Raw genomic sequence first — 56357 nt, 5'->3', positions numbered from 1 at the left:
GCTCGCAATGCTGAAGGCCGCGCTCGACGCCATTGTGGTGATCGACGAGGAGAGCTGCGTCCTGGAGTTCAACCCGGCCGCCGAGGCCCTGTTCGGCCACCGGCGGGAAGACATCCTCGGCACCTCGCTCGCCGACGCCATCGTGCCGCCGGAGATGCGCGACGCCCACGCGACCGGCTTCCGCCGCTACCTCGCCGGCGGGTCGTCGCGCATCCTCGGCCGGCGGGTGGAGATGGAGGCGATGACCCGCACGGGCACGCGCATTCCCATCGAGCTCACCGTCACGGAGATCCGGCCCGACCAGCGGCGTCTGTTCGTCGCCTTCGTGCGCGACCTCACCGAGCGCAAGGCCGCCGAGGCGGAGGTCGCCCGCCAGCGCAACGCCCTCCACCAGAGCGAGAAGATGTCGGCGCTCGGCTCGCTTCTCGCCGGCATCGCCCACGAGCTCAACAACCCGCTCTCGGTGGTGGTGGGCCGCGCCATCATGCTGGAGGAGGACTGCGCCGACGACCGCCAGCGCGACCAGATCCGCCGCCTGCGCGAAGCGGCGGAGCGCTGCGGGCGCATCGCCCAGACCTTCCTGAAGATGGCCCGCCACAACCCGGTGGCGCGCCGGCCGGTGGATCTTGCCGAGCCCATCCGCAACGCCCTCGACATGGTGGCCTACGCCGCCCGCTCCAGCGGCGTCGCCGTGGCGACCGAGATAGCGCCCGACCTGCCGGCCGTCGACGCGGATCCGGACCAGCTCGTCCAGGTCCTCGTCAACCTCGCCATCAACGCCATCCAGGCCATGGGCGCCGGCGACGGCGAGCGGCGCCTGACGGTCCGCGCCCTCCGCGGGCCCGCCCCCGGCGAGGTCGGGGTCCTGGTGCTCGACACCGGCCCCGGCATCCCGGACGCCGTCATGCCGCGCATCTTCGAACCCTTCTTCACCACCAAGGCGGTCGGCAACGGCACGGGCGTCGGCCTTGCGGTCAGCCACGCCATGATCGCCGCCCACGGCGGCAGCCTGACCGCCGGGAACCGGCCGGAGGGCGGCGCCTGGTTCCGTGTCGCCCTGCCGGAAGCCGCGGCCGGAGACGCGCCGGCCCCGGAGACGGCGGCTCCGCCGCCGCGTCCCGCCGAAGCGCCCGAAACCACGCAAGGGGGCCGCCACGTCCTCGTGGTGGACGACGAGCCGGAGGTGGCGGACCTTTTGCGCGACATCCTGGAGCGGGCCGGCCACCGGGTGGTGGTCGCCGACAACGGCGCGACCGGCCTTGCCCGCGCGGCCGAAGCCGCCTTCGACGCGGTGTTCTGCGACCTGCGCATGCCCGTGATGGACGGCCGCCGCTTCCGCGCGGCGCTCGCGGCAAGCCAGCCGGCGCTGGCCGCCCGGGTGGTCTTCGTCACCGGCGATCACCTCGGCGACCACGGCGACCTCCAGGATTCGCCGATGATCGAGAAGCCCTTCCGGGCCGCGGACGTGCTCGCCGCGCTCCGCTGACGCGGCCGCGGCCTTGCCCGCACCGGCCCCGCTGCGACCGGGCGCCGGCGTCTCGCCTGACGCCGCTCCACCACGCCACCGCGGGCCGGGCCGACCACGCCATCGGCGATTCCCTGTTTTCAACCCATTCTACATGCAATATTCACACACTGTGGAGTTCGTCGGGGGAGCAGAGGTGTGAAGCAGCTGGACCGTCTTCTCAGCGGCGTGAAAGGCCTGGATGAGATCCTGCACGGCGGGCTGGTCGCCGGTGCCTCCTACATCATCCAGGGTCGGCCCGGGTCGGGCAAGACGATCCTGGCCAACCAGATCGCCTTCCACCATGCCCGCCAGGGCGGCCGCGTCCTCGTCGCCACCTTGCTGTCGGAAAGCCACGAGCGGCTCCTGCAGTTCATGTCCACCCTCTCCTTCTTCGAGGGCGAGCGGGTCGGCGCCGAGATCAGCTACGTCAGCGCCTTCGACACCCTGGAGGAGGAAGGCCTCGACGGCGTCGTCACCCTGATCCGCCGCGAGATCACACGTCACGCGGCGACGGTCCTGATCGTCGACGGCCTTCTGACGGCGCGGTCGCGGGCGGAGAACCAGATCGACACCAAGCGCTTCATCGCCGAACTCCAGGGCCACGCCGCCTTCGCCGGCTGCACTGTGCTTTTCCTCACCAGCGCCCGGATCGACGACAGCAGCCCGGAGCACACCATGGTGGACGGCGTCGTGGAACTCGCCGAGCACATGGTCGGCGTCCGGTCCATGCGCCGCCTGCAGCTGAAGAAGACGCGCGGCACTGGTGCCATCGGCGGATACCACGACTTCGAGATCACCGACGACGGCCTCGTCGTGCACCCGCGGCTTGAGACCATCCTGGCCGATCCGACGCTGGAGGACCGACCGAGGCGCGACCGGATCTCGTCCGGCGTCCCCGACCTCGACCGGGTGATGGGCGGCGGCCTCGCCCTGTCGTCGTCCTCCTTGCTGATCGGCCCGTCCGGCAGCGGCAAGACGTCGCTCTCGCTCGCCTTCGCGGCCGAGGCGAGCCGCCAGGAACCGAGCTGCTTCCTCGGCTTTTTCGAGAATGCCTCCCGCCTGGAGATGAAGGGCGCCGCGCTCGGCCTCGACATCGAGGGGCTACGCGGCGCCGGCGTGCTCCACATGGAGTGGGTGTCGCCCGGCGAGAAGCTGATCGACGCCATCGCGGCCCGCCTGCTGCAGACGATCCGCCGCAACGGCATCCGCCGGCTGGTCATCGACAGCATCGGCGGGCTCGCCCGCCGGTGTCCCGACGAGGACCGCATGACGGGCTTTTTCGCCGCCCTCTTTCAGGAGTTGCGGGCGCTCGACGTCACCACGCTCGCCGTGTGGGAGACCGCCGACATGGTGGGCACGCCGTCGCGGGCGCCGGCCCCGTCCATTGCCAGCATCATGGATAACTTGTTACTGATGCGCTTCCAGGAGAGAGGCGCTGAACTGAAAAGGGTTTTGTCAGTTCTAAAGGTCAGGGACAGCAGCTACGACGCGACGGCTCAAGAGTTCGTCATATCCGACACCGGCATGCATCTCACGCCAGCGTTCGGGTTCGGGCAGGTCCAGACCACCGACCTGCCGAGGGTCTGACCTCGTCATCGTTCAGGCAGGATCCGACATATGACGACAATCCTGGTGGCCGACGACGAGTTCCTGATAGCCGACGTGCTTGCCTTCGCGCTCGAGGACGAAGGCTACACGGTCCTGACCGCCAGCAATGGCCGCAAGGCTCTCGAGGCACTGGACGCCCAGCCGGTCGACCTCGTCATCACCGATTTCATGATGCCGGTGATGAACGGGCTGGAGCTCGCCACCGCCATCCGTGCCCGGCACAACGGGCCCATGCCGATCATCCTGATGAGCGGCGCGCAGGCGGAGATCGCCCGCGGACGCGCCGATCTCTTCACCGCCGTGTTCGACAAGCCCTTCCTGATCGATCTGGTCGTGGCCAAGGTCAAGGCGCTGATCGGTCCGCCCGCGCCGCACTGATCCCGCTTCGCCGCTCGCCCGACCGGGCCAGGACACGCACCGCACGCCCGACCGCTCCCCTCCCGCCGAACGCGGCCGGACGTTTACCTGCGCCCAACACATTTCTCATACTTTAAATGCTGCGCTCACAAGCTGGCGGCTGCATGCGTTCGATCGGCACCAAGACATCGATCCTGATCTCGCTCGTCCTCATGGCGAGCCTGATCGTCGTCATCGGTGCCGCCGCGTGGTTCACCGCCGAGACCACCCGTCGCCTCACCGACCGGGAGATGTTCACGAGTGCCGAGCACAACGCCGAGAAGGTGCGCGCCCTGATCGGCCGCGCCCGGATGGTGGCGCGCGGTCTTGCCGCCGTCGCGGAGGCGCAGATCACGACCGGGCGGCCGGATCGCTGGCAGCTCATGGAGAACCTGCGCATCGCGCTGGAGGGTGAGCGCGGCCTCTTCGGCACCTGGATGGTGTTCGCGCCGGACGCCCTCGACGGGCGGGATTTCCTTTATCGCGGCCGACCGGGCCACGATCGGAACGGCCTCATCAACTACTACTACATCCGCCGCGACGGCGCGGCCCGTCTCAACCTCTACGACCCGACCACCGACCAGGCGGACCAGTTGGCGCGCGACTGGTTCCGGGTGCCGGCCGAATCGGGCCGGGAATCCGTCATCGAGCCCTACCTGGAGACCTTCGACGGCGCCCAGGGCGATTTCACCGTCATGATGACCTCCGCCGCCGTGCCGATCGCCGGGCCGGATGGCCGGGTGATCGGCGTCGCCGGTGCCGACCTCACGCTGAAAGAGGTGCAGCGGCTGGTCGGCCCCCTCCACGGCGCCGGCGGCGGCTGGACGGCCGTGGTGTCCGCGGGCGGCCGGGTGGTCGCCCATGTGGATCCCGACCACGTGGGCAAGCCGGCCGCTGAGGCGGGCTTCTCGCCGACGCTGCTCGCCGCCGTGGCCGAGGGCCGGGTCCACCACGAGACGGCCATGGGCGCCGACGGCCCGGAGATCCGCATCGCCACGCCGGTTACCTTCGGCGGCGAGGGCCTCGCCTGGAGCGTGGTCACCACCGTGCCCGAGGCGATCCTCGACGAGAACAGCCGCGCCCTCTGGCGCGGTCTCGCCATGCTCGGCGTCATCCTGCTGGTCGGCGCCGGCACGGTCGGCCTGATCGCCGGCCAGGCGGTGGCGGCGCCGATCCGGCAGATGACCACCGTCATGGAGGAGATCGTCGGCGGCAACCTCGACGCGCCGGTGCCCAGCATCGACCGCGCCGACGAGATCGGCGGCATGGCGCGGGCGCTCACCACCTTCCGCGACCAGGCCCGGGAGCGCGCGCGCCTGGAAGCCACCATGGTGGACCTGAAGACCCACAACCAGGCGGTGGAAGCGCTCAACGCGGAGTTCCAGCGGCAGAACGAGCGCTTCGACGCGGCGCTCCGCAACATGTCGCAAGGGCTCCTGATGCTGGACGCCTCGCTCACCGTCACCGTCTGCAACGCCCAGCTCTGCAAGCTCTACGGTATGTCCGAACGTGTGGTGCGGCCGGGCGTCACCATGCGCACGCTCCTGGAGCACTACGCCGACGTGGTCGGCTACACCCCGGCGGAGCGCGCCCGGCACATCGCCGGCAGCCTCGCCCGGTTCGCCAGCCGCAAACCGTCGGTCGTCCACCAGACCAAGCCGGACGGGCGGATCATCTCGGTCAGCTACCAGCCCATGGCCGACGGCGGCTGGGTCAACACCTACGAGGACGTCACCGAGCGGCGGAAGGCCGAGGAGCGCGTCGCCTATCTGGCCCGCCACGACACCCTCACGGGGCTGCCCAACCGGTCCCTCTGCCGCGAGCGGGTGGAGGAGGCGCTCGAGGCGCTGACCATGACGAGAAGCAGCTTCGCCGTCCTCTACCTCGACCTCGACCGCTTCAAGCCCATCAACGACACCCTCGGCCACCACGCCGGCGACGCGGTCCTCTGCGGCGTGGCGGAGCGGCTCCTGAAGCTGATCGGCCCGGGCGACATGGTGGCGCGCCTCGGCGGCGACGAGTTCGCCATCCTCAGCGAGACCGCCAGCACGCCGGAGCTTGCCGCAGACCTCGCCCGCCGGGTGATCACCGCGGTGGGCGAGCCCTTCCTGATCGGCGCCTACCAGGCCGGCGTGGAGACGAGCGTCGGCATCGCCCTCGCGCCCGCCGACGGCGAGGACGCGGACGTGCTCTTCAAGGCCGCCGACCTCGCGCTCTACCGGGCCAAGGCCGACGGCCGCGGCGTCCATCGCTTCTTCGAGCCGTCCATGGGCGCCGCCATCCGCCGCCGCCGGCTCCTGGAGGCGGAACTCTCCGCGGCCATCGGCACCAGCCAGCTGGAGCTGCACTACCAGCCCATCATCGACCTCTCCACCGGCCGCACCACCGCCTACGAGGCGCTTCTGCGCTGGGTCCACCCGCGCCAGGGCGCCATCTCGCCCGCCGAGTTCATCCCGGTCGCCGAGGAGAGCGGGCTCATCTACACCCTCGGCACCTGGGTGCTGGAGCAGGCCTGCCGCGACGCCGCCGGCTGGCCGGACGACATCCTGGTCGCCGTCAACCTCTCGCCCGCCCAGTTCCTCGGCGGCGACATCACCGCCTCCGTGCGCGCCGCCCTCGACCTTGCCGGCCTGCCGCCGGAACGGCTGGAGCTGGAGATCACCGAAAGCGTGCTCCTGCGCGACAGCGAGACCACCACCCGCGTGCTGGAGGACTTCGACGCTCTCGGCATCTCGATCGCCATGGACGACTTCGGCACCGGCTATTCCAGCCTCGGCTATCTGCGCCGCTTCCCGTTCGACGTGATCAAGATCGACCAGTCCTTCGTCCGCGACCTCGCCACCAGCGCCGACTGCCGCGCCATCGTGACGGCCATCGTCGGGCTCGGCTTCAGCCTCGGCATCGACACCACCGCGGAGGGCGTGGAGACCGAGGAACAGCTCATCCTCCTCAAGGCGCTCGGCTGCACCAAGGCCCAGGGCTATGCCATCGGCCGGCCGCGCCCGCTCTCCGCCATCGCCTTCGATCAGCCCGCCATCGCCGCCCGCACCGGCTGAGCAAGCCTGATCGCCGTCTCCCAGGAAGTCTAAAACATGTCCGCATCATTCATTCCATTCGACGACGCCCTCATGTTCGAAGCGGCGCCGCTCTCCCTCTGGCTGGAGGACTACAGCGGCGTCCGCGCGCAGCTGGAGGCCTGGCGCGCCGCTGGCGTCGCGGATCTGAAGACCTTCCTCGCCGAGGATCCGGCCCGCGCCGCGGCCTGCTCGGCCCGCATCCGGGTCCTGAAGGTCAACGCCCGCACGCTGGCGCTCTTCGAGGCGGAGACCGCGGGCCAGTTGATCGACAATCTCGACCGCGTCTTCCGCAACGACATGTTCGACACCTTCGCGGACGAGCTGGTGCAGCTCTACGAGGGCGGCCGCACCTTCGTCAGCACCTCGGTGAACTATGGCCTGCGCGGCCGGCGCATCGACATCCGCCTCAACGGCACCATCCTGCCCGGCCACGAGGACAGCTGGGATCGGGTGCTGGTGGCCATCGAGGACGTCACTGAGCGGGAGGTCGCCCGCCGGGCCCTGGAGGCGAGCCGCACCCACGCGCGCGGCCTCTTCGAGCATTCGCCGGTGTCGCTCTGGGTGGAGGACTTCAGCCGCATCAAGGCGCTCCTCGACCAGGTGCGGGCCAAGGGCATCGTCGACTTCCGCGTCTTCACCGACGTGCACCCGGAGTTCGTGGAGCGCTGCATGAGCGAGATCCGCGTTCTCGACGTCAACGCCCAGACCCTCGCGCTCTTCGCCGCCCCGGACAAGGCCACCCTCCTCGCCCGCCTCGGCGAGGTGTTTCGCGACGGCATGCGGGCGCCCTTCCGCGAGCAGCTGAACGACCTGTGGAACGGCAAGCTCTTCCAGCACCGGGAGGTGCTCAACTACAGCCTCAACGGCGAGGAGGTCCACGTCCTCTTGCAGTTCTCCGTGCTGCCCGGCCACGAGCACGACTGGAGCCGCGTCCAGGTGGCGCTGACCGACATCACGGCGCGCAAGCGCGCGGAGGCCTACCTGGAATTCCTCGGCAAGCACGACGAGCTCACCAAGCTCTACAACCGTTCCTTCTACGGCGACGAGCTCAACCGCATCGAGCGGAAGGCGAGCCTGCCGGCGACCGTGGTGGTGGCCGACCTCAACGGCCTGAAGGCCGCCAACGACCAGTGGGGCCACGGGGTCGGCGACGGCCTTCTGCGTCGGGTCGGCGAGGTGCTGAACCAGGCCGTGGTGGCGCCGGCCACCGCCGCCCGCATCGGCGGCGACGAGTTCGCCATCCTGATGCCCAACACGCCGGACGCCGGCGGCGCCGCCATGATGGAGCGGATCGAGGCCCTGGTGGAGGTCAACAACACCTTCTACCCGGGCATGCCGCTCAGCCTCTCCATGGGCGCCGCCACCAGCCGGCCGGGCGAGCGCCTCGAGGCCGTCGTCAAGCGCGCCGACCTTGCCATGTACGACGCCAAGCGGGCCTACTATCGGCACGCCGACACCGACCGCCGCATCGCCCGATCCGGCTGACCGGACCCTGTCCGGCTGACCCGGTCAGCGGAGGGTGTCGAGTTCCGGCAGGAGGACCACGCTCTCCTGCTCGTTCGGGTCGGTGCGGGCGATCACCGCCACGCAGGGCACCGTCTCCGACGGATTGTAGGGCAGGTGCGGCATGTCAGCGGGGATGTAGAGGAAGTCGCCCGCCACCGCCTCCAGGTGCTCGGTCAGCCCCTCGCCGTACCACATGCCGGACTCGCCGCTCAGGATGTGGATGGCGGTCTCGTGCGCCTCGTGCTTGTGCGCCTTCGCCCGCGCCTTTGGCGGGATGGTGACGATCTGCATGTGGATGCCGCGGGCGCCCACCGTCTCGGCGGAGATCGCCGGGGTGTAGGTCAGCGCCTGCTTGCCGACGAAGGCCGCGCCGGCGCGGACCACCCGGCAGGTTGGATTGGGAACGAGGTCGGTGCTCATGGGCGGATCTCCTGGAGCGCTGCCCGGCCGGACGGACTCGTCCGGTCGGCACGACATCGCTCCGCATTCGAAAGGTCGGAGCCCCCATCGGCGGGCTCCGACACGCCAAGTCTAGAGCGCTTTCCGACCCGGCGGAATCGTCAGGTCGACAAGAAATCGCTCCAGAGTGATGCGCTCGCGCGCCGTCAGGACGGCCAGCCGAGCATCCGGCGCAGTTCCGCGGCGAGCGCCCGCACCTCCTCGGCCGCCTTGCCGGCGGAGACGTCCTCGGTGACCGTCGATCCCGCCCCCATGGAGGCCGGGAAAGCCACGCGGTTGCCGAGCCGGCTCGCCGCCAGCGGCGCGTTCAGCGCCTCGATCGCCTCCACCACCGCGGCGGTCGCCGTCGCCCGCGGCGGCACCCGGTTGATCACCAGCACGGCCGGCGGGCCGCCGCGTTCGATCATCTCCAGGGTGGCGCCGGTCGCCCAGAGGTCCACCGCCGTCGGCTGCACCGGCACCGCCACGAGATCCGCGGACTCGATGGCGTGGCGGGCCTCGATGTCGGACTTCGGCGGCGTGTCGACGACGACGAGATCGTGGTCGCGGGCAAGGCTGCGCGCCTCCCGCTTGGCGCCCCAGCCGCTGGCGGTGCGGAAGGTGAGGCCCGTTCCGCCTTCTCCCATCCGGGCCTCGCGGCGCTCGAACCACTGGCCGAGGCTGCCCTGCGGGTCCACGTCGAGAAGCGCCACCGTCAGCCCCTCGCCGAGCGCCATCGCCAAGTGGGCCGCCACCGTGGTCTTGCCGGAGCCGCCCTTCTGCTGGGCCACCGCGATGATCTTTCCCGCCATGCGTCCACCCTCTTCCTTCCGCGAACGCCTGCACCGGCCCACGCCGGCCGATGAAGGCGGCCGGGGCCGGCGGGCGCCGCGGCACCCCCCGATCCATGGGTTGCACCAAACCGGACGTGCAGTAAACGCAGTCCTTCGCATAGGAGGCAGCGCACCCGGCTTCAATCGCGAGAGAACCGTCCCGGTTTGCAAGGTCCGCAACCCTCGCTTAACCATCGCGCCACGCCAACTGCAACCGGCCCGACCCCCAAGACGTAGACCTCGCGTCAAGGGGGAGGAACCGCACCGGGAGCACCGACATGGGCCACGCGATCCAGAAGACCGACCTGTTGCCCGAACTGCTCATCGTGAGCCAGAACGCCCGCCTTCGGGCGGATCTCTTCGCGCTCAGCGGTCAGTCGGGTCTGAAGCTCGTCTCCCTTCCCGGCGCCACCGCCTGCCTCGATCACATGGAGCAGGCCGGCAGCCGGGTGGCCGGCGCGCTGATCGCCCTGGAGCCGGACTGCGAGCCCTGTCCGAAGCTTGTCTGGAAGATCAACTCGAACTGGCCGTGGGTGCGCCTCCTCACGGTCTGCCCGGCCGACATGCTCGACCTCCTGCCGATCGAGTCCTGGCGCGTTCCGGCCCCGGCCCGCCCGCTCGACGTGCTCAACGCCCTTGCGGCCGCCCTGGACGACGTCACCCGCCCCGGCCGCACCCGCCGCACCCCCGCCCGCCGCCTCGACCGCACCCGCCTGGAAACCCGCCTGACGCCGGATTGACGCCGGACTGCCGGGGTGCGGCCCGAGTCGGCGCTCGCAGCGTCCCAAACGTGGCACATTGCATCGACAGCCAGTCCGTTCCATTCTGGGCGAGACCAACGGAGGCTGTCATGGCGGCAGGCGATGCGTATGCAGAGAATAAAATTCTGAATTCGCTTTCTGTCCTTGTCGAAGGGCAGAAGAAGACGCTCCAATACGTGAGCATGGCCATTGACAAATTCTCGGTAATCGAGACCGAGATGACGAAGACCAGTAGGCGCCTCATTTCGGTGGAGGAACGTCTCGCTCACCTGCAGACGGAGACCCGGTCGGGCGCATCCACCATCGCGCTTCGCCTGGATGGTGTGGCGTCACGCCTCGAGGAGATCGAGCGAACCCTCGACAGCCAACACGACGCCATCGTGGTCGCGAACCGGGACCTCGTGGATCAGTACAATCAGATCCTGACGGCGCTCCAGACCTCGATGGATGCGGCCAACAATGGCTCGGACCTTGCCGACCGTGTCGCGGACTTGGAACGGCGCCTCGGTCTTTGAGCGCGCCGGGTGTGAGCGGCCCAATCCGATTCTTCGGCCCTCACCCCCTGAGCGCCGCCTCCAGCCGCCCCCAGGCGGCGGCGTCCCCCGGCAGGCCGAAGCGCAGCCACGTGGGCGCGTAGTCGAACGGCCGGGTGAGGATGCCCGCGCGCGCCAGCCGGTCGAACCAGACGTCCGCGCCCTCCGGCGCCTCGGCCAGCCGGAACAGCGGCGTCCCGCCGAGCGGCGTCAGGCCTGCCGCCGCCAGCAGCCCGTCGAGCCGCGCCGCGTCGGCGACGAGCCGGGCCATGGCGCCGGCCAGCCAGTCCCCGTCGCGAAGCGCCGCCCGGCCGATCGTGAGCGCCGGCCCCGGCACCGCCCAGGGGCCGAGCGCCTGCCGGATCGCCGCCGCCGTCGGCGCGTCCGCCACCGCAAAGCCGAGCCGGACGCCGGCGAGCCCGTAGGTCTTGCCGAACGAGCGCAGCACCACCATCCCCCGCGCCGCCGGATCGTCGAGGCGCGGCACCACGCTGACGCCGGCAAGCCCGTCCGCGAAGGCCTCGTCCACCACCAGCCGGCCGCCATGCCGGGCGAGCGAAGTGCTCAGCATTAGCAGCCGGTCCGGCGCGACCACGCGGCCGTCCGGATTGTTCGGGTTGACCACCACCGCCACGTCCGCGTCCGCGAGGGCGTCCACCGTCGTCACGGTCGCCACCGCCGCGCCGGCCGCCGACCAGGCGGCCGCGTGCTCCCCGTAGGTCGGGCCGAGCACCGCCACCCGCCGCGCCGGCATCAGGCGCGGCAGGAGCTGGATCAGGGCCTGGGTGCCCGGCGCCGCCGCCACCATCGCGCCGTCCGCCGCCCCGTAGGCGAAGGCCGCCGCCGCCATCAGATCGGCGAGCGCGGCGCCCGACGGCAGGCGCGTCCAGGTCTCCGCCGGCAGCGGCCCCACCGGATAGGGCACCGGGTTGATGCCGGTGGACAGATCGATCCATGGCCGCGGCGCCTCCGGGTGGAGCGCCATGGCGCTTTCCAGATTGCCGCCGTGGGTGCGGATGTGCGACCTCAGTGCCGCCGCCTCGCTCCCCTCCTGCCGGTGCTCCATGGACCTTCTCCCGCCGCCGCTCCTCCTGGTGCTCGCCCTCGCGGTGGAGGCCCTGGTCGGCTATCCGAAGGCCGTCTACCGCTGGATCCGGCACCCGGTCGTGTGGATCGGCGCCCTCATCGCATGGCTGGACCGGACGCTCAACCGCCCGGCCTGGAGTTTCACGGCCCGCCGGGCCGCCGGCGTCCTCGCTCTCCTCGTCCTCCTCGCCGTCGCCGGCGCGACCGCGTTCGCCCTTGAGACCGCCGCCGGAGCCCTCGGCCCGGTCGCCGCCCTCGTCCTTCTCCCGCTCCTCGCCTCCACGCTCCTCGCCCAGCGCAGCCTGCACGAGCACGTGGCCGCCGTCCGCGACGGCCTTGGCAAGGGCGGCCTGGAGGGCGGCCGGGCGGCGGTCTCCATGATCGTCGGGCGCGATCCGGCGAGCCTCGACACGGCCGGCGTCAGCCGCGCCGCCATCGAGAGCCTTGCGGAAAACCTCTCCGACGGCGTCACCGCCCCGGCCGTCTGGATCGGCGTCCTCGGGCTGCCGGGCGGCGTCCTCTACAAGGCCGTCAACACGGCCGATTCCATGATCGGCCACCGCTCGGAGCGGCACCACGCCTTCGGCTGGGCGGCAGCCCGGCTCGACGACCTCGTCAACCTGCCCGCCTCGCGCCTTGCCGCCGCGCTCACCATCCTGGCCGCTGCCACGCTCCCCGGCGCCTCCCCGGCCGCCGCCGCCCGGGCGGTCTGGCGCGACGCCGGCCGGCATACCTCGCCGAACGCCGGCTGGCCGGAGGCGGCGTTCGCCGGCGCCCTTGGCCTCCGCCTCGCCGGCCCGCGCACCTACGCGTCCGGCCGGGTGGAAGCCGCCTTCATGGGCGACGGCCGCGCCGAGGCGACGGCGGACGACATCGACCGGGCGCTCCGCCTCTACCGCCGGGTGCTCGCCCTCCAGGCGCTTGCTGCCGCGTTCGCCGCCCTCGCCGTCACCCTTGCCTGACCGTCCCGACAGCCCGCCAGCCCGACCTTCGGTTTCCACCCGCCCATGCATCGGCCACGACCGATCGTTCCGGGCACCCCCGCGTGGCACGGTGACGGTCGGCGCATGCTCCCGTTATGCCGCCGATGCATGGCAGGCCCGCACTCCTCATGATTGGCCTTGGTTCGGACATGCATTCCCGGTTTCTTCATCTTCGCCGATCATGATCGGCCCTCCTCCTGATCCGGCCCGCCATCCCATGAGTCCTCCGCCTCCGGCCGCCGCCCTGGCCGATATCGCCCTCGCCGATCGTCCGGCGGGCGCGCCTGCGCTCACCGTCGCTCTCCCGGTCTCCGTCCCGGCGGCCGTCAAGGACGGCACCCTCCTCGGCATCGCCTGCATCCTCGGCTCCACCCTCTTCTTCTCCAGCGCCGACATCGCCGCCAAGGCGCTCACCGACACCGTGCATCCGGTCCAGGTCGCCTGGATGCGCTACGTCATCTTCCTCGTGGTGCTCTTTCCGGTGATCCTGCTCTGGCGCGGTCCCGGCGCCTTCGTGCCGCGCCGGCCGATGCTGCAGATCGGCCGCGGCCTCTGCGTCTCCGTGTCGGCCGCCTTCTTCATCATGGGCCTGCAATACCTGCCGGTCGCCGACAACACCGCCATCAACTACCTGTCGCCGCTCTTCATCACGGCGCTCTCCATCCCGCTCCTCGGCGAGAAGGTCGGGCCGCGCCGCTGGGCCGCCGCCTTCGTGGGCTTCCTCGGGGTGCTGCTGGTCGCCCGCCCGGGCTCGGAGAGCTTCCAGATCGGCGCGCTCTTTCCCATGGCGGCCGCCTTCATCTGGGGCTTCGGGGCGATCTTCACCCGCATGCTGGCCGACGAGGCGCCGGAGACCACCCTGGTTTGGACCGGCATGGTGGGCTTCATCTCCATGACGGTCGTGGTGCCGATCTGGTGGACGCCCTTCGACAGCCACGAGCTCGGCCTCGGCATCCTCAACGGCCTCGGCTCCGTGGTCGGCCACGTCTTCGTGGTGCTGGCCTTCCGCCACGCGAGCGCCTCGCTGCTCGCTCCGTTCAGCTACGCCCAGCTCGTCACCGCCACGGTGCTGGCCTACATGGCGTTCGGCGACATCCCCGGGTTCTACACCGTGCTCGGCGGCCTCCTCATCGTCGGCTCCGGCCTCTACACCGCCCACCGGGAGCGCGTCCGCCGCAGCGAGGCCGCCACCGCCCGCAGGGCGGCCTGATCGAACCGCAGCCGCCCGCGCGGCGGTCTGACCGAACCGGCGCCGGCCATCCGCGGCCGGCTCACCACTCGATGCCGGCCTGCGCCTTCACGCCCGCCTGGAAGTGGTGCTTGACGAGCGTCATCTCCGTCACGAGGTCGGCGATCTCGACGAGCGCCGGCTTGGCGTTCCGGCCGGTCACCACCACGTGGAGGTCCGCCCGCCTGCCTTTCAGCGCGGCCACCACCCGGTCGAGGTCCAGGTGCTCGTAGCGGAGCGCGATGTTGAGCTCGTCGAGCACGACGAGGCGGATCGCCGGGTCGGCCATCAGTGCCTCCGCCGCCGCGAAGGCCCGCTCGGCCGCCGCCACGTCGCGGGCTCGGTCCTGGGTCTCCCAGGTGAAGCCCTCGCCGAGCGTGTGCCAGCGCACGTCGCCGAGCGCCTCCAGCACGCGACGCTCGCCCGTCTCCCAGGCCCCCTTGCCGAACTGGACGACGCCCACCGGCCAGCCGTGCCCGAGCGCCCGCACCGCAAGGCCGAAGGCCGCCGTGGACTTGCCCTTGCCGGAGCCGGTGTGGACCATCAGAAGGCCCTTCTCGGTCACCGTCTTGGAGGCGACCTCGGCGTCCTGCACGGCCTTCCGCGCCGCCATCTTGCGCCGGTGGCGCTCGGCCGCCTCCGGATCCGGCGCGGTCCCGGATTTCGGCGCGTGATCCGGCGCGGCCTTGGTGTTGTCGGTCATCGGGGCATCCTCCTTGCCCGCCCACATGCCACGAAAGCACCCGGCACCGGAAGCCGGGCCGCCTAGAGCATTGTCCGACCAAGTTGAAAGACTTGGTCGATGAGACAATGCTCCAGGATATTGTATCTGGAGCGATTTCTGATCGACCTGATGAGTCCATCAGGTCGGAAAGCGCTCTAGACAAGCGCCACGCCGAAAGTGTCACGGCCGGCGCCGTTGACATCCCCGCCGTTCGCCGCCAAACATCGCCGCTGTGCCGGTCCTTCGCCCACGAAGGTGAAAAGGGAATGCGGCCTTTCGCGATTCGTCCGGATCGCGGAGGGGCCATCCGCAGCTGCCCCCGCAACTGTGAACGGGAAGTCGGGTGCCATCAGCCACTGGTCATCGGGGACCGGGAAGGCGGCATCCGGCGTCGATCCGTGAGCCAGGAGACCTGCCGGCACCCGACAGGGAACCCTCGCGCCGCCGGTGGGGCGGCTAGGAGTTTTGGACATGGTCAAGGCCTTCTCGCCGGTGTCGCCGGCCGCTACCCTCGCTCCCGCCCGCGCCGACGTGCTTAAGGCCGTCGCGGTCGCCTTCTCGGTGGGTGCCGCCCTCGTCTTCTTCACGGGCTTTGCCGGCGCCGACGTGCTGCACAACGCAGCGCACGACTGGCGCCACGCCATGTCCTTCCCCTGCCACTGACGCACGACCCCTCACGGTCATGCTGAAGCGCGTGTTCACGGTCGGCCTTCTGGCCGGCCTGACGGCTGGGCTTGCGACGGCGGCCCTGCAGCACGTCACCACCGTTCCCCTCATCCTGGAAGCCGAGCGCTACGAGGCGAGCCTCCCCGCCGGCCCGGCCCTCGCCGACGCCGGGATCCTGACCGCCGTCGCCACGCACGGTCCCGAGACCGCCGCGCCGGGCCACACCCATGCGGCGGGCGAAGGCCACGCGGCGGGCGAAGGCCACAGCCACGACGCCGCCGCCTGGTCGCCGGCCGACGGCCTGGAGCGCACGCTCTCCACCTCCGTCGCCACGGTCGTGTCCGGCATCGGCTTCTCGCTCCTGCTCCTTGCCGTTCTGCTGCTCGCCGGCGAGCGCGTCACGCCGCGGATCGCCCTTGCCTACGCGGTCGGCGGCTTCGCGGCCACCGGGCTCGCCACCGGCCTCGGCCTTGCCCCGGAACTGCCCGGCAGCTTCGCGGCCCCGCTGCAGGACCGCCAGCTCTGGTGGATCGGCACCGCCGTCGCCACGGCGGCCGGCCTCTATCTGGTGGTGAAGGCGCCGCACCGGCTGGCGCTTCCGGCGGGCGTCGTGCTCCTCGCCCTGCCGCATCTGATCGGCGCGCCCCATCCGGACGGCTACGGCAGCACCGTGCCGGCGGAGATCGCCGCCCATTTCGCCGCCACCTCGCTGGTGGTGCACGGGGTGTTCTGGGCAATCGTCGGCCTTGCGGTCGGGGCGTTCTGGCAGCGCGGCGAGTCCCGCGCGGCCGGCTGAGCAAAGGCCGCGCCATGCCCCCCGCCCCGCCCGACGCCATCAACCCCGCCGGGACGTCCGACGATGCCCCGGCCGTCCGCACCACGATCCACGTCTGCGTCACCTGCCGCCTCGCCGACGACGCGCCGGACGGCCCGCGCGGCGGTGCCCGGCTCGCCGAGGCGCTTGCCGCCGCCGCCGGCCCGGGCGTGGTCATCAACCCGGTCGAATGCCTCAGCGTCTGCAAGCGGCCGGTCACCGTCGGCTTCTCAGCCGCCGGCCGCTGGACCTATGTCTACGGCGAGTTCCAGCCGGACCACGCCGACCTCATCCTCGGCGCGGCCGCCCAATACGCCGCCGCGCCCGCGGGCCTCATCCCGTGGCGCGAGCGCCCGGACGCGCTGAAGCGCGGCGTCGTCGCCCGCATCCCCCCTCTCACCGATCCCGAGGCCGCCTGATGTCCCTCGCCTCCCCGCCCCCCGCCGGCAAGGTGCCCGTGACCATCGTCACCGGCTTCCTCGGCGCCGGCAAGACGACCCTGATCCGCCACGTGCTGGAGGCCGCCAAGGGCCGCCGGCTCGCCCTCATCGTCAACGAGTTCGGCGATGTGGGCGTCGACGGCCAGATCCTGAAGGCCTGCGGTATCGAGAGCTGCCCGGAGGACGCCATCGTGGAACTCGCCAACGGCTGCCTCTGCTGCACCGTGGCGGACGACTTCGTGCCGGCCATCGAGGCCCTGCTCGCCCACCCGCGCCGGCCCGAGCACATCATCGTGGAAACGAGCGGCCTCGCCTTGCCGAAGCCCCTCGTCAAGGCCTTCGACTGGCCGGACGTGCGGGCGAAGCTCACCGTCGACGGGGTGATCGCGGTCGTAGACGCCGCCGCCGTCGCCGAGGGCCGCTTCGCCGACGACCCGGAGGCCGTGCTCGCCCAGCGCGAGGCGGACGCCGCCGTCGACCACGACAACCCGCTGGAGGAGGTTTACGAGGACCAGCTCCTCTGCGCCGACTTGATCGTGCTCAACAAGACCGACCTCCTCGACGCCGGGGCCCTGGCGCGTCTGACGGGCGAGATCGCCGGCACGGTGCCGCGGGCCGTCAAGATGGTGGCGACCGCCGAGGGCCGCATCGACCCGGCCGTCCTCCTCGGCCTCACCGCCGCGGCGGAGGACGACCTCGCCAACCGTCCGTCGCACCACGACGCGGAGCCCGACCACGACCACGACGACTTCGACAGCTTCGTCGTCGAGGTCGCCCCGACCACCGACCCGGCCGCCCTCGTCGCCCGCCTCGCCGACGTCGCCGCCACCTTCGACGTCTTACGCATCAAGGGCTTCGTGGAAGTCACCGGCAAGCCCATGCGCCTCCTCGTCCAAGGCGTCGGCCCCCGCTTCCGCCACCACTTCGACCAACCCTGGCCCGCCGGCGCGCGCCGCGGCGCCCTGGTGGTGATCGGCGAGAAGGGCATGGACCGAGCCGCGATCGAAAAGGCGATCGCGGCGTGAGAGGGTAAGATTGGGGGCGCGAGGGTGGGAATGGCGTGAGGTCGGGCGCGCACCATCGGCCCACACACCACGTCATCCCGGCGAAAGCCGGGATCCAGCCGACGCCAAACCCAGCCGCGACCGTGCGGTCCAGGCCACCGGGGCGGCGCCGGATGGGACGGTTGGATCCCGGCTTTCGCCGGGATGACGGTTCAGGGCAAGGCGAATCTTAGGCTGGCGGCCGTTTGGACCAGGGCGCTCGAGGACAGGGCACCCCCACCGTCATGGTCCGCGAAGGCGGACCACCCACGCTTTTCCGCCGGGCCGCCGCGCAGGAGTATGCGTGGGTGGTCCGGCTGAACCGGACCATGACGATGGAGGAGGATGGATCGGGAGACGGAGCGAGGATCACGGGCCGCGAACCGACAGGACTGACGCCACGGGGCAACGTCACTCCCCACCGTCATGGTCCGCGAAGGCGGACCACCCACGCTTACCCCCCGCCGCCGCCCGACGGCAGGACCGCCCCCCACGACCTCCGCCGTCCGGACCCTCCGGCCGGCCCGCACCCAAGGACCCGACGCCGATGCACATCCTGGCCGAACAGATCCGCTCGCTGGACGAGACCGTCCAGGCGGTGGACCTCGGCCAGACGCCGGCCGAGGTGGTGATCCTCTCCTTCTCCGACAGCGACCTCGGCCTCGCCGCCGCCACCCACGCGGCCCTCGGGGCCGAAGCGCCCACGCTCCGGCTCGCCTCCCTCGCCGCCCTCCGCCATCCCTATTCGGTCGATCGCTACGTCGACACCGTCGCCCGACACGCCCGGATCGTCATCGTCCGCTGCCTCGGCGGGGCCGACTACTGGCGATACGGCCTCGACGAACTCGCCGTCGCGGCCCGCGCGCACGGCGTCGACCTCGCGGCCCTGCCGGGCGACGGCCGGCCAGACGCCCGCCTCGACGAGGCCTCCACCTTGCCGGCGGACACCCTCCGCCGGCTTGCCGCCTGGTTCGACGGCGGCGGCCCGGCCAACATGCGCGCCCTCTTCGGCTGGCTCTCCACCCGCCTCGGCCGCCCGGCGCCCCACCCGGACCCGGCGCCGATGGCCGCGCTCGGCTGCTGGCCGGAGGCCTGCGGTTGCGGCGGCACATGCCGCGCCTTCCCGACTGTCGAGACGCCGCCCCCCGATCGCCTCTCCACGGATGGTCCCGTCGCCCTCGTCCTCTTCTACCGCTCCCACCTCGCCGCCGGCGACGCCGCACCGGTCGCCGCCGTCTCGCAGGCCCTTGCGGCGCGCGGCCTCCTGCCCGTGCCGCTCTTCGTCAGCTCGCTGAAGGACCCGGCCGTGGTCGCCCCGCTCGGTGCCGTCCTCGACCGGCTGGCGCCCGCCGTCATCCTCAACGCCACGGCCTTCTCGGCGACCCTCGGCGACGGCGGCTCCGTGCTCGACCGGGCCGGCGTGCCGGTGATCCAGACGCCCGTCGCCGCCACCTTCCGGGAGGCGTGGGAGGGCAGCGCCCGCGGGCTCTCGGCCGCGGATCTCGCCATGAACGTGGTGCTGCCGGAGGTGGACGGCCGCATCGACGGGCCCGCCCTCTCGTTCAAGGCGGACAGCGGCCGGTCGGAGGCGCTGCAGTTCACCCGTGTCGTCCACCGGCCGGAGCCGGACGGCGTCGCCCGCGCGGCGGATCTCGCCGCCGCCTGGGTGCGCCTCGCCCGCACGCCGCGCGCGGAGCGGCGGATCGCGCTCGTGCTCTCCGACTATCCGGTGAAGGGCGGCCGCGCCGGCTACGCGGTCGGCCTCGACGGCCCGGCGAGCCTTGCCGCCATCGCCGACGACCTCCGCGCCGCCGGCTACGCGGTCGACGCCCTGCCGCCGCCGGACAAACTCATCCGCGATCTGGAGCGCGCCGCCCACGCGGTCGCCCTGCCGCTCGGCCTATACCGCACCCTCTTCGCCGCCCTGCCGGAGCCCTTCCGCGCCAGCGTCGCCGCCGCCTGGGGCGACCCGGCCGACGACCCGGACCTTGCCGACGGCGCCTTCCGCTTCAAGGCCCTCGTCGCCGGCCGGCTCGCCGTCGCGGTGCAGCCGGACCGGGGCCGCCGCGCCGCCCGCGAGGCGGACTACCACGACGCCGCCCTGCCGCCGCGCCACGCCTACGTGGCCTTCCACCTCTGGCTCCGCCACGGGTTCGGCCTCGACGCGCTCGTCCATCTCGGCACCCACGGCACCCTGGAATGGCTGCCCGGCAAGGCGGTCGCCCTCACGCCCGCCTGCGGCCCGGCCGCGCTCCTGCCGGCGACGCCAGTCGTCTATCCCTTCATCGTCAACAACCCCGGTGAGGCCGCCCAGGCGAAGCGGCGCATCGGCGCCGTCACCGTCGGCCACCTCACCCCACCGCTCACCCGCGCCGGCACCCACGGGGCGACCGCCGAGATCGAGGCGCTGCTCGACGAGTTCGCCGCCGCCCAGAGCCTCGACCCGCGCCGGGCCAAGCGGCTCGCCCAGGTGATCCTGGAGAAGGCCGCCGCAACGGGCCTTGCCGCCGAGACCGGCCTCTCGCCGGACCTCGACGAAGCGGCGGCCCTCGCCCGCCTCGACGCCTTCGTGTGCGACCTCAAGGACCTGCGCATCGGCGACGGCCTCCACGTGTTCGGCCGCACGCCGGATCCGGCCTCCGTCGCCGCCACCGCCGAGGCGATCGGCGCCGACCCGGACCGTCTCGCCGCGCTCCTCCATCGCTCCGCCGTCGCCGAACGGGCGGGTCTCATCAAAGCCCTCGACGGCGGCTTCGTGCCGCCCGGCCCCGCCGGCGCCCCCACCGCCGGCCGTCTCGACGTGCTGCCGACCGGGCGCAACCTCTTCTCGGTCGATCCGCGCAGCGTGCCCACCCGCGTCGCCCACGAGATCGGCGCCCGCACCGCCGAGACGGTGATCGCCCGCTACCTGTCGGACCACGGCGACTGGCCGCGCCGGATCGTGCTCGACCTCTGGGGCAGCGCCACCATGCGCACCGGCGGCGACGATCTCGCCCAGGCCTTCGCGCTTATCGGCGTCCGGCCGGTGTGGGACGCCGCCTCCGCCCGGGTGTCCGGCTTCGAGATCCTCGCCCCCGCCCGCCTGGGTCGCCCGCGCGTGGACGTGACGCTCCGCATCTCCGGCCTGTTCCGGGATGTGTTCCCCACGCAGATCGCCCTCTTCGACGAGGCCGCCCGTGCCGTCGCGGCCCTCGACGAGGACGCGGAGACCAACCCGCTCCTGGAGCGCCAGGACCCGCGCATCTTCGGCGCCGCACCCGGCGCCTACGGCGTCGGCCTCTCGGCCCGCATCGCCGCCGACGACTGGACCGACCGGGCCGACCTCGGCGAGACCTATCTGGCCGCCACCGCCCACGCCTACGGCGGCGGCACCGCCGATGCTGCACCCTCGGATGCCTTCCGCAATCATGTGGCAAGCGCCGACGCCTATGTGCACGTGGCCGACCTGCAGGGCCGCGACGTGCTCGACGGCGACGCCTTCGCGGACCACGAGGGCGGCTTTGCCGCCGCCGCCCACGCGCTTAACGCCGCGCCCGCCCTCTACCACGTGGACGCCACCACGCCCGACACGCGGGTGCGCACGGTCGGCGAGGAGATCGCCCGCGTCGTGCGGGCGCGCGCCACCAACCCGCGCTGGATCGCCGGCCAGATGCGCCACGGCCACCGGGGCGCGGCCGAGATCGCCGAGACGGTCGGCAACCTGGTGGCCTTCTCGGCGACGGCGGACACGGTCGCGGCCCACCAGTTCGAGATGGTGTTCGACGCCACCCTCGGCGACGACCTCGTGCGCGCCTTCCTGATCGACGCCAACCCCCAGGCGGCCGCCGCCTGCGCCCGCGCCTTCGATCGGGCGCTTCGGCGCGGCCTCTGGGTCACCCGGCGCAACTCCGTCGCCGGCCGCATCGCCGAGACCCTGGAGGCCGCCCCGTGAGCGCCCCGATCGCAGCTTCGGCACCTACCCCCGTCCCGCCCATCGTGAAGGGCTGGTGCCCCGGCGCGCTCCGCCCCATGGCGACCGGCGACGGCCTCCTCGTCCGCCTCCGCGTTTCCGGCGGCGCCCTCTCCGCCGACCGGCTTCACGCCGTAGCGACCCTCGCCCGCGCCCACGGCAACGGTCTCGTGGACCTCTCCCAGCGCGCCAACCTGCAGCTTCGCGGCGTCACCGAAGCGACTCTCCCGGCGCTCCTCGATGCCCTCGACCGCCTCGGCCTGCTCGACCCGAACCCGGACGCGGAGGCGGTCCGCAACGTCATCGCACCGCCGCTCGCCGGCCTCGCGCCCGCCCCGGTGGACGGCACCCGGCTGGTCCGGGCGCTGGAGGCCGCCCTCGTCGCCCGCGCCGCCCTCCACGCCCTCCCCGACAAGGTCGGCTTCCTCGTCGACGACGGCGGCCCCGTCTCGCTCGTCGATGTCGCCACCGACATCCGCCTCGACGCCCGGCCGGACGGCACCGTCCGCATTGCCCTCGGCGGCACCGCCGCGACCGCCGAAACCGCCGCCGTCGTCCCCGCGTCCGACGCCGTCGAGACCGCCCTCGCCTGCGCCCACGCCTTCCTCATGCTGCGCCACCGCTGCACTCCGCCTGCACGCCGCATGCATGACTTGGTGCGGCAACTCGGCATGTCCGCAGTCGAATCCGCCGCACGCGCGTTCCGCCCCACCCCGTCCGGCTTCGCCGCCCCCTCTACGGAAGCTCCCACCCATCCTTCCCCTCAGGGGAAGGTGGACCGTCGCGAAGCGGCGGGCCGGAAGGGGTTGTCTTCCCCACTAAAGGACCACCATCGCGAAGCGATGGGCCGAAGGGATTCGTCTCCGTCTGCCGCCAGCGAACCGCCGATCAGTGCCGCCCCCGCCCCCCTCTCCGGCCCCGCCCTCCTCGGCGCCCATCCCTTCTTCCTTGGCGTGGGCGCCCCGTTCGGCCGGCTGACCGCCGACCAGCTCGACATCCTCGCGGCCAACGCCCCCGCCGGCGTCCGCCTCACCCCCTACCGCCTCGTCCTCCTCCCCGGCGCCGAACCGTCCGCCCTCGCAACTCTCGCCGCCGCCGGCCTCATCGTCTCCCCGGACGACGCGCGTCTCGCCGTCGCCGCCTGCCCGGGCGCCCCCGCCTGCCCGTCCGGACAGGCCGACACCCGCGCTCTCGCCGAAGCCCTCGCCCCGCTCGCCCGCCGCGTCGCGGCCGCCGGCGTCACGCTCCACGTCTCCGGCTGTCCGAAGGGCTGCGCCCGGCCGGCGCCGACGGCGGTGGTTCTGGTCGGGCGCGACGGGCGCTATGATGGGCTCCACGACGGACGGGCCGACTCAGCCCCCGCCGCCGCCGGCCTCGACCCCGCCGGTGCGGCGGATTTCCTTTCCCGCGCGATCCAGGCCCGCGCGATCCAGACTGACAAGGAGGGCCGGTCATGACGGCCTCACGCTCCGACGACCAGCCGGCCGATCCGACGGCCACTCCCGCCCCTGGGGCGGCTGCCCCCGCCACCGATCCGTCCGCCTACCGCCCGCGCGGCCGGGCCGACTACATCAAGGACGGCGCCGAGATCTACCGGCATTCCTTCGCCATCATCCGACGCGAGGCGGACCTTGCCCGCTTCGCGCCCGACGAGGAGAAGGTGGCCGTCCGCATCATCCACGCCTCCGGCATGGTGGAGGCCGCCGCCGACATCGCCTTCGGCCCCGGCGCCGTCGCGGCCGCCACCGCCGCCCTCAAGGCCGGCGCCCCCATTCTCTGCGACGCCAAGATGGTGGCGAACGGAGTCACCCGCGCCCGGCTTCCGGCCGACAACGCCGTCCTCTGCACGCTCGACGATCCCCGCACGCCGGGCCTTGCGGCCGACCTCGGCATCACCCGCTCGGCCGCCGCCATGGAGCTCTGGCGCCCGCACCTTGCCGGCGCCGTGGTGGCCATCGGCAACGCCCCCACCAGCCTCTTCCGCCTCCTGGAGATGTTCGACGAGGGCGCGCCGCTGCCCGCCGCCGTCGTCGGCATGCCGGTCGGCTTCGTCGGGGCGGCCGAGTCGAAAGACGCCTTGATGGCGGACGGCCGCGTCCCTTACCTCGTGGTCCGGGGACGCAAGGGCGGCAGCGCCATGACGGCCGCCACCATCAATGCGCTTGCGAGCGAACGCGAATGAACATCCTCGATCCCACGGCCCCGGCGCACCCGGAGACGCCCGTCACCGTCGGCACCCTGCACGGCGTCGGCCTCGGGCCGGGCGATCCGGAGCTTCTCACCGTCAAGGCGGTGCGGCTGATCCAGGCCTCGCCGGTGCTCGCCTATTTCGCCAAGAAGGGCCGGCGCGGCAACGCCCGCGCCATCGTGGACCCGTGGATCGCCCCCGGCACGGAGGAACTGCCGCTCCTCTATCCGGTGACCACGGAGGTGCATTTCGCCGACGAAGGCTATGTGCGCGAGCTCTCCGGCTTCTACGCGGAAAGCGCCGAGCGCATCGCGCTCGAACTCTCCGCCGGCCGCGACGTGGCGCTGATCGCCGAGGGCGATCCGCTCTTCTATGGCAGCTTCATGCATCTCTTCATCCGCCTGAAGGACCGCTTCCGCGTCTCCATCACGGCGGGCGTCACCGGCATGGCGGGCTGCTGGACCGCCGCCGGCCTGCCCATCACCTGGGGCGACGACATCCTCACCGTGCTGCCCGGCACGCTCCCGGCCGACGCCCTCACGGCGCGCCTGAAAGCCACGGATGCCGCGGTCGTCATGAAGCTCGGCACCAACTTCCCGAAGGTCCGCGCCGCCATCGCGGCCGCCGGCCTTCTCGATCGCGCCGTCTATGTGGAGCGCGGCACCATGGCGGGCGAGAAGGTGATGCCCCTCGCCGAGAAGACCGACGACGCCGCCCCCTACTTCTCGCTCATCCTCGTGCCCGGCGAGGGCCGGCGGCCGTGAGCGGGCGCGTCCTCGTCGTCGGCCTCGGCCCCGGCCCCGACCGCTGGCGGACGCCCGAGGTGAGCGAGGCGCTGGCGATCGCCACCGACCTCGTCGGCTACGGCCCCTATCTGGATCGCTGCCCGGAGCGGCCCGGCCAGGCGCGCCACGGCAGCGACAACCGGGTGGAGCTCGACCGCGCCCGCCTCGCCCTCGATCTCGCCCGCGCCGGCCGCACGGTGGCCGTCGTCTCGGGCGGCGATCCGGGCGTCTTCGCCATGGCGGCGGCCGTGATGGAGGCGCTCGACGCCGACCCGTCCGCCCGCGCGCTCGACGTCACCGTCCTGCCCGGCATCTCGGCCATGCAGGCGGCTGCCGCCCGGCTCGGCGCGCCGCTCGGCCACGACTTCTGCGCCATCTCGCTCTCCGACAACCTGAAGCCCTGGCCCCTCGTCGTCCGCCGCCTCACGGCCGCCGCCGAGGGCGACTTCGTGATCGCCCTCTACAACCCCGCCTCCAAGGCCCGACCCACCCGCATCTTCGAGGCCTTCGACCTGATGCGGACGCTGAAGGCCGGCGCGACGCCCGTCGCCTTCGCCCGCGCAGTCGGCCGGCCCGACGAGCGGCTGATCGTCACCACGCTCGCCGAGGCCGACCCGTCGGTGGTCGACATGGCCACCTGCGTCCTCATCGGCTCGTCGGAAAGCCGCTTCATCCCGCGCCCGGACGGCGCCCGGCCCTGGCTCTACACGCCCCGGTCGGCGCCCGTGTCCGGATCCGGCGTCCCGTCCGGAGACCCCGCCCCGTCGGGAGACACGGCCCCTTCGGGAGACACGGCCCCATCCGGAGACACAGGATGATCGGCCGCCGCCGCCTCGGCCTCGGCTCTATCCCGCGCCCGCTCGGCCGCCCGCGCCACGCCGGTCGTGTCGATGAAGCGCATCGCCGCCGCCGGGTCGCGGACGGTCGGCACGTCGGGCCGCGCCGGCTGGCGCACGATCACCACCGGCAGGCCGAGGGCGCGCGCGGCGGCGAGCTTGCCGCTGGTCGCCTTGCCGCCGGAATTCTTCGTCACCAGGACCTGGATCCTCTCCGACCGCATCAGCGCCTCCTCGGCGCCCGCGTCGAACGGCGGCCGGTCCAGGATCACGTGGGCGTTCGGCAAGCCGAGCTCGTCCGGCGGATCGATGGAGCGGATCAGGTAATGGTGCTGCGGCGCCGCCTCGAACGCCTTCAGACCCAGCCGCCCCACCGTCAGGAGCACGCGGCGAGGCTTCGCCCCGATCGCCGTGGCGGCGGCGTCCAGGCTCTCCACTTCCACCCAGCGGTCGCCCGGAACCGGCGTCCAGGCCGCGCGGGTCAGCGCCACCAGCGGCACGCCGGTGCGCGCGGCGGCTTCCGCGGCGTGGCGCGACATCTGCTCGGCGAACGGATGGGTGGCGTCCACCACCACGTCCACCCCGTGCTCGGTCAGATAGCCCACGAGCCCGTCCACGCCGCCGAAGCCGCCGACCCGCGTCGCCACCGGCTGCCGCTTCAGCTCCGCCGTCCGGCCCGCATAGGAGAGCACCGCGTCGAGGTCGCGCCGCCGCGCCAACAGGGCCGCGAGGGCGGTCGCCTCGCTCGTTCCGCCCAACACCAAAATCCGCATACGCATTCTCCGGAGGCGAGCCAGTGACTGAGGACGAGATGCAGGACCTGACTGAGGACCTGACGCCCGCCTCCCTGCCCCGCTGGCTCACGCTGGTGGGCCTTGGCGAGGACGGCCTCGACGGGCTCACTCCTGCCGCACGCACGGCGCTCATGCAAGCCGAACTCGTGGTCGGCGGCGCCCGCCACCTCGCCCTCGTCGGCCCCCTCCTCCTTGAGACCCGCGCCGAAACCCTCCCCTGGCCCGTCCCCCTCCACGACGCCATCCCGGCGATCGTCGCCCGCCGGGGCCGGCCGGTGGTGGTGCTCGCCACCGGCGATCCCTTCTTCCACGGCATCGGCTCGGTGCTCGCCGCCCACGTGGAGCCCGCCGAGACGGCGGCCTTCCCGGCCCCGTCCGCCTATGCGCTCGCCGCCGCCCGGCTCGGCTGGGCGGGGCAGGACGTGGTCCGCGTCTCCCTGCACGGCCGGGCGCTCGCCCGCATCCGCCCGCACCTCCACCCCGGCGCCCGCATCCTCGCCCTTTCGTGGGACGGCGCGACGCCGGAACGGCTCGCCCGCCTTCTCGCCGCGGAGGGGTTCGGCGCCAGCCGGCTCACGGTCCTGGAACGCCTCGGCGGCCCGCGCGAGCGCATCGCCGCCACCACCGCCGCCGCCTTCGCGCTGCCGGAGGCCGACCCGCTCAACACCGTCGCCCTCGACGTGGTCGCCGCCCCCGGCGCGCGGGCGCTGCCCTTCACCCCCGGCCTGCCGGACGACTGGTTCGAGAGCGACGGCCAGATCACCAAGCGCGAGGTGCGCGCCGTCACCCTGTCGGCGCTCCGCCCCACCCGCGGCCAGACCCTCTGGGACGTGGGCGCAGGATCCGGCTCCGTCGGCATCGAGTGGATGCTGGCCGATCCCAGCTGCCGCGCCGTCGCCGTGGAGCCGCGCGCCGACCGGGCCGCCCGCATCGCCCGCAACGCCGAGGCCCTCGGCGTGCCGGACCTTGCCCTCGTCACCGGCGAGGCCCCCGCCGCGCTCCAGGGCCTGCCGCGGCCGGACGCCGTCTTCATCGGCGGCGGCGCCGGCGATCCGGGCGTCATCGATGCCTGCCTGAACGCCCTCAGCCCCGGCGGGCGCCTCGTCGTCAACGCCGTCACGCTGGAGACCCAGGCCCTCCTCGTCGACCGGCACGCCCGTCACGGCGGCGACCTCGTCCAGCTCTCCGTCGCCCGCGCCGACCGGATCGGCGGCGCCGCCGGCGCCTTCCGCGGCCTTCGCCCCGCCATGGCGGTGCTGCAATGGGTCCTCGAGATCCCGCAACCCGCGATCCCGCCCGCCGAAGCCACCGCCACCGACGCCGCCGGCTCCACTTCCACCCACGCCGCGCCCCCGCCCCGGGAGCCCCGCCCGTGACCGCCGACGCGCCCCCGCCCCCCGGCGCCCCACCATCCGGCCCCGCCCGCGCCCTGCCGCCCGCGCTTCTCGCCGTCGGCATCGGCTGCCGCTCGGGCGTGACGGCCAACGCGGTGGCGCGCCTCGTGGAGGACGCGCTCGCCCGGGTGCCCGGACCGCTTCTCACGAGCCCGCTTCTCGGCCTCTTCACCGTCGCCGGCAAGGAACAGGAGCCGGCCCTGTCGGAGGCCGCCGCCCGGCTCGGCCTCGCCCTCGTCTACCTGCCGCGCGACACCCTGAAGGCCTTCGCCGCCGCCACCGAAACGCGCTCGGAGCGCGTCGTCGCCCTCTTCGGCGTGCCGTCCGTCGCCGAGGCCGCCGCGCTCGCGGGCGCGGGGGCCGGCGGCACGCTCGTCCTGCCGCGCATTTCGGCGGAGGGCGTCACCTGCGCCGTCGCCGCCACCGGCTTCAGCCTCGGGACCATCCTGTCATGACCGTGCACTTCATCGGCGCCGGACCGGGCGCCGCCGATCTCATCACCCTCCGGGGCCGCGACCGGATCGCCGCCGCGCCCGTCTGCCTCTATGCCGGCTCGCTGGTGCCGCAGGCGCTGCTCGCCCACTGCCCGCCCGGCGCCCGCATCGTCGACACCGCCCCGCTCTCGCTCGACGCCATCGAGGCGGAATTCGTGGCCGCCCACGCGGCCGGCCACGACGTGGCGCGCCTCCATTCGGGCGACCTTTCCGTGTGGAGCGCCATGGGCGAGCAGATCCGCCGCCTGGAGCGCCACGGCATCCCCTACACGGTGACGCCCGGCGTGCCGTCCTTCTCGGCGGCCGCCGCCGTCCTTCGCCGCGAGCTGACCGTGCCGGAGCTCGCCCAGTCGGTCGTGCTCACCCGCACCACCGGCCGCGCCTCCTCCATGCCCCCGCGCGAGACCCTGCCGGCCTTCGCCGCCACCGGCGCCACCCTCGCCATCCACCTTTCCATCCACGTGATCGACACCGTCGTCGCCGACCTCCTCCCCCACTACGGCCCCACCTGCCCCACCGCCGTCGTCTTCCGCGCCACCTGGCCCGACGAACGCGTGATCACGGGAACGCTCGCCGCCATCGCCGGGGCCGTGAAGGCGGAGAAGCTGGAACGCACGGCCCTCATCCTCGTCGGCCCCGCGCTGGACCCGCTTGAGGCCAAGGAGAGTTCGCTCTACGCGGAGGGGTACGACCGGCGGTTCCGGCCCAGCGGCGGGGTGTGAACCGCAATCGGTCGGCGCTCGGCGAAAGCTGCTAACCGCTTGATCTGAAAACGGTTCAACAGTTTGGCCCAAAAATGGGCCGTGCTGTTGAAACGGGGCGTCGACCAGCGCACACGCCGTTGCCAGGGGTGAAGGTAAAGGGCAATCGCTTGATGGCGCTCGGTCAGGGGCTTTTTGCCGGAGGATGCCCCATCCTCGCCGTCATGGTCCGCGAAGGCGGACCACCCACGACTTTGTCATGACCCCAACCGACCCGATAACGATCGGATTCGCACATCAAGTACGAAAAAGCGTGGGTGGTCCGCCTTCGCGGACCATGACGGCGAACGGAGCGAACGGACCTGGACAGTTCCGCTTCGTCTCAAGCGATCGCCTTGGGTGAAGGTACAGGCGTATTGACGCTGTGGATACGCCTAGGCGCATTTCCCCCATGACCCGATCCCGCACGCCCACCGCGGACCGACGCGCCCCGCAGCAGCGGACCCCGGCCAAAGCCGCTTCCGAGCGTCCCGGCACGCCGGTCGGGCGTGAGCCGTCCGTGGACACCAAGAGCAGCATCAATCTCCGGATCGAGGCCGGCACGCGGGCTCTCATCGACGAAGCGGCGTCGGCCCTCGGCAAGACGCGGACGGACTTCATGGTCGAAAGCGCCCGCGAGAAGGCGATCGACGTGCGTCTCGATCAGCGGCTGTTCGTGCTCGACGACGACCGCTTCGATGCTTTCGCCGCGGCGCTGGAAAACCCGCCCGCGCCCGGCCCGAAGCTGACGGCGCTCCTTCGCCGCGTGCCGGCATGGCGGACCAGAGTATTCTCCGATCAAGTTGCATGACTTGATCGATGAGAGAATGCTCCAGCCATGGAATTGGAGCGATTTCTTATCGACCTGACGATTTCGTTAGGTCGATAAGAAATCGCTCTAGACGCCGCATCCGAGCCTTCAGACCCCGACCTCTCGGCGCCCGTCCCCATCGCGGCGCGCCATGACCTCTCCCGGTTCGACTGCGGCGAGCCCGTCCTGAACGACTGGCTCCGCCACCGGGCGCTCAAGAACGAGGGCCGCTTTTCGCGCACCTTCGTCGTCTGCCGGGGCGACCGGGTGGTGGCCACTGTGTGCATCTCGGCCGGCGCGGTGGAGCGCGCGGCTGCCCCTGGCCGCCTGCGCCGGAACGCGCCGGACGTCATCCCGGTCGCGATCATCGGCCGCCTCGCCGTCGACCTCACCCACGCCGGCCAAAGCCTCGGCGCCGACCTCCTCGCCGACGCCCTCCACCGCATCGCCCGCGCCGCCCAAAGCATCGGCATCGCCGCCATCTTCATCCACGCCAAGACCGACGCCGCCAAACGCTTCTACCTGCGCTGCGCCGAGTTCATGGCAGGACCGATCGACGACCGGATGCTGTTCCTGCCGGTGGAGGCGGTGAGCCGAGCTAGCGGAAAGGAGTGGTAGTGAATGCGCGTTCAGGCAAAGCGCTCACCCTTATCCTTCCCCTCAGGGGAAGGTGGCCCGAAGGGCCGGAAGGGGTTGTATTCGTTCTTCTTTCCGCCCGCTCGTATCGCCTGCCCGGACGAAAGAAGCACACGGCCCCCCGGAAAAACACAACCCCTCCCCCGGCCCCCGGCCGGACCCTCCCCTGAGGGGAGGGATCGGAGGCGCTTCCCGCCGAAACACCGACGGGATGAAGCGCAAGCCGCCGACGTCGTGGCGATCGTCGCATGATACCTGACCCCGTGATCCACTGACCGTCTACCTGTCGACTCGGGTGAACCTGTTATAACATCCAAGGATGTTAGCCACCGGAGAGTGTTCCGAATGGAATCGGCGGGTCATGAGTTTGGCGGTGTGTCCACGGACCTCAAGCTCTCGTTGGTCCAGGCTTACCTGAAGAGCTTCACGGTCGCGCTCCGACAGAAGTTCAGCCAGCTCTGGTACATCGACGCCTTCGCTGGAACTGGTGAGAGAACGGTCCGGCTGAGCGCGGAGCCCGCGACGCTCTTTGATGAGGCAAGTCCGGAGCGCGTGGTGCAGCGCCGAGGCTCAGCGCAGATAGCAATCGACACGCAACCACAGTTCGATCGACTGATCTTTATGGAGCGGAAACCCGAGCACTATGACGCTTTGGTTCGCCTAGCAGCAGGGTACCCGGACCGGCAAATCGACGTACTTCAAGGTAACGCGAACGACGAGATCCGCCGCCTTCTTCGAAGTCGAAATTGGAAGGGCACTCGCGCAGTTATGTTCCTTGACCCCTACGGCATGAGCGTGGAGTGGTCGACGCTAGAGGAAATCCGGGCTTCGGAGGCCATCGACGTCTGGTACCTAGTGACGTTGGCGGGACTGTTCCGGCAAGCGACCTTGAAGGAGAGCGGGCTGGACGCCGGCAAGGAGGCGGCGATCACGAGGATGTTGGGGACAGACGAGTGGCGCACGGATTGGTACCAGCCGTCAGCGAACGCTGACCTGTTCGGTCACGCAGACGGCCAAAGAACGGCGAGCGTCCTCGACATCGAGGCCTATGTCGGGAAGCGCTTGGCGGCATTGTTCCCGAAGGTGCTGCCGCCGCTCACACTCCGCAACGACCGAGGAGCGCCGATGTTCTCGCTCTTTTTCGCGATCTCGAACCCGGAACCGAAGGCTATTGGACTGGCGACGAGGATCGCGAATCACATCCTAAGGTCGGGCAAGGCGTCCCACGTGCGTCCGCGGTAGGTCCGCCCGGTCGCTTTTTTGTTCCGGCCACCCCACTGCTTGAAGAAGAACGCGGTGCCGGAGCTGTCGCAGAGCTCCTTGATCTCGCCCACCCAAGCCTCGTCCATCGGACGCGCCCGAGGGCCGGACTCGCCGCCGACGATGGCCCAGTTGATCCCCCTCAGCTCGGCTGTGGCGACGGAGCCGATCAGCGGCTCGAAAGAGACAAAGCGGACGGTAGCCGGCACACGGCGAAGGGCATCAAGTCTGGAAAGCACGGAGCTGTCCTCAACGCTCGTACCGAGCCAGACATTCGGGAGAACGGCGAACACTTCGGAAGTCAAGGCGTCCGCCATCCTGTCGGGGCGCTTGGTGAGGATCTGGTAAGTGTGCCGGGGCGTCTCGGCCATAATGTCCCAAATCCGCCTCACGAACTCGACGGGGACGCTTTCCTGGAACAGGTCAGACATAGAGTTGACGAAGACTTTACGGGGCTTGGACCAGCCAAGCGGAACAGCCAGTGAAACTTCGTCGAGCGTGACACGCCCGGTCCAGACATGCCGGTTACCGCTCTTGCGGGTCAGTCCGCGGTATTTTTCCACGCCCATTGCTTCGAGACGGGCAGCCATCCGCATTGCATAACAGTTCGTGCAGCCGGCCGACATGACGGCGCACCCGGCGATCGGGTTCCAAGTTGCGTCCGTCCACTCAATAGACGTTTCGGCCATGTCGTGCTCCCCTGAAGCACAGTTGGATTATATGGTTAAGAGATCCCGAACAAGGATGTTCCTTTTTTGTTCCGATTCTCTGTTTTAGCCAGACGCGGCCCTCATCCCCCCCCCTCACCTTCTCCCCACCACCCCACCCCCTCGATCAAACACCACCACCTCCACCCGCTCCGCTCCGCCCCCCACCGCCCCCACGGCCGTCCGCCACGCCCACTCCGCCACCACGTCCGCCACCTTCACCCCCCGCTTCTCCGCCTCCACCAGCACCTCGTTCGCCGCGTTCGCCCCCGGCACCCAGCCGGCGAACGCCTCCTCCCCCCCGGCCTCGCGCACCCGGTCGGCGAGCCAGGCCATGTCCACGGGGCCGGCGCGGGAGTGGAGGTCGATCATGCCTTGGCCGAGCTTCACCATCTTGGCGAAGCCGCCCGCGATGGTGACGGTCGGCACCGGGTGGCGGCGGATGTATTTCAGCATGCCGCCGACGAAGTCGCCCATCTCGATCAGCGCCGTCTCCGGCAGGTCCAGGAGGCGCTGCACCGCCGCCTCGGAGGTGGTGCCGGTGGCGCCCGCGATGTGGGTGAGGCCGGCGGCGCGGGCCACGTCGATGCCCCGGTGGATGGAGTGGATCCAGGCGGCGCAGCTGAACGGGATCACGATGCCGGTGGTGCCGAGCACCGAGAGCCCGCCGACGATGCCGAGCCGGCCGTTCAGCGTGCTCAAGGCGATGATCTCGCCGCCCGGGATGGATATGGTCACGGTCGCGTCCGCCGGCCCGCCCACCTCGCCACGCGCTTCGGCGAGGGCGAGGCGGATCATCTCGCGCGGCACCGGATTGATGGCGGGCTCGCCGGGCGGGATGGGCAGGCCCGGCTTCGTCACCGTGCCGACGCCCGGCCCGGCCCGGAAGCGGATCCCGGCGCCCGCAGGCGCCGGCCCGACCGTCACCCAGAGCATCGCCCCGTGGGTGGCGTCCGGGTCGTCGCCCGCGTCCTTGATCACCCCGGCGGAGGCGCCCTCCGCATGGTGCTCCGTGCGGGCGAGCGCGAAGGCGGGCGTCTGGCCGCCCGGCAGCGTCACCGTCACCGGGTCGGGGAAGTCGCCCGTCACCCAGCCGACGAAGGCCGCCTTGGCGGCGGCGGTCGCGCAGGTGCCGGTGGTCCAGCCGCGGCGAAGGGTCCTCGGATCGGGCATCTCGTCCATGGGACGAGTGATAGCGCAGCCGCGCCGGATCGTCATGCGGCCGGTTGGCCGGAGACCAAGCTTGCAAGTCCCGACCTGGCGGGATTTGCAGGCGCAGGCAAGCCCGAACGGGCGCCGGCCGGTCAGGCCGTAACGAGCGTGGAGTCCGGACGCGTCCGGACTCCACGCGCCGCATGCAAGATCCGGCTGCCGCTTGCCAGCAGCCCCGCCGCCCGCCATGGTCGCCCCCGATCCCGCATCCCAGACCCTCAAAGCGCAGAAGCCCCGTCCGCCGCCGATGACCGCGCCCCGCCTCGCCCCCGGCCTGATGATCGCCGCGCCGAAGTCCGGCTCGGGCAAGACCACCGTCACGCTCGGCCTGCAGCGGGCGCTCGCCCGGCGCGGCCTCGTCGTGCGGGGCCTCAAATCCGGGCCGGACTATATCGACCCCGCCTTCCACGCCGCCGCCACCGGCGCGCCCTCGTCCAACCTCGACACCTTCGCCATGCCGCCGGCCCTCGTCTCGGCGCTCGCCGCCGAGGCCGCCACGGGGGCGGACCTCGTCGTCGCGGAGGGCTCCATGGGCCTCTTCGACGGGGTCGGCGACACGCCCGGCCGCACCGGCGCCAGCGCCGACGCGGCGGTCGCCCTCGGCTGGCCGGTGGTGCTGGTCATCGACGTCTCCGGCCAGGCCCAGTCGGCGGCCGCCGTCGCCCTCGGCTGCGCGCGCTACGACGACCGGCTGACGGTCGCCGGCGTCATCCTCAACAAGGTGGCGAGCGAGCGCCACCGCCGCCTCGTGGAGGCCGGCATGGCGCGGATCGGCATGCCGGTGTTCGGCGCCCTCTCCAAGGCGACCGGCCTCATCCTGCCGGAGCGCCACCTCGGCCTCGTCCAGGCCGGCGAGACCGCCGACCTCGCCGCCCGGCTCGACGCCCTCGCCGAGGCGGTCGCCGCCGCGGTGGACCTCGACGCCCTGGTGGCCGCCGCCCGCCCCACCCGCGCCGTTTCGCCGGCCGCGCCGCTGGTGCCCTTGCCGCCGCCGGGCGGGCGCATCGCGATCGCCCGCGACGACGCCTTCAGCTTCGTCTATCCGCACGTGGAGGCCGGCTGGCGGGCGGCGGGCGCCTCGCTCCACCCCTTCTCGCCGCTCGCCGACGAGGCGCCCGACGAGACCGCCGACGCGCTCTGGCTCCCCGGCGGCTATCCGGAGCTCCACGCCGGCCGCCTCGCCGCCGCGTCCCGCTTCCTCGACGGCGTCCGCCGCTTCGCCGAAACCCGGCCGGTGCACGGCGAGTGCGGCGGCTACATGGTGCTCGGCGAGACGCTGGAGGACGAGGCCGGCACGACCCACCCCATGCTCGGCCTCCTGCCCGTCGCCACCAGCTACGCCCGCCGCAAGCTCCACCTCGGCTACCGGGTTGCAACCCTTACCGCCGACACCCCCCTCGGCCCCGCCGGCAGCGTCCTCACCGGCCACGAATTCCACTACGCCAGCGTCACCAGCCCGGCCCCCACGCCAGGAGAGGCCTTCGCCACCGTCACCGACGCCCACGGCAGCCCCCCCACCCCCACCGGCCACCGCCAAGCCCACACCACCGGCACCTTCTTCCACGCCATCGCCAGGGGGTGAGGTGAGGGGCGGCGGGTGCGCGGGACGGCGCGTGTGAGGAACGGCCGGTCGCGGATCTGGGGCAGCCGGTTGCCAGATGCGAGGCAGCCGGTTGCGGGATGCGAGGCAGCCGGTTGCCGGATGCGAGGCACACGGTCGCGGGATGCGGGGCAGCCGGATGCGAGGCAGCCGGTCGCCGGACGGTCGCCCCACCGATCACCCCCACCACGATCGTCATGGTCCGGTTCAGCCGGACCACCCACGCTTTTCCCAACTCCAACCGACGGAATGCGTGGCTGGTCCGCCTGAAGCGGACCATGACGAGGAAGGGGCGTGAACGAGGCGGCGCCAGCGCCTCCGTCCCTACCAATTCTCCGCCCGTTGTCCCGCCCACGTCACCCCTTCCCCGTCATCCCGGCGAACGCCGGGATCCAACCGTCGGTGGCATCAACCGCGCCGGTGCGATATTCGCGACGTCGGCTGGATCCCGACGTCCGTCGGGATGACGGCGGCGCACCGGTTCGGCTGGCGCGCCCCTTCGGGCACCTCCTATCCGGCAACATCCCCCACCCCGTCACCCCCCTCCCCTTCGCCCCAATCCCCCCATCACGTTCGCCAGATCCACCGCGTTCCGCGCGCCCATCTTCTCCAGCACGCGCGCCCGGTGCACCTCCACCGTCCGCATGGTCACGCCGAGGGCGTCGGCGATCTGCTTGTTGAGGCGGCCGTCGAGCATCAGGTCCATCACCTCGCGCTCGCGCTGGGTGAGGCTGGCGATCCGCCCTTCCACCGCGCTCCGCGAGCGGTCGGCGGCGCGCGCCGCAAGGGCCTCGGCCACGGCCTTGATCACCGTGTCGACGAGCACGTTGTCGTTGAAGGGCTTCTCCACGAAGTCGAAGGCGCCCTTCTTCAGGGCCTCCACGGCGATCGGCACGTCCGCATGGCCGGTGAGGAAGACCACCGGGGCGCTGCTGCCGGCCGCCCGCAGGCGGTCGAAGGTGGCAAGGCCGCCGAGGCCGTCCATGCGCACGTCGAGCACAACGCAGGCCGCCGCCTCGGGCCCGTCGCCGGCCAGGAAGGCCTCGCCGCTCTCCCAGCCCACGGTGGCGATCCCGCGCGAGCGGAACAGGAAGGCGAGGCTGTCGCGGATCGCCGGATCGTCGTCCACCACGTGGACCACCGCGTCGGCCTGGAGCGGCCCGCCTTCCCCCTCGCGTGCCTCCCCGCTCACTGGCCCGCCCCCGCCGCCGCCGGAACCGGCACCGCGGCGGCGGCGCCCGCCGGCCCGGCCCCGCCCGCATCAACCGCCGCCGGCAGCGTCACGGTGAAAACCGTCCCGCCGCCCGGCCGCGGCGCGTGGGCAAGCCGGCCCTTGTGCAGCTCCACGATCGACCGGCAGATGTTGAGCCCCATCCCCATGCCCTCCGGCTTGGTGGAGACGAAGGCGTCGAACAGCCGCCCGGCCACCGCTCCGTCGATGCCGCAGCCCCGGTCCGCCACCGTGATCGCCACCTCGGCGCCCTGGCGCCGGGCCGTCACCGTCAGCACCCGGTCGGAGAGGCCCGCCATCGCCTCGGCGCCGTTGCGCACGAGGTTGAGGAGCACCTGTTCCAGGAGGATGCGGTCGGCGGTCACCGGCGGCAGGTCCGGCCCCACGTCCACCTCCAGCCGCACCCCGGCGGCGGCGAGGTCGTTGGCCGAGAAGGCGACGCTGTCCTCCACCACGTCGGCCACCAGCACGGCGCCGAACCTCGGCTCGCGCTTGCGCACGAAATCCTGGATGCGGCGGATGATCCGCCCCGCCCGGTCTGCCTGCACGGAGAGCTTCTCCAGCGCGCCGGCCACCTCCGCCGTCTCGAAGCGGCCGCTCCGCAGCATGTTGAGCGAGCCGGCCGCGTAGGACGCGATGGCGGCGAGCGGCTGGTTCAGCTCGTGGGCGAGCGTGGAGGCCATCTCGCCGAGGGTGATCAGGCGGCCGGTGCGCTGCAGGCTCTCCGCCTGCCGGCGGGCGAGATCGGCCGCGGCCTTGGTGTCCGTCACATCGATGATGGAGCCCATCCAGCCGCGCGTCACCCCGTCGGCGTCGATAAGCGGGGCCTCGTAGAGGAGCGCGTCGACGATCCGCCCGTCGGCGCGGCGGAACCGCGTCTCCCAGCTCTTGGCCTTCTTCTCGCCCTTGATCTGGGCGTCGTGGCGGGCGCGCGTCTCCTCGATCTCGTCGGGCAGCCAATAGGGCATGGGCGGCGCGGCGCCGATCAGCTCCGCCTCGGCAAAGCCCACCATGCGGCAGAAGGCCGGGTTCACGTAGATGATCCGCCCGTCGAGGTCGCGCGCCCGCATGCCGATGGTCAGGCTGTCCTCCATGGCGCGGCGGAAGGCCGTCTCGTCGCGAAGCTGGCTCTCCACCCGGCGGCGGCGCGCCACGTGCCGCTGCAGGGCCACGAGCGAGACCACCGCGAAGGCGGCGAGCGCCACGATGGCGGCCGTCAGGAGCGTCGGCCCGCCCGTCCCCGTCGGCCGGTAGGGCGCGATGGCCAGCGCCGTGCCGCGGATCGGCGGGTCGAACGCGATCTGGTGGACGAGCGTGGCATGCAGCGGCTCCACCCGGGCCTTCTCGGCGAGCACGGCGCCGCCGCTGTCGACGAGGCGCACCGCGTACTTCTCGCCGATCCACCAGGGCACGTGGCGGGTCATCAGGGCGGTCAGCGAAACCGTCGCCACCAGGGCGCCCGGCCCGTCCGGCCCCGGCACCGCGGCCGCCAGATCCACCACCAGCGTGCCGTCCGCCATCCGGCGCATGTCGCCATAGACCGGCCGGGCGGAGAAGCGGGCGAGCGCCTTCGCCCGGGCGATCGCCGGCGGCACCGCGTCCGCGGCAAGCGCCGGCAGGGCGAAGCGCGGCGTGCCGTCCGCCCCCATGAGGGCGATGGCAATCACCTCCGGGTTGTTCACGACGAAGAGCCGCGCCCGGTCGCTGAGCGCCGCCGCGTCCACCGCCGGGCTGCCGGCGTCGAGGGCGAGGCGGGCGATGGTGTCCTCGTCTGTGGAAAGCTGGAAGCGCAGCGTCTGCTCCACCCAGAGCGCGTCGCTGATCAAGGTGGTGCGCGCGGTCTCCCGCTCGTCCGCGGCCGTCACCATCAGGAGGAGGCCGACGAGCGCCACCAGGAGCACGATGGCGGCCACCGGCATGGCGGAAAGCGCCACGTCCGTCCAACGGCGTCCGCCGCCGGGGCCGGTCTCCTCGCGTGCGCTCACGCCGATCCCTCCTCCCGTCGGCGCCAGGGTGTTGACCGCCTGGTTCGCCGGTTTCGGATATCCACAATAGCGGATGGCCGGGGCCGGGAGCTAGAGGTTCACCATGGCCCGGAGAGGAGAGAGCTCCAGGGCTTCAACGGGAGGAGATCCGCCATGACCGTCACCCGCCGCGCCGCCGCGCGCCTCGCCGGCGCCTGCACCCTCGCGCTCGCCCTCGGCCTTTCGGCCGGCCTTGCCGCCGCCGAGGAGATCGTCATCAAGTTCAGCCACGTGGTGTCGCCGGACACGCCGAAGGGCAAGGGCGCCGAGAAGTTCAAGGCGCTCGCCGAGACCTACACCGACGGCAAGGTGAAGGTGGAGGTCTACCCGAACTCCCAGCTCTACAAGGACAAGGAGGAGCTGGAGGCGCTCCAGCTCGGCGCCGTCCAGATGCTGGCGCCCTCGCTCGCCAAGTTCGGTCCGCTCGGCGTCAAGGAATTCGAGGCGTTCGACCTGCCCTTCCTGTTCCCGTCCTACGACGCGCTCCACAAGGTGACCAACGGTCCCGTCGGCAAGGAGATGCTCGCCCTCCTGGAGGCCAAGGGCATCACCGGCCTCGCCTTCTGGGACAACGGCTTCAAGATCATGTCGGCGAACGCCCCGCTCGCCACCCCGGACGACTTTCTCGGCCTGAAGATGCGCATCCAGTCCTCCAAGGTGCTGGAGGCCCAGATGAGCGCGCTCGGCGCCGTGCCCCAGGTGATGGCCTTCTCGGAGGTCTACCAGGCCCTGCAGACCGGCGTCGTCGACGGCACCGAGAACCCGCCGTCCAACATGTACACCCAGAAGATGCACGAGGTGCAGAGCAACGCCACGCTCTCCAACCACGGCTACCTCGGCTACGCGGTGATCGTGAACAAGAAGTTCTGGGACGGCCTGCCCGACGACGTCCGCGCCGGCCTCGACAAGGCCATGGCCGAGGCGACCGACTACGCCAACTCGATCGCCCGGGACGAGAACGAGAAGGCGCTACAGGCCATGAAGGACAGCGACAAGACCACCTTCGTGGAGCTCGGCCCCGACGACCGCGCCGCCTGGATGGAGGTGCTACTGCCGGTCCACGACGAGATGGCCGAACGCATCGGCGCCGATCTCATCAAGAAGATCCAGGCCGAGACCGGCGTGAACTGAGGCGCAGGAGGGGGCACGCGCACGCCCACCCTCAGCCGTTCACGCAGCCACCTGCCCGATCGGCCACCCACCCTCATTCGATCGGCTAACCACCCCCACCTGATCGGCCACCCACCCCCGCCCCGACCCTCCCCCGCAAGGGGGAGGGAGCCCGTCGGCGCGGGCCGATGGGACGCGCCCAACCCGGCCGTCGCAAAGCCACCGCCCCCTCCCCCTCCACCACGCGCCCCTTCCCCCCCTTGCGGGGGAGGGTCGGGGTGGGGGTCGCCGGCCCCACGCACCACCCCCCGCCGGCCCCCCCCCCCCCCCCCCCTCTTCACCCCCCACACCCCGAGGAGCCCACCCGCCATGCTCCGCGCCCTCGACCGCCTGGAAGAGATCCTCATCGCCTCGCTCATCGCGGTCGCGACGCTGATCATCTTCGTCGCCGTCGCCCATCGCTATTCGCTCGGCCTCATCGCCGACGTGGTGGGCTTCGCCCGCGCCAACGACATCGCCTGGCTCAGCGCCGCCAGCCGGTCCGCCTATTTCGGGCTCCGCTCGGTCAACCTCGTGTGGGCGCAGGAGCTCTGCATCATCCTGTTCGTCTGGATGGCGAAGTTCGGCGCCGCCTACGGGGTGCGCACCGGCATCCACGTAGGCATCGACGTGCTGATCAACAAAATGCCCGCGCGTCGGCGCAACGTGTTCATCCTGTTCGGCCTTCTTTCGGGCGCCCTCTTCACCGGCATCATCGGCTCGCTCGGCGCCAACTTCGTCTTCCACATGGCCCAGACGTCCGCCATCTCGCCGGACCTTGAGGTGCCCATGTGGATCGTCTACCTGGCCATCCCGCTCGGCAGCTATCTGATGTGCTTCCGCTTCCTGCAGGTGGCGCTCGCCTTCTTCCGCACCGGCGAACTGCCCCACCACGACCACGGCCACGTGGACGGCGTCGACGAAGATACGGCCGCTTCGGCCATCGTCCGCTCGCCGCTCACCCCGAAGGAGGTCTGAGCCATGAACGCCACCCTCATCTTCGGCGGCCTCATCGGCCTCATGCTCACCGGCATGCCGATCTCCATCGCGCTCGGCCTGACGGTGCTGGTCTTCCTCTTCACCATGACGGCGGTGCCGATCGACACGGTGGCGCTGAAGCTCTTCACCGGCATCGAGAAGTTCGAGATCATGGCGATCCCGTTCTTCATCCTCGCCGGCAACTTCCTCACCCACGGCGGCGTCGCCCGGCGGATGATCAACTTCGCCACCTCCATGGTCGGCCACTGGTACGGCGGCCTCGGACTTGCCGGCGTCATCGCCTGCGCGCTCTTTGCGGCCGTGTCGGGCTCCTCGCCCGCCACCGTGGTGGCGATCGGCTCCATCCTCCTGCCCGCCATGGTGCGCCAGGGCTTTCCCCCGCGCTTCGGCGCCGGCGTCATCACCACCTCCGGGGCGCTCGGCATCCTCATCCCGCCGTCCATCGTCATGGTGATGTACGCCGTCGCCACCTCGGGCATGCAGGTGACCGGACCGGACGGCGAGGTCGTGTCCTCCGCCTCCGTCGGCCAGCTCTTCATGGCCGGCGTGGTGCCGGGCCTGATGCTCGCCACCCTCCTCGGCGTCACCACCTGGTACAGGGCCTGGCGCAACGACTATCCGCGCCTGCCCCGCGCCAGCTTCGCCGAACGGTGGCAGGCCTTCCGCAAGGCGGTCTGGGGCCTTCTCCTCATCGTCATCGTCATCGGCGGCATCTACTCGGGCGTCTTCACGCCCACCGAGGCGGCGGCCATGAGCGCGGTCTACGCCTTCGTCATCGCGGTCTTCGTCTACCGCGACATGCGGCTCGCCGACGTGCCGAAGGTGCTGCTCTCCTCGGCCAACATGTCGGCCATGCTCCTCTACATCATCACCAACGCGGTGCTGTTCTCCTTCCTGATGACGCACGAGAACATCCCGCAGGCGCTCGGCGAGTGGATGGTGTCGACGGGCCTTTCCTGGTGGATGTTCCTCATCGCGGTGAACATCATCCTGCTCGCCGCCGGCAACTTCATGGAGCCGTCGTCCATCGTGCTCATCATGGCGCCGATCCTCTTTCCCGTGGCGGTGAAGCTCGGCATCGACCCGGTGCACTTCGGCATCATGATCGTGGTCAACATGGAGGTGGGCATGTGCCATCCGCCCGTCGGCCTCAACCTCTACGTGGCCTCGGGCATCACCAAGATGGGCATCACCGAACTCACCATCGCGGTCATGCCCTGGCTAATGACCATGCTGGGCTTCCTCATCCTGGTCACCTACGTGCCGGAGATCTCGCTCTTCCTGCCGCGCCTCCTCGGCATGATGTAGCCCGACGAACCGCCCCCCGCCGCCTTCGCCGCCCGCCGGATCCGTTCGGCGGGCGGCTTCGTTTCCGGCCTGCCGCGGCAGGCGGCGCCGGTCCGGCTCCCCCGCCGCGGCTTGATCCGGCCGTCCGGCCCCCGTATAGGAGATCGCCTATCGCTTGGGCAGGTTGCCCACCCCCACGGCACGATCGCTCCCGCCTCGGGCCAGCGCCTCGGCCGTCGCCCTGGATCGCAGTTCCCCGACATGACCGCCGCGCCGTCCGCACCGCCCGCCCCCGCGTCGTCGCCGGCACGCGCGCCCCTCGGCCGCGGGGCGATGCTGCTTCTCGGCGCCAGCCTGGTGCTCGTCGCCTTCAACCTTCGGCCGATCTTCCCGTCGCTCTCCGCCGTGTTGCCGGACGCCACCCGCGACCTTGGCCTCTCGGCCCTCTTCACCAGCCTCATCACCACCTTGCCGGTGCTCGCCATGGGGGTGTTCGCGCCCTTCGTGCCCTGGCTCGCCCGCCGGCTCGGCGCCGAGCGCACCGTCATGCTGGCGATGACGCTGGTCGCCGTCGGCACCGCGCTTCGCGGCCACGGCAGCGCGTCCGGCCTGATGGTCGGCTCCATCGTCACCGGCGCGGCCGTGGCGGCCGGCAACGTGCTCCTGCCGAGCCTCGTCAAGCGCGACTTCCCGGCTTCGGCGGCGCTGATGACCGGCCTCTACACCATGGCGCTCTGCGGCGGCGCCGCGCTTGCCGCCGGCGTCACCGTGCCGGTGGAGAAGGCGGCCGGCGGCTCCTGGCGCGTCGCCCTCGCGGTCTGGGCGCTGCCGGCGCTCCTCGTCGCCGCCCTCTGGGTGGTCCAGCAGCCGCGGAACGCCCCCGTCCGCGCCGCCCCGTCGGCCGTCGGGCGGCGGCGGATCTGGCGCGGGCTCCTCCGCGATCCGCTCGCCTGGCAGGTCACGCTCTTCATGGGGCTGCAGTCGGCGCTCGCCTACATCGTGTTCGGCTGGCTGGCGCCCATGCTGCGCGCCCGCGGCCTCTCCGGCGTCGACGCCGGCCTCGTCGTCTCGGTCTGCGTGCTCGCCCAGACCGTGTCCTGCCTCGCCGCGCCGGGGCTCGCCGTCCGCGGCCGCGACCAGCGGCTGATCTCCGTCGTCATCGTGGCCTTCGCGGTCGCCGGCCTCTACGGCTGCTTCTACGGGCCGCTCTGGAGCGTCTGGGGCTTCGCCATCCTCCAGGGCATGGGCCAGGGCAGCCTGATCGCCGTCGCCCTCACGGTCATCGTGCTCCGCGCGCCCGACACGCTGGTGGCGGCCGAACTCTCCAGCATGGCCCAGTCGGTCGGCTACAGCCTCGCCGCCGCGGGCCCGCTCCTTGCCGGCCTCCTCAACGGCTGGACCGGCAGCTTCACCGGCACCGCCGTGCTCGTCGGCGTGCTCGGCCTCGCCTGCGCCGCCGCCGGCCTCGGCGCCGGCCGCGCCCGCCTCGTCCGGGCCGATCCGCTCTCCTGAGCGGCCGTGCGGGTCGGCTGAAATGGTTCCGCATTTCGCGTCCCGTATGTATGCTGGTAGACACACGACCCCGAACACCCGTGTTAGACAAGTCCTCATGCATGCCGGTACTGTTATATGTCCGGGTGCAGGGGGCGAGCGATGACGCTGGTTGCGGCCAATGACGTGTTTCAACAATCCCGGTTCCGAAACGGCCTTCTGGATGCCCTGAAGCAGCCCGACGCGGAGCTTCTCGGCTCCGTCGCCGAGCGCGTTTCGCTTGCGCGCGGCCACGTGCTGTTCGAGCCCGGCGACAGCGTCACGGTCGTCCATTTTCCGTGCGGCCCCACCATCGCGGCGCTGATCGTCACCATGGAGAACGGCGACGCGGTGGAGACCGCCACCATCGGCCGGGAGGGCGCCATCGGCGGCATCGTCAGCCAGGGCCACCTGCCGGCCTTCGCCCGCGGCGTGGTGCAGGTGGCCGGTCCCGCCATCCGCATCGAGACCGCGCGCCTGCAGGACCTGAAGTCCCGCTCGGTCGCCGTCCGCAACCTGTTCGCCCGCTACGCCGACTGCCTGCTCGCCCAGATTCTCCAGTCGGTCGCCTGCAACGCGCTCCACCCCATGGAGGGCCGCTGCGCCCGCTGGCTCCTGTCGCTGCACGACCGCATCGGCGCCGACGACCTGCCCGTCACCCAGCAGACCCTCGCCGAGATGCTCGGCGTCCAGCGCACCTACCTGTCGCGGGTGCTCGGCGCCCTCTCCCGGCGCGGACTGGTGCGCGCCGGCCGCGGCACCATCCAGGTGCTGAGTCGGGAAGGCCTGGAGCGCGCCTCCTGCGAGTGCTACGCCGCCGTCCGCCTCCACTATGAGGGCGTGCTCGGCGGCATCTACCCGACCATTCCCGCCGAAGCCGAGGCGGAGGCCGGTCGTTGACCTGCCCCGTCCTCCATCACCCCGCCACCCGCGCCGCTTCGGCCGACGGGACGGGCCGGCCCATCCGTCGATCACGAAAGCCCGCACGTCCGATGATCCCCCAGTCGACCGAACAGCAGGACCCGGAGACCCGGCCCGCCGTCGAGACCCCGCCGGAGGCCCTTCTCGCCGTGGAGATGGAACGGCTGATGCGGCTTGCCGGCGCGTCCGGCGTCAGCCTCCGGTTCGACGACCGGCCCGACCTCGTGGCGGGCCGCCACCCACAACCAGACGCGGAGCCGGTCCCGGCGCCCCGCCCCGAGGGCGACGGTCCGGATCTCGCCCTCCTCATCGACACCATCCCGCACATCGCCTGGGCGGCCGATCCCAACGGCGGCATCACCTTCATGAACGCCCGCTTCCGCGACTATCTCGGCGGCGATCCGCGCGAGGGCTACGGCGCCCACTGGCAGGCCATGATCCACCCGGACGACCGGGCCGTCACCGCCGCCGCGTGGAGCGCGGCCCTCAGCGCCGGGACGGACCACTTCATCGAGCACCGGATCCGCACCCGCGACGGCAGCTACCGCTGGTTCGCCTCGCGCGGCATCCCGGTGCGCGACGCCGCCGGAACGGTCGTCGCCTGGTACGGCACCGCCACCGACATCGAGGACGAGAAGCGCACCGCCGAGGCGGTCGCCCTTCTCAGCCGCGAGCTCGTCCACCGGATCAAGAACATCTTCGCCGTCGTCTCCAGCCTGGTGCGCTTCACCTTCCGCGGCAACGCCGCGGCCCGCGACGGGGTGGAGGTGCTGCAGGAGCGGCTGGCGGCGCTCAGCCGCGCCCACGACTCGGTCCGCCCGCAGACCGCCACCAGCCGGCCGGAGGCGGAGCTCCAGGCCCTCGTCCGCGCGCTCTTGTCGCCCTACCGCGGTCCCGGCGACGACCGCCTGACCGTCTCCGGCGACGACATCGCCATCGGCCCGCGCACCGCCGCCTCGCTCGCCCTGGTGCTCCACGAGCAGGCCACCAACGCGGTGAAGTACGGCGCCCTGTCGGCGCCCGCCGGCCGCGTCGCCGTCACTGTCGCGGTCGATGCCGACAGCATCCGCCTCACCTGGACCGAGACCGGCGGCCCCGCCGTTGCCGGCCCGCCGACGCGGCGCGGCTTCGGCACCGATCTCGCCGCCCGCAGCGTCGCCGACCAGCTTTCCGGCCAAATGGTCTACGACTGGCGGCCGGAGGGCCTCGCCCTAGAAATCCACGTGCCCCGAAGCGCCACCCTCGGCTAGCGCGCCCTCTCGGCTGACGCCAACCGCAGCCGTCAGGCCGTCTCCACGTCGGCGGACGGGGCGGCGTCCGGCGATGGCGCGATCGGCAGCGGCACGGTGAGGTTGACGAGCGCCCGCACCGGCAGGTGATCGGAGGCCACCCGGGCGAGCGCGCTGTGGTGCACCACCGTTGTCTCCACCGTTCCCTGCGGCCAGCCGAGGATGCGGTCGAGGGCGAAGATCGGCCGGCGCGAGGGAAAGCTCGGCTGGCTGTGGAGCGCGGGTCCGAACAGCGGCTCCAGGGCGGCGAGCGGCGAGTCCGGCCGGCCCGGCCGCCACTCGTTGAAGTCGCCCATCAGGATGGTGGGCATCGGGTCGCCCCGGTCGATCGCCTGCACGAGCGCCGCCGTCTGCTGCCGGCGGGACTGGCGGAGCAGCCCCAGATGGGCCGCCACCACGCGCAGCTGCCCGCCCGGCAGGTCCAGCTCGGTCATCACGGCGCCGCGCGGCTCCGCGCACGGCAGCGTCAGGCGGCGGATCCGCATGGGCGTGCCGGCGCGCACGAAGATGGCGTTGCCGTGCCAGCCGTGGCTCGCCGGCCGCTCCGCCACCGGCACGAGGGCGAGGCCCGTCTCCCGTTCGATCCGCGCGATGTCCAGGAGCCCCTGGCGCAGCCCCAGCCGCCGGTCCGCCTCCTGCAGGGCGAGCACGTCCGCGTCCAGCTCACGGATCACCGCCAGGATACGCTCCGGGTCGAACTTGCCGTCCGTGCCGACGCACTTGTGGATGTTGTAGGACGCCGCCACCAGCCGGCCGGCCCGCGCCTCGCCGTCCGGGAAGAGCATCTCGGCGGCGGCTTTCGGCAGCACGCTGTCGAGGAGTTGGGCGATGCGCCGGCGGCGGCCCGGCTGCCTCAGGCTGGCGAAGACGGTTCGCAGCCTCCGGCGTCTCTCGGTCATCGGCACCCTCTCGTCGTCGGATCGGCGGCGCGGCGGCAGGTTCGGCCGCACGTGCCGTTCGCGTACCGAAGATCGGCCGCAAGGGCAACCACCGGCGCACTGGAACGCCAACGCGGACACCGGCCCGGCCGTTCACCACCCGCTTCGCCGTGAACGGCGGCGCACGAAAAAAGACCGCCCCGTTGCCGGAGCGGTCGATGCAGGCCGGGTCTTGCCGCCGGGCGAGCCGGAACGGCGAGCGGGACTGCCGTCAGTCGATGTGCGGTCTGGCCGTCGTGGCGCGGCTCGGAGGAAAGCCCGGCGCCTAGGGAGACGAGACGGAGACGACGATGGATTTGCCCCCCACCGCCAAAGCCAGAAGAGCACGAATGGGCGCGCGCCTGAAGTGCGGGCGAACCCTCTCGCCATTAAGGGGAAATGGAGTGAAACAAAAGCGAACCTGAACCGCTCGCCCCGGTGCGCTCCCGTGCGCTTTTCCGTGCGGACCGGCGGATCGGCGGCAACAGGCGGGCGAGCGTTCGGCCCGTCGCCGCCGACGCCGCCGCGAGCGCATAGGCCCAGCCGAGGGCAGCCGCCAGCCAGCCGAGCAGAAGGTCCAGGCTCCGCGTCAGCACCAGCGCCGACCGGCCTAGAAGCTTCATCACCGCCCGGGTGCCGTCGCCGAAGCGGTCGGAGAGCACCGCCGCCTTGGCAAGGTCCGTGGCGTTCGTCGCGTGGTGGAGCGCGTCGGCGACCGCCTTCGGCCCCGCCCGCCCGTGCACCCGCGCCACGTCGCGCCCGACGGCGATCAGCGGCGCCGCGCCGTCGCCCCGCGCCAGCGCCTTCAGGGCCGCCCCGTCCGTCGTGGACGCGACCCGCCGGGCGAGCGCCGGGTCCACCGCCCGGCGGGCGAGCCGGGCGAGGTCGGCGGCAAGCCCCGCCGACAAGCGCCCCGCCCGCGCGGCGGTCTTCAGCACGGTCAGCCCCGCCCGCGCCGGGGCCGCGGCCCCGAGCGACGTCCAGGTGGCGCCGGTCACCGCGAGCCCGGCAACCGAGAGGCCCACCACCAGCGTGTCCGTCTCCTCGCCGGAGAGCGCCTTCAGGCCTTCGCGCGAGAGGTCCCGCACGTCGCCGACGCCGACGAGGTCGCCCGCCACCGCGCCGGCCAGCCCCGCCATGTCGTCGATCTCGCCCGTGGCGAACCCCGTCGCGAAGGCCCCGGCGGCGGCCAGCCAGCCGCCGGCCGTCGCCGCCTGCACCCTGGCCCGGCGGGCGGTGTCGACCGGAATGCCGCGCTCGTCGGCCAGGGCCACGAAGCTCGCCGCCAGGTCGCCGTCCTCGGCCGCAAGCGCCGCGTCGATCTCGGTCGCGACGCGCGCGGCAAGCGCGCCCCCGTCCCGGTCGATCGCCTCCAGCTCAAGATCCGTAAGGCGCGCCGGGTCGTCCCGCGCCGCCAGGAAGCGGCCGGCGGCGACGGCGCCCGGAAGCACCGATCCGGCCGTGGAGAGCAGCATGGCGAAGGCGGCGACGAGCGCCACCAGCCGGCCGGCCCGCGACAGGCGGAACAGAAGAGGGCGTCGACCGGTCAATCGTTTCTGGACCTCGTCCGAAGAGCGGACGGCCCCACCGGCCGGCCATCACACGCGACCGCGTGGAGCCCGAGTGTCCGGCCCGATTGCGGCCGAGTTGCGTCGCGCTCCACGCCGGCCCGGGTGCCCTGGTCGGGCGCTTTCCCGCCCCGGATCAGAAGGTCATTTCGGGCGCGTAGAGGCAGATGGTCTTCGTCTCGTCCAGGCCGCCGACCGAGCAGCGGTGGAAATCGCCGTCGCGCGAGTGGCGCACCAGCGCGTAAGGGATGACCTCGCCCGTCCTGGCGATGCGCCAGCCGACGCGGGTCGCCTGCACCTCTTCGGCCGAGACCGGCCGACAGTCCATGCTGCTGCAGCAGACCATGTCGTAGGTCCACCCGCCGGGGGCCTGGTGGGCGACGGCGGACGGGACGAAGGCTTGAGCCGCAAGGCCGATCGCAAGACCGCAGGCAAGACGCATCATGGCGTTCTCCTTGAAGATCCCCACCGGAGCCGCCCGACCGCCGCTCGCCCATCAACTCCTTCTCAAGGCGAAGGATCCGTTTCGCCGGCCGAAATAATGAAAGCCCCGCGACGGGGATCCGTCGCGGGGCTGAAAAGGGCGTCCGATCGGCGCGTACGAGCCGGGTCGGATGTCACATCACGCCGGGCACGCCCGGCACCAGGGTGCCCGGCACCAGGCCCGGCAAGGGATCCGGCAGGTCGCTTTCCGGCTCGCTGTCGATCACCTTCTGGCGTTCCACGTCGGAGGGATCCTCCGGCATTTTTTCGGTGCCCGGATTGGTGGGCTTGGGGGTCGGCAGTTCGGTCGGCATCTGGGCACTCCCGGTTGGCCGTCACGGTCTCAAAAAGGTCAACCGACCCGGGACCGGAGGGTTCCGATCCACCCCGATCCGGAGAGGCGCTCCGCCCTGACCCTCCACCCTCCACCCTCCAAAGCGCTCTTGCCCGCCGCGGCGAAGAATGCGACATCCACGAAAGTCCAGCGGCGGCGCACCGGCCGCCCCGCCGTCTCCGGAGGTGCCGCCTTGGCCTGGCATCGCGCCCGCCCCGCCGTTTCCGCTCCCGCCGTCGCCGTCTTCCTCGCCCTTGCCCTTGCCGCCATCCCCGCCCCGCCGGCCCTTGCCCGGGACGAGACGGTGCACGAGGCGATCTGCCGGCTGATCGAGGACGCCGCGCGCACCCACGATCTGCCCGTCCGCTTCTTCACCCGGCTGATCTGGCGCGAGAGCAGCTTCCGCCGCACGGTCACCAGCCGCGCCGGTGCCCAGGGCATCGCCCAGTTCATGCCCGGCACGGCGGCGGAGCGCGGACTTGCCGACCCGTTCGACCCGGAACAGGCGATCCCGGCCTCCGCCGCGCTCCTCGACGATCTCCGCGACCGGTTCGGCAACCTCGGGCTCGCTGCCGCCGGCTACAACGCCGGGCCGCGCCGGGTGGAGCGCTGGCAGGCGGGCGAGGCCGGCCTGCCGTTCGAGACGGAGGCCTACGTGCGCTTCGTCACCGGCCACGACGCCGACGCCTTCCTTGCCGGCGATCCCATCCGCTTTCCGCCCGCCGCGCCGCTGCCGACGCCCCGCCCGGCCGCGACGGCCGCCCCCGAAACGCCCCCGGCCGACCTGCCGGCCGTCGAAATGCCGTCTCCCGACATATCGGTCGCCGAATTACCAACCGTCGAACCACCGGGCGCGGACACGCCGCCCCCCGCCGAAGCCCCCGCCGTCGCGGCATCCGCCCCCACCCCGGCCGACGTCGCCTCTCCGGCCGATGTCGCCGATGCCACGACGCCCCCCGCCCCGGCGCCCACCGTGGTCGCCACCCTCGCCGATCAGCCGTGCCTGACGGTCGTCGCGTCGATCCGCACGGAGGTGCCGTCGTCGGAGGGCCTCTACGACGGGCCGATGGCGCCCTGGGGCGTGCAGCTTGCCGGCAACTATTCCAAGACCCGCGTGCTCGCCAGCTTCGCCCGGCTGCAGTCCCGCCACGCCCGCGTCCTTGCCGACTTTCAGCCGCTGGTCATCGGCACCCGCGTCGGCGGGCGCGGCCCGCGCCGATTCTACCGGGTGCGCATCCCAATGGAGACCCGCAAGGAGGCCAACGCCCTTTGCCGCCGCCTGCGCGTTGACGGCGGCAGCTGCCTCGTCCAGCGCAACTGAGGGCAGCGACGCTGACCCGGCTAAGGCCTGCGACATGGTGTCCTCCCTCATGTGGGGCGGCCCGAAACCGCACGTTGGATGACCCCGTCCGGACTCGCGGGACGCCGCAATTCCGCCCTGTGGACAATGAATGCCGGATGCGCAGGAGCGGGTCTGGACCATTGGTAATTAATGATGTTGGGTGTACTATATTATCGTAGTGAACAGCATTTTCTGGTATGGCCATTCATAGAGTTGCGGATGGGTCGGCGGTAGGGATAACGTTCCCTCATCGCCGGTGGGGGCGGTATGGATCCGGGTCGCGCGGCGGCGCGAAAGGATGACGCATGTCCCCGCATCAACAGAACAACTGGCTGATGGCGACGGGAGCGAAGATGTCTATGCGGATCCGGGACATTGAAATCATAGTCCGCATTTCGGAGACGGGGAGCTTTTCCAAGACCGCCGACATGCTCGGCATCTCGCAGCCGGCCGTGTCGCTGGCCGTCAAGCGCGCCGAGGAGGAGATCAACGCCCGCATCTTCGACCGCTCCGGCTCCAGCGTCACCGTGACGCCGGCCGGCATGCAGATCGTCAAGTCCTTCACCAAGATGCTGGAGATCTACACAGAGGTCCAGATCACCTCGGTGGCGGCGAGCAAGATCAAGATCGGCATCTCGCCCCTCCTCAGCGGCCGCGACGTCACGCGCTTTCTGCAGACGGCGCTCTCGGAGGAGCCGGCGACCTTCGACATCGAGTTCCTGGACAGCCGCGAGATCGCCCTTCGCACCGACTTCGACATCCGCATCGTCATCCCGGCCCTGCGCCGCCGATCCTCCCTCTACATCGACTTCCCGGCCCGCTGGATCGGTACCGACAACGGCACCTTCATATACTCCAAGCAGGAGTCGGCGGTCTGGGAGCGGGCCAAGTACGTGCTGATCGAGCACGGCTTCCGGGTCGACAACGTGATCGAGGTGAACGACTGCGGCTACGCCTACCACATGGCCACCTCCGGCGCGGGCTTCACCCCGTGCGTGCTCACCCAGGAGAACGGCTTCACCGCCCACACCCTGGACCACTACCCGGTGCTGCCCAACTTCCGGCTCGACATCTTCTCGACGCCCGAGCTCGCCATGCGCCTGCGCAACTCGCTGATCGGCGGCAACCTCTAGCCAAGCGGCCGCATCCCGCGCCGGCTCACGCCACCCTCAGATAGCCCATCATGCCGGTCTCCTGGTGCTCGATCAGGTGGCAGTGGACCATCCAGTCGCCCGGATTGTCCGCGACGAACGCCACCTCCACTCGCTCCTTCGGATAGACCAGCACCGTGTCGGCGTGGTGCACCGGCAGCGGCCGGTCGTTGGAGCCGATGACCGTGAACGTGTGCCCGTGGATGTGGATCGGGTGGATGTGCCGCGTGGTGTTGACGAGCTCCACCACATAGCTGCCGCCCCGCCGCAGCACCGCCAGCGGCGGCGGCAGGCGGTTGTGGCCGTCGGCCGGCCAGGCCGCTTTGTTGATCGCCCAGAAGGTGCGGTCGGAGAGGCAGAGGTCGTCCGGCCCCGGCAGCCCCCCGACACCGCCTTCCATACCCCCGGCGGCGGCGAGCGCCGCCCCCACCGCCTGCCCGGTCGCCGTGGTGGAGAGCGCGAAGGTCAGCCGCTCGGCCGCCAACAGGTCCGGCACGGCGATCGCCGCCCGGCGGAGCGGTGCCGGCGAGAAGGCCGTCAGGCGCTTGCGTTCACCCGCCGCCGTCAGCGTGGCGAGCGTCTTCGGCGTCGCCGGCCGCCAGTCCACCACCGTCGCCACCCCGCCGTCCGCCGGCGTGCGCACCACGAGGTCGAGCCGCATGGCCGGCCCCATCACCCAGCTCGTCAGCGGAAACGGCGGCACCGCGATCCCGTCCACCGCCACCACCGCCGCCTCGGCGCCTTCCACGCCGACCGCCATGACGCGGCTTGCATCCAGATTGTAGACCCGCACCCGCACGTCCGCCCCGGCCGGCACGGTGGCGGCGGCCACATCCGCCCCGTTGGTGCTCCGCACGGTGCCGAACGAGCCCGCCGCGCTGGCGCCCCGGTCGGTGAGGAAGGGCAGGAAGCCGCCGTCCGCGCCGATCCGCCAGTCGCGCACGGCGAGCACCACCTCCCCGTCATAGGGCTCCGTCTCGTCGCCCTCCACGATCAGGAGGCCGGCAAGGCCCCGGCCGAGCTGCTCCACCGTGTTGCAGTGGGTGTGGAAGAAGAAGCTGCCCGTGTCCGGCGGCACGAAGTCGTAGGTGTGGCTCTCCCCCACCACCGTTGGCGGCTGGGTGAGGTAGGGCACCCCGTCCTCCCGGTTCGGCAGGCGGATGCCGTGCCAGTGGATGGACGTGTGCTCGCCCGCCCGCGGCAGACGGTTCTGGAGCCGCGTCACCAGCCGGTCGCCGAGGCGCATGCGCACCACCGGCAGCGGGTCGGCGTCGGAGAAGGTCCAGAGCGGCAGCGTCCGGCCGCCGAAGCAGGGCAGCGCCGTCGGCCGCTCGGCGGCGACGAGGTCGAGCGCCACGGTGGCGCGACCCTCCGGCACCGCCGCGGGGCCGAGCGTCTCGGCGAAGGCCGGGTCGCGGCCGGCGCGCGACGGAGCGACCCGGCCGGCCACGGCCATGGCCGCGAGGCCGCCCGCGCCGGCGATGAGGCGCCTGCGGGTGATCATGAGCGTCGTCCTTTCAACCTCCGGCGACCGGGCGCGGCGGATGGGCGTCCTCGGCTCGCGGCGCTGGCTGGACGAGCCCTTTCTTCAGCAGACGCGGCGCCGCGCGTCAATGTCGCAGCGTTGCGGATGCCCGGGGTCGCAGCCCTTCCGGCCGCCCGGCGTCGCCGCCCTGCGATCGCGCCGCGCCGCGCGCTCGCCTCGCCCGTTTCCGCCGCGCTCTCCCCGCCCCCAAGGCGGCGCCCGCGGCCATGCTGCGGCAAACGCCGGATCGGCATCGGCAAAGGCTCATCGTTTTTTCGTAACAATTGTCGGATGTAAGAGAGCGACGGCTGGGGCGGAGCCGAGATCTGCGTTCGTGGTATGGCAGCTTCCCGGCCCGCCCTCTTGCCTTTCGGAACCGTTCCGACGGAGAAGCATCGGCTCTTCGAAACACGGCCGCGGGGCCCGGTCCCGCGCCACCGGTCGGCCTCACATCATGGCGTGGCGATGAGCATCATTCTGGAAGTCTGTGTCAGCGATCTCTCCGGCCTCGACGCCGCGGTGGCGGGCGGCGCCGACCGGGTCGAACTGACGAGCGCGCTGGAGCTCGGCGGCCTGACGCCGAGCATCGGCTTCATGCGCCTCGCCGCCGGCGCCGGCATCCCCTTCCACGCCATCATGCGGCCGCGCTCCGGCGACTTCGTCTACACGCCCCGCTGCCTCGACATCATCCGCCACGACATCGACGCGGCCCGCGCCGCCGGGGCGGCCGGCGTGGTGATCGGCGCCAGCCGGCCGGACGGGCGGCTGGACGAGAAGGCGCTGGAACAGCTGGTGGCGGCCGCCAAGGGCCTCACCGTGGTGCTGCACCGGGCGTTCGATCTGGCGCCGGATCCGTTGGAGGCGGTGGAGATCGTCGCCGGCCTCGGCATCGACCGGGTGCTCACCTCCGGGGGCACGCTGGCGGCGCTCGACGGGGCCGAGACCATCGCGTTGGTGCGCGAGGCGGCCCGCGACCGCTTCGCCGTCATGGCGGGCGGCGGCGTCCGGGCCGACACGGTGATCGAACTGATCCGCCGCACCGGCGTCACCGAGATCCACGCCTCCTGCTCGCTGCCGTCGGCCGCCGCCGACCCGCGCGTGACGGCGCTCGGCTGGGGTCCGCCCCTGATGCGGCGCACCGACCGCGCCACCGTGGAGGCCATGCGCCACAAGCTCTGCGCCCAAGCCCTCGTCTGACCACGGCCCCGCATCCCGGACAGGTTCCGGTCGGCGCGACCCGCCCCCCGACCGAGCGCGCAAAGGCCGGACGAATCCGCCCGCCACGCACCCGCCTTCAGGTCTGCGGCGCCCCGACCGTGTCGGCCATCACAGCCCCGCGCTTGCCGATCGGCGCCGGCGCTCCCGTGGTGGTGTCGCGGGCGGTCTGGTGCTCCAGCTCGGCGTTGAGCTCGGCGCCGACCAGCACCACCACGGCCGAGAGCCACAGCCAGGTCATGAAGGCGATCACCGCCCCGAGCGAGCCGTAGGTCTCGTTGTAGGAGGCGAAATTCGTCGCGTAGAAGGAAAAGCCCACCGAGACGATCACGAAGAGCACGGTGGCGAGCACCGATCCCCAGCTGATCCAGCGCCACTTGGGCGTCGCCCGCGACGGCCCGTAGCGGTAGAGGAGCGCGATGGCGAAGCCGACGATCAGGAGCAGGATGGGCCAGCGGCCGTAGCGCAGCACCATCTCGGTCACGAGCCCGAGCCCCACCGCGTCGAGGAGCGGCGGCAGCACCACCAGGACGCCGATGCAGGCGATGAGGAAGAGCACCGCCCCGAGCGTGGCGGCGAGCGTCATCAGCGTCAGGCGCACGAAGGAGCGCGTCTCCCGCTCCTCGTAGGCCACGTTGAGCGCGTCGAACATGGCCTTCATGCCGGCGTTGGCGCTCCACAGCGCCACCGCGAGGCCGAACAGGAAACCGAAGCCGAGGGCGCCGCTGTCGTTGGACGCCAGCCGCTCCATCTGCCCGCCGATGATCTCCATGCCGGCCGCCGGCAGCACGCCGGAGAGCTGGGCGAGGTGCTGGTTGATGGTCGCGGGGTCGAACACCAGGCCGTAGAGCGAGATGAAGGCGGCGAGAAACGGGAAGATGGCCAGGAGCCCGTAGAAGGCGACGCCGGCGCCCACCGCCACCACCCGGTCGTTGTTGATCTCCGCCCAGGTGCGCCGGAGCACGTCCGACCAGCCCGCCTTCGGCAGGTCGGACGGCCGCTCCGCCCCGCGCCCCCGTCCGTCGCGAAGCGCCGTGCCGGTGTCCGCCGCGTGGTTGGATCCGGGCGGCACCGGCGGATGGTCCGTCCGGCCCGTGGAGACGCCGCTGGCCCGTCGGCGCCCGCCGGTCGCCTGCCAGGCGAGCCCGACCGCGACCGCGACCGCTACCAGGTCCATCACCCCGCGCCGCCCAGGCGGGGAAAGGCCCGCTCCGTTGCCCGCCGATCCGATCCCACCCTCAACGCCCCGATCCGTCATGCCCCGGCTCCTCGCATCCGTTCAGACCCGGACCAATGCCGGACCGCGCCGATAGGTTTCGCAAGCACCCGCCGGCAGGCGTCCCTCGGCACGCCCCTCGACGCGGCCCGTCACGCCATGGCGCGGAGCTGCTGCGTGGTGTCCGGGTCCACCGTGATGGCGTCGTCGAAGCCGGTGCCGGTCCACACCCGCGCGCGGATCATCGGCTTGCCGTCTTCGATCTGGATGCGCTGGTAGGCGTTCGGCTCGTCGCGAAGCCGCGTGGAGGTCGCCGAGGCGGTCTGCACCACGACGAGCGGCGCGTCGCCTGCGGCGCGCGGCGCGGCGCGGCGCGGATCGACCGCCGCCGGCTCCACCACCCTCAGATAGCCCCGGTGCAGATGCCCGGCGAGCGCCAGCCGCACCCCGTGGCGCTCGAACATGCGCATGGCCTCGTCGGAGCGGCCCACCACGCGGGTGTCCGGCGCATAGGGCGGCGGCAGGAAGGGGTGGTGGCCGACGACGATCTTGAACTTGTGGTCCGGCACCCGGGCGAGCCGCCGCGCCGTGCGGACGATCTGGTCCTCGCTGATGCGCCCGTGCGACCAGTCGAACTCCAGCGCCACCCGCCGGGCCGTGTTGATGCCGATGACGAAGATCTCGTCGTCCTCGAACACCGGCTCCACCTCCCGGTGGATGTAGCGCCGGTAGCGCCGCCACGGGTCGAAGAAACGCTGGAACAGGTGGTGGAAGGAGATGTCGTGGTTGCCCGGCACCGCGAACCAGGGCGCCTGAAGCCGCCCCACGAAGGCCTTGGCGTCGCAGAACTCGCGCTTCTTCGCCCGCTGGGTGAAGTCGCCGCTGATGATCACGAGGTCGGGCGCAAAGGCGTTCAGGTCGTCGACCAACGCCTCCACCACCCGGTCGTCGACCCGGCCGAAGTGGAGATCGGAAATGTGGGCGATGGTGCGCATCGACGGTCCTTGCCAACGGTCCCGCCGCCCGCCGGCGAGCCCTCCCGTCAACCCGCCCGTCACCGCCCGGGTTCCCGGCTTCCCCGGCGCAAGGGAACCGCCCGTGTCGCACGACCGACGCCGCCCCCTCCT

The 56357-nt window shown here is 72.0% G+C and carries 50 protein-coding genes and 1 riboswitch (1 of these 51 running past the window's edge); of the genes, 34 read left to right on the top strand and 16 right to left on the bottom strand.

Annotated elements, in window-relative coordinates; translation table 11 throughout:
- The 5 genes from BUQ68_RS04895 to BUQ68_RS04875 form a co-directional block, all read left to right on the top strand.
- Positions 1 to 1486: the 3' portion of a hybrid sensor histidine kinase/response regulator gene (locus tag BUQ68_RS04895; protein ID WP_083656301.1), read on the top strand. It extends 605 nt beyond the left edge of the window; only the last 1486 of its 2091 coding nucleotides appear in the window; its start codon lies beyond the left edge, outside the window; it ends in the stop codon at positions 1484 to 1486.
- Positions 1487 to 1663: 177 nt separating this feature from the next.
- Positions 1664 to 3094 carry an ATPase domain-containing protein gene (locus BUQ68_RS04890; RefSeq protein ID WP_075214837.1) on the top strand — a complete coding sequence of 477 codons (1431 nt, stop codon included), beginning with the start codon at positions 1664 to 1666 and terminating at the stop codon, positions 3092 to 3094.
- Positions 3095 to 3124: 30 nt separating this feature from the next.
- Positions 3125 to 3493, top strand: coding sequence for a response regulator (locus tag BUQ68_RS04885; protein ID WP_075214836.1), 369 nt, complete (start codon positions 3125 to 3127; stop codon positions 3491 to 3493).
- A 143-nt stretch (positions 3494 to 3636) separates the two neighbouring features.
- Positions 3637 to 6567, top strand: a complete 2931-nt coding sequence (locus BUQ68_RS24425) for a bifunctional diguanylate cyclase/phosphodiesterase (protein ID WP_075214835.1) — start codon at positions 3637 to 3639, stop codon at positions 6565 to 6567.
- Positions 6568 to 6603: 36 nt separating this feature from the next.
- The gene (locus tag BUQ68_RS04875) at positions 6604 to 8073 is read left to right on the top strand and encodes a sensor domain-containing diguanylate cyclase (RefSeq protein WP_075214834.1); all 1470 of its coding nucleotides are present in this window, start codon (positions 6604 to 6606) and stop codon (positions 8071 to 8073) included.
- A 24-nt stretch (positions 8074 to 8097) separates the two neighbouring features.
- On the opposite strand, the gene BUQ68_RS04870 is transcribed toward BUQ68_RS04875, so the two are convergent.
- Positions 8098 to 8514, bottom strand: coding sequence for a cupin domain-containing protein (locus BUQ68_RS04870; protein ID WP_075214833.1), 417 nt, complete (start codon positions 8512 to 8514; stop codon positions 8098 to 8100).
- 185 nt (positions 8515 to 8699) lie between these two features.
- Positions 8700 to 9344: a ParA family partition ATPase gene (parA, locus tag BUQ68_RS04865; protein WP_075214832.1), complete on the bottom strand. Its 645-nt coding sequence runs from the start codon at positions 9342 to 9344 to the stop codon at positions 8700 to 8702.
- A gap of 299 nt (positions 9345 to 9643) precedes the next feature.
- Here parA and BUQ68_RS04860 point away from each other — a divergent pair, with 299 nt between their 5' ends.
- Together BUQ68_RS04860 and BUQ68_RS04855 are read left to right on the top strand one after the other, a co-directional pair.
- Complete coding sequence (locus tag BUQ68_RS04860; protein WP_075214831.1) at positions 9644 to 10105, top strand: hypothetical protein; 462 nt, start codon at positions 9644 to 9646, stop codon at positions 10103 to 10105.
- A 110-nt stretch (positions 10106 to 10215) separates the two neighbouring features.
- Positions 10216 to 10641 (top strand): hypothetical protein, encoded by a 426-nt coding sequence (locus tag BUQ68_RS04855; RefSeq protein ID WP_075214830.1) that lies wholly within the window; start codon positions 10216 to 10218, stop codon positions 10639 to 10641.
- A 40-nt stretch (positions 10642 to 10681) separates the two neighbouring features.
- On the opposite strand, the gene cobD is transcribed toward BUQ68_RS04855, so the two are convergent.
- Positions 10682 to 11725 (bottom strand): threonine-phosphate decarboxylase CobD, encoded by a 1044-nt coding sequence (cobD, locus tag BUQ68_RS04850; RefSeq protein WP_075214829.1) that lies wholly within the window; start codon positions 11723 to 11725, stop codon positions 10682 to 10684.
- Here cobD and cbiB point away from each other — a divergent pair.
- Positions 11724 to 12707, top strand: a complete 984-nt coding sequence (gene cbiB, locus BUQ68_RS04845; RefSeq protein WP_075214828.1) for an adenosylcobinamide-phosphate synthase CbiB — start codon at positions 11724 to 11726, stop codon at positions 12705 to 12707. The genes cobD and cbiB overlap by 2 nt on opposite strands.
- 238 nt (positions 12708 to 12945) lie before the next feature.
- Positions 12946 to 13938: a DMT family transporter gene (locus BUQ68_RS04840; RefSeq protein ID WP_175577732.1), complete on the top strand. Its 993-nt coding sequence runs from the start codon at positions 12946 to 12948 to the stop codon at positions 13936 to 13938.
- Positions 13939 to 13999: 61 nt separating this feature from the next.
- On the opposite strand, the gene cobO is transcribed toward BUQ68_RS04840, so the two are convergent.
- On the bottom strand, positions 14000 to 14659 hold the full coding sequence (gene cobO / locus BUQ68_RS04835; protein WP_075214827.1) for a cob(I)yrinic acid a,c-diamide adenosyltransferase: 660 nt from the start codon (positions 14657 to 14659) through the stop codon (positions 14000 to 14002).
- A gap of 240 nt (positions 14660 to 14899) precedes the next feature.
- Positions 14900 to 15114, top strand: a riboswitch (cobalamin riboswitch).
- A gap of 37 nt (positions 15115 to 15151) precedes the next feature.
- Between cobO and BUQ68_RS04830 the strand changes: the two genes are divergently transcribed.
- The 9 genes from BUQ68_RS04830 to cobJ all read left to right on the top strand — a co-directional run bounded on the left by BUQ68_RS04830 (position 15152) and on the right by cobJ (position 25383).
- Positions 15152 to 15343 carry a CbtB domain-containing protein gene (locus tag BUQ68_RS04830; protein WP_075214826.1) on the top strand — a complete coding sequence of 64 codons (192 nt, stop codon included), beginning with the start codon at positions 15152 to 15154 and terminating at the stop codon, positions 15341 to 15343.
- A 19-nt stretch (positions 15344 to 15362) separates the two neighbouring features.
- Positions 15363 to 16142: a CbtA family protein gene (locus BUQ68_RS04825; RefSeq protein WP_075214825.1), complete on the top strand. Its 780-nt coding sequence runs from the start codon at positions 15363 to 15365 to the stop codon at positions 16140 to 16142.
- Positions 16143 to 16156: 14 nt separating this feature from the next.
- Positions 16157 to 16579 carry a DUF1636 family protein gene (locus BUQ68_RS04820; protein ID WP_083656298.1) on the top strand — a complete coding sequence of 141 codons (423 nt, stop codon included), beginning with the start codon at positions 16157 to 16159 and terminating at the stop codon, positions 16577 to 16579.
- On the top strand, positions 16579 to 17625 hold the full coding sequence (gene cobW / locus BUQ68_RS04815) for a cobalamin biosynthesis protein CobW (protein ID WP_075214824.1): 1047 nt from the start codon (positions 16579 to 16581) through the stop codon (positions 17623 to 17625). The genes BUQ68_RS04820 and cobW overlap by 1 nt, the downstream gene beginning before the upstream one ends.
- Before the next feature lie 565 nt (positions 17626 to 18190).
- The gene (gene cobN, locus BUQ68_RS04810; protein ID WP_075214823.1) at positions 18191 to 21574 is read left to right on the top strand and encodes a cobaltochelatase subunit CobN; all 3384 of its coding nucleotides are present in this window, start codon (positions 18191 to 18193) and stop codon (positions 21572 to 21574) included.
- A complete protein-coding gene (cobG, locus tag BUQ68_RS04805; protein ID WP_139315153.1) occupies positions 21571 to 23049 on the top strand; it encodes a precorrin-3B synthase in 1479 nt (492 codons plus the stop codon). Before cobN ends, cobG begins: the two co-directional genes overlap by 4 nt.
- A complete protein-coding gene (locus BUQ68_RS04800) occupies positions 23046 to 23774 on the top strand; it encodes a precorrin-8X methylmutase (protein ID WP_083656297.1) in 729 nt (242 codons plus the stop codon). The genes cobG and BUQ68_RS04800 overlap by 4 nt, the downstream gene beginning before the upstream one ends.
- Positions 23771 to 24544, top strand: a complete 774-nt coding sequence (locus tag BUQ68_RS04795) for a precorrin-2 C(20)-methyltransferase (RefSeq protein WP_075214821.1) — start codon at positions 23771 to 23773, stop codon at positions 24542 to 24544. The genes BUQ68_RS04800 and BUQ68_RS04795 overlap by 4 nt, the downstream gene beginning before the upstream one ends.
- On the top strand, positions 24541 to 25383 hold the full coding sequence (cobJ, locus tag BUQ68_RS04790) for a precorrin-3B C(17)-methyltransferase (RefSeq protein WP_083656296.1): 843 nt from the start codon (positions 24541 to 24543) through the stop codon (positions 25381 to 25383). Before BUQ68_RS04795 ends, cobJ begins: the two co-directional genes overlap by 4 nt.
- Here cobJ and BUQ68_RS04785 read toward each other — a convergent pair.
- A complete protein-coding gene (locus BUQ68_RS04785) occupies positions 25269 to 26174 on the bottom strand; it encodes a cobalt-precorrin-6A reductase (protein ID WP_075214820.1) in 906 nt (301 codons plus the stop codon). The two genes, cobJ and BUQ68_RS04785, sit on opposite strands and share 115 nt — an antisense overlap.
- 38 nt (positions 26175 to 26212) lie before the next feature.
- On the opposite strand from BUQ68_RS04785, the gene cbiE reads away from it, so the two are divergent.
- From cbiE to BUQ68_RS04755, 6 genes are all read left to right on the top strand, one after another.
- Positions 26213 to 27571: a precorrin-6y C5,15-methyltransferase (decarboxylating) subunit CbiE gene (gene cbiE / locus BUQ68_RS04780; protein WP_075214819.1), complete on the top strand. Its 1359-nt coding sequence runs from the start codon at positions 26213 to 26215 to the stop codon at positions 27569 to 27571.
- Positions 27568 to 28044 (top strand): cobalamin biosynthesis protein, encoded by a 477-nt coding sequence (locus tag BUQ68_RS04775; RefSeq protein WP_075214818.1) that lies wholly within the window; start codon positions 27568 to 27570, stop codon positions 28042 to 28044. Before cbiE ends, BUQ68_RS04775 begins: the two co-directional genes overlap by 4 nt.
- Positions 28041 to 28805, top strand: coding sequence for a precorrin-4 C(11)-methyltransferase (gene cobM / locus BUQ68_RS04770; protein ID WP_075214817.1), 765 nt, complete (start codon positions 28041 to 28043; stop codon positions 28803 to 28805). The genes BUQ68_RS04775 and cobM overlap by 4 nt, the downstream gene beginning before the upstream one ends.
- Before the next feature lie 538 nt (positions 28806 to 29343).
- Positions 29344 to 29634, top strand: a complete 291-nt coding sequence (locus BUQ68_RS04765; protein WP_245293165.1) for a type II toxin-antitoxin system TacA family antitoxin — start codon at positions 29344 to 29346, stop codon at positions 29632 to 29634.
- Between the two features lie 81 nt (positions 29635 to 29715).
- Entirely contained in the window at positions 29716 to 30252 is a 537-nt protein-coding gene (locus tag BUQ68_RS04760) for a GNAT family N-acetyltransferase (RefSeq protein ID WP_075214815.1), read from the top strand.
- Between the two features lie 393 nt (positions 30253 to 30645).
- Positions 30646 to 31512, top strand: a complete 867-nt coding sequence (locus BUQ68_RS04755) for a three-Cys-motif partner protein TcmP (protein WP_245293164.1) — start codon at positions 30646 to 30648, stop codon at positions 31510 to 31512.
- Here the strand turns inward: BUQ68_RS04755 and BUQ68_RS04750 are convergent.
- Together BUQ68_RS04750 and BUQ68_RS04745 are read right to left on the bottom strand one after the other, a co-directional pair.
- Entirely contained in the window at positions 31467 to 32219 is a 753-nt protein-coding gene (locus BUQ68_RS04750; protein WP_075214813.1) for a DUF5131 family protein, read from the bottom strand. The genes BUQ68_RS04755 and BUQ68_RS04750 overlap by 46 nt on opposite strands.
- Before the next feature lie 114 nt (positions 32220 to 32333).
- The gene (locus BUQ68_RS04745; protein ID WP_075214812.1) at positions 32334 to 33419 is read right to left on the bottom strand and encodes a cobalt-precorrin-5B (C(1))-methyltransferase; all 1086 of its coding nucleotides are present in this window, start codon (positions 33417 to 33419) and stop codon (positions 32334 to 32336) included.
- 277 nt (positions 33420 to 33696) lie between these two features.
- On the opposite strand from BUQ68_RS04745, the gene BUQ68_RS04740 reads away from it, so the two are divergent.
- The gene (locus BUQ68_RS04740; RefSeq protein ID WP_075214811.1) at positions 33697 to 35031 is read left to right on the top strand and encodes a cobyrinic acid a,c-diamide synthase CobB; all 1335 of its coding nucleotides are present in this window, start codon (positions 33697 to 33699) and stop codon (positions 35029 to 35031) included.
- 553 nt (positions 35032 to 35584) lie between these two features.
- Here BUQ68_RS04740 and BUQ68_RS04735 read toward each other — a convergent pair.
- On the bottom strand, positions 35585 to 36241 hold the full coding sequence (locus BUQ68_RS04735; protein WP_210215585.1) for a response regulator transcription factor: 657 nt from the start codon (positions 36239 to 36241) through the stop codon (positions 35585 to 35587).
- Positions 36238 to 38265, bottom strand: a complete 2028-nt coding sequence (locus BUQ68_RS04730) for a sensor histidine kinase (protein ID WP_210215584.1) — start codon at positions 38263 to 38265, stop codon at positions 36238 to 36240. The genes BUQ68_RS04735 and BUQ68_RS04730 overlap by 4 nt, the downstream gene beginning before the upstream one ends.
- 153 nt (positions 38266 to 38418) lie before the next feature.
- Between BUQ68_RS04730 and BUQ68_RS04725 the strand changes: the two genes are divergently transcribed.
- From BUQ68_RS04725 to BUQ68_RS04700, 6 genes are all read left to right on the top strand, one after another.
- Positions 38419 to 39435, top strand: coding sequence for a TRAP transporter substrate-binding protein (locus BUQ68_RS04725; RefSeq protein WP_075214809.1), 1017 nt, complete (start codon positions 38419 to 38421; stop codon positions 39433 to 39435).
- Between the two features lie 348 nt (positions 39436 to 39783).
- Positions 39784 to 40431, top strand: a complete 648-nt coding sequence (locus BUQ68_RS24160; RefSeq protein ID WP_075214808.1) for a TRAP transporter small permease — start codon at positions 39784 to 39786, stop codon at positions 40429 to 40431.
- Between the two features lie 3 nt (positions 40432 to 40434).
- Entirely contained in the window at positions 40435 to 41760 is a 1326-nt protein-coding gene (locus BUQ68_RS04715) for a TRAP transporter large permease (RefSeq protein WP_075214807.1), read from the top strand.
- Positions 41761 to 42000: 240 nt separating this feature from the next.
- A complete protein-coding gene (locus tag BUQ68_RS04710) occupies positions 42001 to 43251 on the top strand; it encodes an MFS transporter (protein WP_075214806.1) in 1251 nt (416 codons plus the stop codon).
- A 141-nt stretch (positions 43252 to 43392) separates the two neighbouring features.
- Entirely contained in the window at positions 43393 to 44169 is a 777-nt protein-coding gene (locus BUQ68_RS04705) for a Crp/Fnr family transcriptional regulator (RefSeq protein WP_075214805.1), read from the top strand.
- Between the two features lie 92 nt (positions 44170 to 44261).
- Positions 44262 to 45440 carry an HWE histidine kinase domain-containing protein gene (locus BUQ68_RS04700; protein ID WP_075214804.1) on the top strand — a complete coding sequence of 393 codons (1179 nt, stop codon included), beginning with the start codon at positions 44262 to 44264 and terminating at the stop codon, positions 45438 to 45440.
- Between the two features lie 32 nt (positions 45441 to 45472).
- Here the strand turns inward: BUQ68_RS04700 and BUQ68_RS04695 are convergent, their stop codons facing one another.
- From BUQ68_RS04695 to BUQ68_RS24155, 4 genes are all read right to left on the bottom strand, one after another.
- Positions 45473 to 46378 (bottom strand): endonuclease/exonuclease/phosphatase family protein, encoded by a 906-nt coding sequence (locus BUQ68_RS04695; RefSeq protein WP_083656336.1) that lies wholly within the window; start codon positions 46376 to 46378, stop codon positions 45473 to 45475.
- Between the two features lie 407 nt (positions 46379 to 46785).
- Positions 46786 to 47946 (bottom strand): hypothetical protein, encoded by a 1161-nt coding sequence (locus BUQ68_RS04690; RefSeq protein WP_083656294.1) that lies wholly within the window; start codon positions 47944 to 47946, stop codon positions 46786 to 46788.
- 154 nt (positions 47947 to 48100) lie between these two features.
- Positions 48101 to 48409: a hypothetical protein gene (locus BUQ68_RS04685; protein ID WP_083656335.1), complete on the bottom strand. Its 309-nt coding sequence runs from the start codon at positions 48407 to 48409 to the stop codon at positions 48101 to 48103.
- Positions 48410 to 48581: 172 nt separating this feature from the next.
- The gene (locus tag BUQ68_RS24155; protein ID WP_075214802.1) at positions 48582 to 48761 is read right to left on the bottom strand and encodes a hypothetical protein; all 180 of its coding nucleotides are present in this window, start codon (positions 48759 to 48761) and stop codon (positions 48582 to 48584) included.
- A 213-nt stretch (positions 48762 to 48974) separates the two neighbouring features.
- Between BUQ68_RS24155 and BUQ68_RS04675 the strand changes: the two genes are divergently transcribed.
- Entirely contained in the window at positions 48975 to 50102 is a 1128-nt protein-coding gene (locus tag BUQ68_RS04675) for a lytic transglycosylase domain-containing protein (protein WP_075214801.1), read from the top strand.
- Positions 50103 to 50428: 326 nt separating this feature from the next.
- Complete coding sequence (locus BUQ68_RS04670) at positions 50429 to 51256, top strand: LysR family transcriptional regulator (protein WP_083656292.1); 828 nt, start codon at positions 50429 to 50431, stop codon at positions 51254 to 51256.
- 25 nt (positions 51257 to 51281) lie between these two features.
- On the opposite strand, the gene BUQ68_RS04665 is transcribed toward BUQ68_RS04670, so the two are convergent.
- Entirely contained in the window at positions 51282 to 52778 is a 1497-nt protein-coding gene (locus BUQ68_RS04665) for a multicopper oxidase family protein (RefSeq protein ID WP_075214799.1), read from the bottom strand.
- A gap of 486 nt (positions 52779 to 53264) precedes the next feature.
- Here BUQ68_RS04665 and BUQ68_RS04660 point away from each other — a divergent pair, with 486 nt between their 5' ends.
- Complete coding sequence (locus BUQ68_RS04660) at positions 53265 to 53996, top strand: copper homeostasis protein CutC (RefSeq protein WP_075214798.1); 732 nt, start codon at positions 53265 to 53267, stop codon at positions 53994 to 53996.
- Between the two features lie 97 nt (positions 53997 to 54093).
- Here BUQ68_RS04660 and BUQ68_RS04655 read toward each other — a convergent pair whose 3' ends face one another.
- Both BUQ68_RS04655 and BUQ68_RS04650 read right to left on the bottom strand, forming a co-directional pair.
- The gene (locus BUQ68_RS04655) at positions 54094 to 55191 is read right to left on the bottom strand and encodes a YihY/virulence factor BrkB family protein (RefSeq protein ID WP_083656291.1); all 1098 of its coding nucleotides are present in this window, start codon (positions 55189 to 55191) and stop codon (positions 54094 to 54096) included.
- Between the two features lie 191 nt (positions 55192 to 55382).
- Positions 55383 to 56225: a metallophosphoesterase family protein gene (locus BUQ68_RS04650; RefSeq protein WP_075214797.1), complete on the bottom strand. Its 843-nt coding sequence runs from the start codon at positions 56223 to 56225 to the stop codon at positions 55383 to 55385.
- Between the last annotated feature and the right edge of the window lie 132 nt (positions 56226 to 56357).

It is taken from the genome of Mongoliimonas terrestris, from assembly GCF_001927285.1.
Classification (GTDB): Bacteria; Pseudomonadota; Alphaproteobacteria; order Rhizobiales; family Pleomorphomonadaceae; genus Chthonobacter; species Chthonobacter terrestris.
Note: the sequence above shows the minus strand (reverse complement) of the source record. Positions and strands in the feature narration are given on the sequence as shown.

Excerpts from the sequence above, each read along its gene's own strand:
- BUQ68_RS04795 (WP_075214821.1), top strand. The coding sequence starts at position 23,771 with ATGAACATCCTCGATCCCACGGCCCCGGCGCACCCGGAGACGCCCGTC.
- BUQ68_RS24155 (WP_075214802.1), bottom strand. The coding sequence starts at position 48,761 with ATGCCGACCGAACTGCCGACCCCCAAGCCCACCAATCCGGGCACCGAA.
- BUQ68_RS04860 (WP_075214831.1), top strand. The coding sequence starts at position 9,644 with ATGGGCCACGCGATCCAGAAGACCGACCTGTTGCCCGAACTGCTCATC.
- BUQ68_RS04785 (WP_075214820.1), bottom strand. The coding sequence starts at position 26,174 with ATGCGGATTTTGGTGTTGGGCGGAACGAGCGAGGCGACCGCCCTCGCG.
- cbiE (WP_075214819.1), top strand. The coding sequence starts at position 26,213 with ATGCAGGACCTGACTGAGGACCTGACGCCCGCCTCCCTGCCCCGCTGG.
- parA (WP_075214832.1), bottom strand. The coding sequence starts at position 9,344 with ATGGCGGGAAAGATCATCGCGGTGGCCCAGCAGAAGGGCGGCTCCGGC.
- BUQ68_RS04840 (WP_175577732.1), top strand. The coding sequence starts at position 12,946 with ATGAGTCCTCCGCCTCCGGCCGCCGCCCTGGCCGATATCGCCCTCGCC.
- BUQ68_RS04710 (WP_075214806.1), top strand. The coding sequence starts at position 42,001 with ATGACCGCCGCGCCGTCCGCACCGCCCGCCCCCGCGTCGTCGCCGGCA.
- BUQ68_RS04700 (WP_075214804.1), top strand. The coding sequence starts at position 44,262 with ATGATCCCCCAGTCGACCGAACAGCAGGACCCGGAGACCCGGCCCGCC.
- BUQ68_RS04650 (WP_075214797.1), bottom strand. The coding sequence starts at position 56,225 with ATGCGCACCATCGCCCACATTTCCGATCTCCACTTCGGCCGGGTCGAC.
- BUQ68_RS04670 (WP_083656292.1), top strand. The coding sequence starts at position 50,429 with ATGTCCCCGCATCAACAGAACAACTGGCTGATGGCGACGGGAGCGAAG.
- BUQ68_RS04825 (WP_075214825.1), top strand. The coding sequence starts at position 15,363 with ATGCTGAAGCGCGTGTTCACGGTCGGCCTTCTGGCCGGCCTGACGGCT.
- BUQ68_RS04750 (WP_075214813.1), bottom strand. The coding sequence starts at position 32,219 with ATGGCCGAAACGTCTATTGAGTGGACGGACGCAACTTGGAACCCGATC.
- cobM (WP_075214817.1), top strand. The coding sequence starts at position 28,041 with ATGACCGTGCACTTCATCGGCGCCGGACCGGGCGCCGCCGATCTCATC.
- cobN (WP_075214823.1), top strand. The coding sequence starts at position 18,191 with ATGCACATCCTGGCCGAACAGATCCGCTCGCTGGACGAGACCGTCCAG.
- BUQ68_RS04800 (WP_083656297.1), top strand. The coding sequence starts at position 23,046 with ATGACGGCCTCACGCTCCGACGACCAGCCGGCCGATCCGACGGCCACT.
- BUQ68_RS04685 (WP_083656335.1), bottom strand. The coding sequence starts at position 48,409 with ATGATGCGTCTTGCCTGCGGTCTTGCGATCGGCCTTGCGGCTCAAGCC.
- cobW (WP_075214824.1), top strand. The coding sequence starts at position 16,579 with ATGTCCCTCGCCTCCCCGCCCCCCGCCGGCAAGGTGCCCGTGACCATC.
- BUQ68_RS04725 (WP_075214809.1), top strand. The coding sequence starts at position 38,419 with ATGACCGTCACCCGCCGCGCCGCCGCGCGCCTCGCCGGCGCCTGCACC.
- BUQ68_RS04695 (WP_083656336.1), bottom strand. The coding sequence starts at position 46,378 with ATGACCGAGAGACGCCGGAGGCTGCGAACCGTCTTCGCCAGCCTGAGG.
- BUQ68_RS04885 (WP_075214836.1), top strand. The coding sequence starts at position 3,125 with ATGACGACAATCCTGGTGGCCGACGACGAGTTCCTGATAGCCGACGTG.
- BUQ68_RS04665 (WP_075214799.1), bottom strand. The coding sequence starts at position 52,778 with ATGATCACCCGCAGGCGCCTCATCGCCGGCGCGGGCGGCCTCGCGGCC.
- BUQ68_RS04820 (WP_083656298.1), top strand. The coding sequence starts at position 16,157 with ATGCCCCCCGCCCCGCCCGACGCCATCAACCCCGCCGGGACGTCCGAC.
- BUQ68_RS24160 (WP_075214808.1), top strand. The coding sequence starts at position 39,784 with ATGCTCCGCGCCCTCGACCGCCTGGAAGAGATCCTCATCGCCTCGCTC.
- BUQ68_RS04740 (WP_075214811.1), top strand. The coding sequence starts at position 33,697 with ATGACCGCGCCCCGCCTCGCCCCCGGCCTGATGATCGCCGCGCCGAAG.
- BUQ68_RS04870 (WP_075214833.1), bottom strand. The coding sequence starts at position 8,514 with ATGAGCACCGACCTCGTTCCCAATCCAACCTGCCGGGTGGTCCGCGCC.
- BUQ68_RS04855 (WP_075214830.1), top strand. The coding sequence starts at position 10,216 with ATGGCGGCAGGCGATGCGTATGCAGAGAATAAAATTCTGAATTCGCTT.
- BUQ68_RS04715 (WP_075214807.1), top strand. The coding sequence starts at position 40,435 with ATGAACGCCACCCTCATCTTCGGCGGCCTCATCGGCCTCATGCTCACC.
- BUQ68_RS04830 (WP_075214826.1), top strand. The coding sequence starts at position 15,152 with ATGGTCAAGGCCTTCTCGCCGGTGTCGCCGGCCGCTACCCTCGCTCCC.
- BUQ68_RS04875 (WP_075214834.1), top strand. The coding sequence starts at position 6,604 with ATGTCCGCATCATTCATTCCATTCGACGACGCCCTCATGTTCGAAGCG.
- BUQ68_RS04745 (WP_075214812.1), bottom strand. The coding sequence starts at position 33,419 with ATGGACGAGATGCCCGATCCGAGGACCCTTCGCCGCGGCTGGACCACC.
- BUQ68_RS24425 (WP_075214835.1), top strand. The coding sequence starts at position 3,637 with ATGCGTTCGATCGGCACCAAGACATCGATCCTGATCTCGCTCGTCCTC.
- BUQ68_RS04705 (WP_075214805.1), top strand. The coding sequence starts at position 43,393 with ATGACGCTGGTTGCGGCCAATGACGTGTTTCAACAATCCCGGTTCCGA.
- BUQ68_RS04655 (WP_083656291.1), bottom strand. The coding sequence starts at position 55,191 with ATGGACCTGGTAGCGGTCGCGGTCGCGGTCGGGCTCGCCTGGCAGGCG.
- cobO (WP_075214827.1), bottom strand. The coding sequence starts at position 14,659 with ATGACCGACAACACCAAGGCCGCGCCGGATCACGCGCCGAAATCCGGG.
- BUQ68_RS04660 (WP_075214798.1), top strand. The coding sequence starts at position 53,265 with ATGAGCATCATTCTGGAAGTCTGTGTCAGCGATCTCTCCGGCCTCGAC.
- cobD (WP_075214829.1), bottom strand. The coding sequence starts at position 11,725 with ATGGAGCACCGGCAGGAGGGGAGCGAGGCGGCGGCACTGAGGTCGCAC.
- cbiB (WP_075214828.1), top strand. The coding sequence starts at position 11,724 with ATGGACCTTCTCCCGCCGCCGCTCCTCCTGGTGCTCGCCCTCGCGGTG.